The sequence below is a fragment of the Anabaena sp. UHCC 0204 genome (assembly GCF_009711975.1).
GTDB lineage: Bacteria > Cyanobacteriota > Cyanobacteriia > Cyanobacteriales > Nostocaceae > Dolichospermum.
The window spans coordinates 57,672-115,342 of record NZ_VIKW01000016.1 but is presented as its reverse complement, the minus strand read 5'-3'; the positions used below and the strand labels follow the sequence as shown (position 1 = coordinate 115,342).

Here is a 57,671-nt window from a genome sequence, read left to right as displayed (position 1 = left end):
AGATATAATTTTTGTGTACTGAATTTGGTGATTAGTCAAAGTTAACTTTTTAGCCAAATCAGCAATATATACTCACCAGCCCCCTATTCTATTTAGGGTTATGGGAGATAAAAAAGTTTAAATGTCGTACCTTCACCGGATCAAAAATTGAAATTGCCTACTTAAATAATTCTTGTACTCCAGTTGAGACAGATGAAAATTTATCAGTAGATTTCAATTATCTAATCCTACAAGTAGTATCGGTCTAGTTCAATAAAGCAAGGACAGCAGTAGCTTTATCAATCTATTTTGTCAGGTTCGTCAGGTTCAAATGCAGTTGTTATTTATGACTCGCAGTTTAGGGTATAAGTTCCCAGGTAGTTTTAGTAGTATAAAAATCTTAATTTAGCGATCGCTTTTAAAACTTCTCCCTATCACTGAAAAGTTTAGAAAAACTTCAACAGCTTGGGAGTTACAATATAACCTCCTCATTATTCTTTGTCAAGTAATTCGCTCTTAATTTTTTTAGAGCGGTGGAAAAAAAATTCCCGTCGTGAATCCCCTTTCAACGCTGAACAACAGCGGTTCACATACTGAATTTTCTAGAATATTTTATTTCCTGATACTGAGTTGCCATACGGAATTTATTCTCAATCCAGACCGAAGTATCAACTGCAATCAGGAATATCATCAGTAAATCATGACAAATAATGATAGTTATTCCCACTATATCAACTTAATAACTATCACTGTAATCTCACTTATATCAATCAGCTATATACATCTAATTATCAAAATTATTATTTAATTACAAAGCAATTTTGCCTAATGAGCAAATGAATATAAGTAAATTAATTTAATCATCATTAAAAGTTCATAGCGATACAGTTTTATCTATCTACACCTGACTAAAAGTGTTCACTTGACTCAAAAATAAATATATAGATTAATTAATAAATTATATAAATTTAGATTATCAAAAATCATGAAGTTGGATAAATCTTTATTTTATTTTTTAGTTCATATTCAATCACAGTTTTTGTTAACTTCAACTTGACATAAAATTCTGTAACTCTTTTAGAGCAAGGCTTTAATCATTAAACGCCTTCATATTTTTAGATCATAAATGTAGGAATATTGGGGATTAAAATCATAGATATTATTGTTTAAAATGTATCTCATATAATCTATATGCCAAGAATATAGATTGAACTCAGTCGTAGTATTTTTGCTTCGTATTACGATAATAGCATCTGCCAATCAGATTAAAATGGGGGGTGTCACCCCCTCTTTTTTTTAGGAGTGGGGACAAAACTCAAACTTGCACAAGACATAAGTAAATATCTAGATATGTTCAGTAAATTTAACTTAAATCTTGCCAGTTTGGCAGATGACATTAGCGACAAAAAATAGTATAAATAAAAATGTGGCTATTGAAATTGAGAAATCAATGATTTTCCTGACTCCGTTAAGAAAATATGAGCTTTTACTGATAAGCATCATAATTAATGGTAAGAAGTTATACAGCAGTAACTAAGGAAAAGCAGAAAATTTCCACTTGGAAGTTTCAACAGTACACAATCGCATCTACGAAAAGCTACGTTGAACTCAAGTTCTCCAGGTAGAAACCAGAAAAAAGGTAAATTTTTATCTTTGATTCATGAGTCAGTACAAACCTGAAGCCCAGAAGTAATTAATACACATTACCTCTGAAAGCTATAGGTATGACTAAATGAAAACTGGAAAACTGCCCAGACAATCAGGGTATATACGGCAAAACACAGCAGTACACAGGCTTGATTAAAAACAGTCAGGTTTTCAATCGCAGGTCAGGTTATGAAAAAAATCATCAGGTCAAATGCAATTTTTAGCTCAGTCTTCCATTCCCGTGAGGTATCTAGGCTGGCAATTACTGTCAGTCAAAAAGTTGTTACTATACATCAACATCTGCCACCAATTGATTACCTATAGATTCCGGTCATTCCCGCAACAGCAATTTAGCTGAAGCTGTTTATCAACTGCAATCAAGACAATCGCATTTGCAGAAACTGGACTAATTTACTCAATTCACAGACAACTAAGATTATGAATCAAGATATTGCTGGCAGTAGTAACAACTTAGAACCAAAAATTCATCCCGAACAGTTTGACCAAGTAGTTGAAGCAATTTTAGCCGGGAAGTATTCTTGGGCTTGTGTTTTAATGTTGCGGTTCGTTGGCTATAATCCGATGCACTATATCCCTTATCGCACTTATAACCGCATCTTGAAAGAAAATGCCCGCACAAGTAGGTCAAATTCCCAAAATAATGAAAGTTTGAAAATTGCTAAACCAACCGGAGAAAAAAGGACTGAAAGCAGTCTAGCATCTAGCTGTTTAAGCAAGATTAAAGACATAGCTTATCTGGAAGTGGGAGGCAAGCAAAAGGCTAACAGTAGGGAAAAGAAATCAGCATAGTACCCAGGGCGAAATTTAAAATTTGTCGGGGATACAATTCATGCCCTATGTTGTTGCCAATACCGTAATTGTGTGTTACTCAATATGGACTGATATAAAATGTGAGTAACTGCAATTACTGAAGCCTTTGTAAAAATCTGCCAGAATGGCAAATATACACGGGTAACATCTTATAAATTAGAAATAGCAACCTAAACAAAGGTTCATGACAGACCAGTTGCATTTTTCCCAAAAAACTGTTTGTGTCTGTACATGAAACACATAGGCTGATTGCTTTAGCATTCAGTTTCTCATTAATTAAATAAATTCTACATCAAGATTGATGAACCATGACTAATGGTGGTCTTTTTTCCTAATAAGTCTGAGTAATTTTCAATCGGGGTGGTGGGTTGCCCTAATAAGATGGAAATGACTCTAGGACTCCTGCTATTGAATTTGGTGTCACTAAAGTTTGGCTAACTTTAGTACCAAATGTAGATTAGGAAAGGGAAAAGTCATGGTCAAATCATTCTATTATTCGCAAATCAACTTATTACTGTTATGTCAACTGGCAATTGATGTAACAAAAATTTGAGGCTGTAAAAATATTACAGCTTCTTTTTTCATAAGACCTCTAGCGTAAAAATACTACCTTTTCCCACCTGACTTTCAACTTTCAGACTCGCTTGATGTTTTTGGGCGATCGCCATAGCTATAGCTAACCCCAACCCTGTGCCTCCGGTTTTACGAGAGCGGTCGCCGTCAACACGGTAAAAGCGATCAAAAATTCGCTTTTGATCAGCAGGCACAATCCCAATCCCCGTATCTTTCACCGCAATCACAGCAGTATAATCACCCTTGACTAAGCTAACAGTTACATATCCACCTCTGGGTGTATACTGAATGGCATTGGCAATCAAATTTGACACTAAACGGTAAAGTTGCGATTCATTACCTAGAGTGTAAACCTCGCAAGGGGGAATTTGGCAGGTTAAGTTAATATCAGCAGCAGTAGCCAGTTCTAAAAATTCTTCGGTCAAATCGCTTACCAAATCATTTAAGCAACAGGGCTGAAAAGGTTTTGCGCCTGAATTTTGCTCCAGACTGGTCAACAAGAGTAAGTCAGCGATTAAATGGCTCAACCTCCGCCCTTGTCGCTCAACAGTATGAAGCATTATTTGTATATCTTGTTGATTGGATTGCGGTATACGGAGGATAGCTTCCACAGTCGCCAACAGACTAGCCAGAGGCGATCGCAATTCGTGGGCAGCATTTGCAGTAAACTGTTGCTGTTGCTGATAAGACTGGTAAATCGGCTGCATGGCTAATCCTGAAAGCCACCAACTGGAAGTAGCAACCAAACTCAGAGCAATAGGCAACCCAATCGCCATAATCCATCGAATCCGCCTGATTTCCCCATCAAAATGTTCTAAAGTGCGGCCAATTTGTAAATAGCCCCAAGATGAATCAGCATTAGCACTATGCAAAATTGTAGTGAATTGGTGATAGCGAATGCCCTTAGCCGTGCGAAAAGTTTGCCATGAATTGCGGTTGAGAGTTGGCGGTAGAGATAACGGTTGATTGGGTGAAAAAGCCAGAAGTTTCCCTTGATGATTGAACAGACGAATATAGTATGTAGTGCGATCGCTGATGCCGATAGTGTGCCGTTGAATCAGCGTTGGCGTAGCCTTACAAGGTTGTCCACTTACACAAAGATCGGGAAAAATTTGTTGCAAAACCGCAGTCGGTTCTTCAGAAGGCGGTAACAGTGGTTCAACGCTATCGTGTAAAGTTCCAGGAATTGATTCAATTTCGCGCTCCATTCCTGCCCACTTTGTTTGTACCATTGCGCGATACATCCCCAAACCAGAAACACTCAAAATCACACCCATAACTCCCGCATACCAGAGGGCTAACCGTAGACGACTGCGCCGAAAAAGAGAGTAGCTATTCATGTCCGAGAATCAACTTGAGACTTACAGCAGTTTTCATGTATTTAGACCACACTCTAATAGGACTTACGCAAAATATCTCTGAAACCCTCTTCTCTTCGTGTCCTTCGTTCCTTCGTGGTTCGTTCTTTCGTGACTTGTGCGTAAGTCCTATCTAAATTAATTTCTTTCTTCCTTTGCGCCTTTGCGCCTTTGCGTGAGATATAAAAATGTAGTTCATTTAGCTGTAAAACGATAGCCAGCACCGGGAACAGTTTCAATCGGGCAGGGACAACCATGATTTGCTAACTTGCGCCGTAATAAGCGCATTTGCGCTGCAACTACATTACTAATCGGCTCTTCATCCATGTCCCAAAGTTGATGACGTAATTTACTACCGGGAATGATGCGATTGGGGTTCTGCATCAAATACATGAGCAACTGAAATTCTTTGGTGGTTAAGGGAATTATTAGAGGCGTAGATCCATCGGAATTTACTTGAAGGACATTGTTTGCTGTATCCAGAGTAAAACCTGCAACAGTCAGGGTGGATGGTTGTAGTTGAGGCGATCGCCTTTGAAGCGCCCGCAACCGTGCCAGCAACTCTTCCATCACAAACGGTTTGACTAAATAATCATCAGCCCCCGCATCCAGCCCTGCTACACGATTTTCGGGCTGACCCAAAGCAGTCAGCATCAGCACTGGTAAGGGATTTTGGTGTAGTCTGAGCTTCTGACATAACTCCAATCCCGACATTTCGGGTAGCAGCCAATCAACAATAGCAACTGTGTAATCTGTCCACTGGCTTTCCAGACAGAGCCATGCCTCAGTGCCATCTGTCACCCAATCCACCACATATCTTTCGCTAATCAGAACTTGCTTAATTGCCAACCCCAAATCCGCTTCATCTTCCACCAGTAAAATTCGCATCACTTCAGGGAAATCAACCACGAGCTTGATCTTACAAAAACATTTGCCATTTCACCTGGATTTCATCTGACCTTTGGCAAACTATGGAGAACTTTTGTTTAACCCGTATTGTGAGGAGTGATTATGAAACCTTTTATGCTAATGAGTTCCATTCTGGCAGCCAGTTTAACTATTAGTGCGCCCGCAGTTGTGTTTGCTCACGTTGGGCATGGTGATGAATTTCAAGCAACGGGCGGCATTAATCGCGTGAAAGTCAATGCTCAAACCGATCAACTGTTAGGTATTGTTGTCACGCCCATCGCCTCTTCTGCCAAATCTGGATCTGCTGTGATGATTCCGGTAACGGCATTGGTTGATGCCAATGATAAACAGATAGTCTTTGTGCAGTATAAGGATTTTTATGAGCCAGTGGAAGTTACCACCGGTGCGACTAAAGGCGAATTAATCGCTATTACCAAAGGATTGTCAGTTGGGGAAAAGCTCATTACCCAAGGTAGTTTGTCGCTCTATGCTGAATCGCGCAAAACTCAAACCGCCGATACAGCAACCAGTCCAGCCGCGAGTCCCACTCCTAAAACTGATACAACCCATGCTCAGGCAGATGCTCAAGGAATACCTCATAGCCATGATGCAAGCGGTAATCTCGTCTCACAGGCTGGTGAAACAACTCAGCAATCGGGCGGATTGCCGATGGGTATTTTAGCAGGAGTTGGTGGTGGAGTTGTGCTTGTGGGTGGAGCGATCGCTTTTGTCGTAGGTATGGGTAAAAAGAAAAGCGACTTGTCGGAATAAGACAGGACTTACGCAAAATCATAAAAAAATGAACCACATTTTTATATCTCACGCAAAGGCGCAAAGGCGCAAAGGAAGAAAGAAATACAGAGATCAGTGTGTGGTCTAAATACATGAAAACTGCTGTAAGTCCCATAAGGGAGATTTTTAATTGAAATGTTGAATTCTATTCTGAATCAGATTCTCAAAAACTCAATTGCTCAACGTTGGTTTATAGTTATCTGTGCGATTTTAGTAACGGTGTGGGGAGTATTTACTGTTACACAGATGCCACTGGACGTTTTTCCTGAATTTGCGCCCCCCCAAGTGGATATTCACACCGAAGCGACTGGACTAGCTCCAGAGGAAGTGGAATCACAAATTACTGTGCCGATTGAAAGTGCGGTGAATGGTTTACCAGGGGTGACTACGGTGCGTTCTTCCTCCAAAGTCGGACTGTCTATGGTGCAGGTGGTGTTTGACCAGGAAGCGGACATTTATAAAGCTCGGCAATCAGTGACAGAACGACTCCAGCAGGTGACAAATCAGTTACCTGAAGGGGTCCATCCACCGGAAATTTCACCGTTAGCATCGCCCTTGGGTACGATTTTACAGTATGCCTTTACTGTGAATGGGCAGGGGAAAACCTCGCTGATGGATTTGCGCCGTCTTGTTGATAGCACCCTGAGCAATCAAATTCTATCTGTGCCGGGAGTTACCCAAGTTACTGTTTACGGTGGGGATGAACGACAGGAACAGGTGCTAGTTGATCCAGAAAAATTGCGATCGCTCAATGTTTCCCTGACTGAAGTTACCAATGCTGCTAAAAGCGCAAATTCTAACGCTCCTGGTGGATTTCTCATTGGAGGTGGTCAAGAACTGTTGGTGCGCGGTATTGGGCAGGTAAAATCAATTGCAGACTTACAGCAATCAGTGGTCAAGGTGCAAGATGGGAAACCGATTTTGCTCCAAGATGTGGCGGAAGTCAAAACGGGTGCAGCACTGAAGCGGGGAGATGCTAGTTTTAATGGTCAGCCGGCTGTGGTGATGATGATTAACAAACAGCCGGATGTTGATACTCCCACGGTGACAAAAGCAGTAGAAGCGATGCTGCAATCTTTACAGGCGACATTTCCCTCTGATGTGCAGGTAGCGCGGACGTTTCGGCAGTCTAACTTTATTGATACTGCCATTGCCAATGTCAGCAGTTCCTTGATTCAAGGCATCATCATCGTGTCGGTGATTATGCTGTTATTTCTGATGAATTGGCGTACTGCCGTAATTACTCTGAGTGCAATTCCTCTCTCCTTGTTAATTGGCTTAATGTTCATGAAAGCTTTTGGCTTGGGCATTAACACTATGACCTTGGGCGGTTTAGTCGTAGCCATTGGCTCAGTTGTGGATGACTCAATCGTGGACATGGAGAACTGCTATCGGGGACTGCGAACTAATCAGGCACAGGGCAATCTGAAGCATCCCTTTGAGGTGGTGTATGAAACCTCTGTACAGGTGCGGTTAGCCGTGATTTTTTCCACAGTGATTATTGTGGTCGTGTTTGCACCAATTTTTAGTTTGACGGGTGTTGAGGGTAATATTTTTGCACCGATGGGTTTTGCGTATTTGCTCTCAATCTGTGCGTCTACTTTGGTGGCTATGACCCTTTCACCTGCCTTGTGTGCCATTCTGCTGGCAAACCAAACCCTACCGCAAGAAGGTACATTTATCTCACGTTGGGCAGAACGGTTATATCGTCCATTGTTAAATCTGTCGCTGCGATCGCCTCAAATTATTTTAGGTGTAGCACTTGCAGCCTTGGTTGCTGCTTTTGCGATTATTCCCTCCCTGGGACGGGTGTTTCTCCCCGAATTTCAGGAGAAATCATTGGTCAATTCAATGGTTTTATTTCCGGGTGTTTCCCTAGATATGACCAATCGGGCAGGGATAGCACTGTCTATTGCGCTTCAAGATAATCCTTTGTATGAGTGGGTGCAGATACGGGCAGGACGCACTCCAGGGGATGCAGATGGGGCGGGAGTGAGTATGGCTCATGTGGATGTAGAATTGAGCGATCGCGCCCTCGAAGACCGGGAAGCCAGTATTAAACAATTGCGGCAAGAGTTCAATAAACTGCCTGGTGTAGCATCTAACATTGGTGGATTTATTTCTCACCGTATGGATGAAGTGTTATCTGGGGTCAGAAGTGCGATCGCTGTGAAAATCTTTGGACCTGATTTAATCGAACTGCGAAAGATTGGCGAACAAGTGCGAGATGTGATTCAGCCCATTGCTGGGGTTGTAGACTTGCAGCTTGAACCCCAACTGCCCATTCGTCAGGTACAAATTCATTATGATCGCACTGCTGCCGCTACCTATGGATTGACTATGGAGGAGTTGTCAAATGTGGTCGAAACTGCCCTGAATGGTCGTGTAGTGTCGCAAGTGGCAGAAGATCAGCAGCTTATTGATATTTCTATTTCTTTGACGGAGAAAGCCCGCAATAGTTTAGATGCCATTCGCGCTATTCCCATCACTACCCCAACTGGGCAAACTATCCAATTGGGTGTGGTTGCTAAAGTAGAATACGGTATGGGGGCGAATGTTGTAAATCGGGAAGATGTGTCACGGCTGATAGTTGTTTCGGCAAATGTGGCCGAGCGTGATTTGGGCAGTGTCGTCGGCGATATTCAATCCCAAATTCAACAGAAAATCAAACTCCCCAATGGCTACTTCATCCAGTACGGTGGACAGTTTGAGTCTGAACAGCGTGCTACTAATAATCTCCTGGTATTTAGTATTTTGGCAGCGATTGTGATTGCAGTGTTGATGTTCTTCTCTGTTAAATCCCTTTCCGCGACAATCGCCATTATGCTCAATCTACCTTTGGCTTTGGTGGGTGGCATTGTTTCCATTGCCTTGAGTGGCGGTGTGATGTCGATCGCTTCTTTGATTGGATTTATTACCCTATTTGGCGTTGCTGTCCGCAATGGTTTGTTGTTGGTAGACAACTATAACAATAAGTTTGCTCAGGGAATGCCCCTGCAAGATGTGATTGTTAAAGGTTCACTAGAACGAGTTAATGCTATCCTGATGACCGCACTCACTTCCGCACTAGGTATGCTGCCTTTGGCGATCGCTAGTGGGGCTGGAAATGAAATTCTGCAACCCTTGGCAATTGTAGTTTTGGGCGGTTTATTTACATCTACAGCTTTGACTTTATTAGTTATTCCGGCTCTCTACGCTAAGTTTGGCAAACAGTTGATGCCTGGAGTTGATAGCTAGTTTTGGTGTATGGGAGCTTCACCCGTAGTGGGTGGGGTTCTTGTATATCATCACACAGGGAAGTTATGTCAGTGAGCTTGTCGAACTGCACGAGCGGTCACTGAGCTTGTCGTTAGCGTAGCGTGGCGTTAGCCATAGTGTCGCTTATATCTCAGGTCTAAAGACACTTGATATATTTTTAACAATTTGCAGTTTATATAAATTTTATGTAAAGATATTATGAATATTTGGTAAAGATTTTATTTTTTATATAAATTTTAGAAAAAGATATAGCAGAATTTAAAAATAACAATTAAAGCTTTGTCACTTTTTTATCTAAATTTATCAAACAGACAATCTTATATTTAAGAAAGTCTGCTGATGAGAATTTTCTAATTTTAGGATAGTGTTAAGAGATAGATTATATCCTTTCTGACTGTATCTACTTTGAGGCTGCAATGTGTGGAACAGATGTTCCGTAATTATTGGGTGATCAAAACTGCATGAATTTAAATACTTTAAGGTTAATTTATAAACCTGAATACCAGTGTTTGTGAAGATCCTCAAATCTAAACTAGGGATACTTTTATGCCCTAAGTGGATTTTTGGATAATTAACTAATGCAGATAAATTTGGCATTAGTGACAGAAATTTTTTGAGTTTATCTGTAGGTGTTTTACCAGACAATGCTGTTTATTAAGGGACATAACAGCTATGCCTGTTGCACATATATTGAGAATTAAATGAATACCCATAAAACATCCTACAGATTTAATACTGAATGTCTGGAAATTTTTTGCATCTATTTTTGAGGAATAGATGTAAAAGATAGATTTGCCCACATTTGAAAGTAGAAGGCAATTGGTAAGAATTATGTCATCTTATTCTCATCAAGATCAGGTTGTTAATATTTACGATTCCTACGAAAGTAAATTTTTAACACCTTTTCAGCGCAAAGCATTACTAAAAAATTTACAAAGTAATTCACAACCAGAATATCGGCGACGGATTGAGATTATGTTATTAGCAGATATGGGGAAATCGCAAACTCATATTTGTGAAATGATTGGTTGTTCTCAGGAAATGGCTAGGTATTGGATAGGAATAGCTGAGGCGGGTATGGCGCACAAATGGAATCAGCGCCCATTGGGTAGACCAAAGATTGTTAATCATCAATATATTGAAAGATTGAAAGAATTAGTTAATTGTAGTCCCCGTGAATATGGCTATGCTTTTAGTGATTGGACGGCTCAATGGTTGAGTAAACATTTAGCAAAAGAATTGGGAATTCAAATTAGCGATCGCCATATTAACCGTCTTCTTAAACAAATGGGACTTTCTACTAAACGAAAAAGTTCCCCATTGATAACTACTGAAAATCAGGATGTGGCAATTACAATTCGTGATTTACATTCTCCATCTGAACCTAGTTTCAATTGGTCATTTAATCTCATGCAGACCAATAAATAATAGTGTTTTGGAGGTTAGGAAATGCGATCAGCGTTTTCTCAAGAACAGTTAGCTACACACATTAAACAAACCTTGGGTGATTCGCTATCAGATCAAGCAGTTGCAGATTGTATCCAGGGTTTAGAAATTATTGAACCACCAGTAGCAAAGCAATTTTGGCAAGCTGATACAGCCAAGCCAGGAATTTACATTGTTTTGACAGGTAAAGCCAGATTACTTGATAGTGCCAATAACTTAATTACTACCCTCACTCCAGGATCATCATTTGGGGAATTAACTTTATTTCCAGAGCAAGATTTTAGCAGTTATGTTGCTAGAGCTTCCGTGAATTTAAACATTGCCTATCTTCCCGAACAAACATTGAGGAAAGTAATAGAAACATATCCGAGTATTTATGAGCGGTTGTGGCATCAAGCCGAATTAATTAATACTCCCAAATCTCCAGAAATTCCCATTCAAGAAATACCGAAAGAAGCAAAAAGTCTTAATTTTAGCCAACCGATAATTCCCGAAACACAACCGACAAAGCGCCCTAAATATTTCCCTATTCCTACTGTTACTGCCAGCAATTGGTGGCGTAAATTTAGTAAACGTTATCCATTTTTTGAACAACAAAGTGCGGCTGATTGTGGTGCTGCTTGTTTAGTGATGGTTGGTCGTTATTGGGGTAAAAATCTCAGTATTAATAGACTGCGGGATCTAGCTAATGTTAACCGTAGTGGTGCATCCATGCGGAGTTTGAGTGCAGCCGCAGAAAGCCTTGGTTTTGCTACCCGTCCAGTCAAAGCCAGCTTGGATAAATTTGCTCAACAACCTTTACCAGCGATCGCTCATTGGGAAGGAAAACATTACATTGTTGTCTATGAAATTACCAAAAAACAGGTAATTGTCGCCGATCCTGCTATTGGTCAACGTCACCTGACAATTAGTCAATTCAAAGCAGGTTGGACTGGTTACGCTTTATTATTAGAACCTACAGCTTCACTCAAGAAAACACAAGAAGCTAACACGCCATTTTGGCAGTTATTGGACTTAGTTAGACCGCATTTTCAAGTCCTATTAGAAGTATTTATTGCTTCCATCTTAATTCAGATATTTGGGTTAGTAACACCTTTATTTACTCAACTTTTGTTAGATCGAGTAATTGTCCAAGGGAGCGTTTTAACTTTAAATACCGTAGGATTTGGATTGTTAATCTTTGGTTTATTTCGTGTGGCAATTAATGGGTTAAGACAATATTTACTTGACCACACAGCCAACCGCATTAGTGTAGCATTAATGGTTGGTTTTATTAAACATACATTTAGCTTACCATTGGCATTTTTTGAGTCCCGCTATGTTGGAGATATTGTCTCCCGTGTCCAAGAAAATCAAAAAATACAACGGTTTCTGACTGGTGAAGCTCTGTCTATTACTTTAGATTTACTCACAGTCTTTGTTTATGTAGCACTAATGTTTTGGTATAGTCCACCAATGGCACTCATGACATTAGCAATTGTCCCGCCATTTGTGTTATTAACATTTTTTGCCACACCCTTTTTACGCAGGATTAGTCGGGAAGTATTTACAGCAGGAACACTGGAAAATAGTTATTTAATTCAAAGCTTGACTGGGATTTCTTCGATTCGCTCAATGGCAATTGAACAAACAGTTCGTTGGCGTTGGGAAGAATTACTAAATAATTTAATTAAAAAGAACTTTAATGGTCAAGTAGTTAGTAATCAACTGCAATTAGTTAGTTCTACTGTTCAATCCTTAGCCAGCACTGGGTTACTATGGTTTGGGGCTTGGTTAGTTATTCAGAATCAACTTACTATTGGTCAATTAGTTGCTTTTAATATGTTGTTAGGGAACATTATTCAGCCCTTTCAAAGACTAATTATTTTGTGGAATCAATTACAAGAAGTGATTGTTGCTACAGAACGGATTAATGACGTTTTAGAAGCACAACCAGAAGAAGATTTAGAAAATCAACCCCGGCAATATTTATCCAGATTGGTGGGAGGAATCCGCTTTAATAATGTTACTTTCCGTTTTCATAATGAAAGTGAAATTAACATTTTAGAAAATCTAAACTTTGAGATTTTACCAGAGCAAACTATCGCAGTTGTAGGGCGGAGTGGTTCAGGTAAAACAACCCTTTCTAAATTGATTTTAGGTTTATATCCAGCGACAGATGGAAGAGTTTTAATTGACAATCAAGATGTGACTAGTATTTCCTTACATTCATTGCGATCGCAAATTGGAGTTGTTGATCAAGATACATTTTTATTCGGGGGAACAATTCGGGAAAATATCAGTATTGCCCATCCCGAAGCATCTTTAGAAGAAATCATGGAAGCAGCCCAACTTGCAGGTGCAGATGAGTTTATTAAAAGAATGCCAATGGCTTATGAAACCCAAATTGGTGAAGGTGGAGGAATGTTATCAGGAGGACAACGCCAACGTTTAGCAATTGCCCGTGCTTTACTAGGCAATCCCCGACTTTTAATATTAGATGAAGCTACCAGTCATCTTGATGCTGAATCTGAACGTATTATTCAGAAAAACCTCAAAAAAATTCTCCAAGGACGGACAAGTGTCATTATTGCCCATCGTCTTTCCACTGTGCGTCATGCCGACCTCATTTTAGTTTTAGATCGTGGTGTTTTAGTGGAAAGCGGTACACATGAAGAATTAATTGCCAAAAAAGGACATTATTTCTATCTCAATCAACAACAATTAGCACAAACAAATTGATTAATTAGTTTAATTGATCATCTTCTAAATCAAAATTTGAGAGACGTTGTATTTAACGTCTCTATTCTCTGTTGATAATTTTACCTTTTGAATTCCTATCCTCCTCAATTACTTATGCCACAGTCAACTTATCCACAATCAACAACTACCACAAAGCTACAGAATCCACCTGAACCTAAAGCTTTTATTCAACATCAAGTTCAGACATTAGATAAAGCCAAAGATTGGTTTTACGGTACAGAAGAATTACTAGATGCTTTACCAAAAGCATGGACTCGTTCCATGTTGTATCTACTAGTCAGTTTTGCCGCAATTATTTTACCTTGGACAATGTTAACTAAAGTTGATGAAACAGGTAATGCTAGTGGACGAATAGAACCCAAAGGAGCAACACAAAAATTAGATAGTGTGGTAACTGGAAGTGTCATCAATGTGAATGTTAAAGAAGGCACACAAGTTAAAGCTGGGCAAGTTTTAGTGGAAATGGAATCTGAAGTTTTACAAACAGAAATTCAACAGACACAAGCTAAATTAGAAGGTTTAATAAATCGTGAAACTCAACTGGAAATACTCAAAAATCAAGTTTTAATGGCAATCAATATTCAAAATCAGCAAAATCAATATCAATCATTAGAAAAACTCGCTCAGGTAAATCAAGCCCGGCAAACATTTGAAACCCGGAAAAGTGCTTCTAATTTTCAAAATTTGGAGAAAATAGCCCAAATTGATCAAATAAAACAGAATGTAAAATCTACTCAAAGTAGCTATAGGTTAGCTACAAGTCGCTTGCGTCGAGATATTGCTGAAGTTGCCCGTTATCGTCAACTTTTAAAAGAGGGTATAATTCCTCAAACTAAAGTAGTCGAATTAGAAAAAATTGCTGAAGAGAGTCAACGTTTACAAGAAGAAGCAAAATTTAATATTCAAACAGCACAGTTACGATTAAGAGAAGAAGTTAATCGTTATCAGTCGCTAATGAATCAAGTTGAATCAGATATTGAACAAGCAAAATTACGATTACAAGAAGAAGAAAGTAGTTATAACAGTGCCATGCAAGGAGGTGAATTAGTTTTATTAAAAAATCAGGAACAGCTTAAAGATTTACAAAATCAAATTACTGCTCTTCAATCAGAAATTATGCAAACAAAGAGTCAGATTACATCTTTAAATTTACAGCTACAACAACGAATTGTCCGATCTCCTATTGATGGCACAATTTTTGAATTACCTATTAAAAAACCTGGTTCTGTAGTCCAACCTGGACAAATGATTGCTCAAATTGCACCCAAAAATGCAGCTTTGATTTTGAAAGCACGTATGCCTAGTCAACATAGTGGTTTTGTCAAGGTAGGAATGCCAGTAAAAATTAAATTTGATGCTTATCCTTTCCAAGAATTTGGAGTTTTATCAGGGCAAATTACTTGGATTTCACCTAGCTCTAAAATCCAGGAAAATAGTAACAGTCCTATAGAAACTTATGAATTAGATATCGCTTTAGATAATCCTTATGTTCAAGTTGGAGATAAACAGATTCCTCTCACCCCAGGGCAAACAGCAAGTGCTGAAGTAATTATCCGTCAACGTCGAGTTATTGACTTCATTTTAGACCCATTTAAGAAATTACAAAAAAATGGTTTAGAGCTTTAAGAGTTATGATTTATCTCCACAAACATCATATAAAAGATCATTTAGTCTCTATGAGAACAAGATTTTTACTGTTGGTTGTTCAAGAACAGCCATCTATTTATTAATCTGAACATCTACTAAATAAATCAGAAACAATAAAATCCCCGACTATTTAAAAATCGGGGATATAAGCCTGGTAATTGTTTTGTTATGAATTATCAAAAATATTAAAAGTATCATTGGATAGAGATATGAGATTAATATATCAGGTAAATATGATAGATACACTAATAATTGATTTAAGTAACAGCAAATAATATATCTAAATTAGTTTAGTAAGTGGAGAAATAACATCATGTCAGATATTTTAAAAGTATCCCAAGAAGATATTATTTATCACATTAAAATATCTTGTCAAATTCCTAGTTTATTAGAAGCGATCACTACTAAAAAAATTATTGCTGAAAGTGCTGAAAAAGAGGGTATTAATATCGAAATATCAGAACTACAACAGTCCGCAGATAGTTTACGATTAGCTAATAAACTCATTAAAGCCGAAGAAACCTGGGAATGGTTACAAAAACATTATCTTTCTTTAGATAACTTTGAAGAAATAGCCCAGCTAAATCTCCTATCAGCAAAATTAGCTCATCATTTATTTGCTGATAAAATTGAACCATTCTTTTATGCCCACCAAATTGATTACAGTGCAGCAGTTACCTATGAAGTAATATTAGATGATGAAGACTTAGCTCTAGAAATATTTTATGCTCTTCAAGAAGGGGAAATTAGTTTTCAAGAAATCGCTCGTCAATATATCCAAAATCCCGAAATCCGCAGGGCTGGAGGATATCAAGGTATCCGCAAACGAAGTGACTTTAGACCAGAAATTGCCTCCGCAGTTTTTGCAGCTAATCCTCCACAAATTCTCAAACCAATAATTACTCCCAAAGGAGCGCATATCATTATAGTTGAAGAAATAATTGAACCCCAATTAAATGAACAAATGCGCGTAAAAATTCTTGGTGATTTATTTACTAATTGGTTACAAGAGCAAATTAGTAAATTAACAGTTATCGCTACATTAGAAGAAGAGACAAATTCTACTTCATCTTCAGTAGAAATATTGAGTGAAGCTAGTTAAAATGAGAGTAAGTAGAACAGACTAAATAATTCCAGGTTTGTAGTGAGGACTTTAGTCCTCATTTAAGGACTTCAGCCCTTACTACCAAATCATCTCAATATTTTTTACATTACTTAATCTAAGTTGATTTATTTTTGTCTAGTTACTTAAGTAGGTGAGCGTTAAAAATTGTCGTTGGGGCAAGGGAATAAGAAGAGAGTTTTGGGCGATTTTACTTTTTAGGAAATTTTAATGCTCACCTACTTATGTCATCAATCTAAAGGAGTATAGACATCTTCAGAATGGGTATTAAGATAAGGATATTGTAGTTTAATTTTGTGTAATGCAAATTGTTCAAAAATTGCTGTCATTCGACTTTCAGGTGTATTATTGCCTGCTTGCCAAGCCGTAATTAAACCATTAGCAATAATTTGACAACGATTAGTACCAAAACTTTCTTGTTCACCAAATTTATTGTCTGGTTCTTCTGCACAACCTAATCCGGGTGCTAATAGCTTAGTAAACAAAGGAACTTGTGGCGAAAAACTGCCTTGATTTTCTAAATAAACTTTTTTTAATACAGGGTAAACGGCTTGATATTCATGCTTATTGAAATACAGCACTGCCGAGTCATAACGTTGATATTCATCAGGATTATATAAAGCTTTAAATGAGAAAGCAACTTGAATATGATTGAGTTCTCTAGTTAAATTCTCCATTACTGATACTACACCTTCGGGTGATACATTAAAGTATATTCTGACAATATCTTGATGATCTTGATTTCCTAAATTAGATACTGCCATATAAAATCCATTTTGGACTAAATTTTTAGGCATTTTGATTGCTACTAAATTACCAACAGTAGCAGATTTATCAATACTTGATAAGTACAAATCACGCTCAATATGCAAGGTTAAACCATTTTTATGAACTGCTAAAGATCCATCAGCTTCTTCATTAACTACTAACCAATTTTGACTCCAATAGCCTATACCTGTATTATGATTATGTAGTTGTTCATAAAAAGCCATATCTATACCCAATAACCTATTATTGCTCAGATTATTATCCTGGGTATCAGCAGAGTTATGCCAAGAACCATTGTAATAAGCACTGTAAAGAAAATTACGTAATAGAATTCGCAAGTGTTTATTTTGAATATCCAAAGGTAACTTTTTAAAGTTAGATATTACAGATTCTGGCAATTCTAATAAGTTGTATTCTGGATGCTTAATAGCATAAAATGATTCAATTTTTAAATGATTAGTAATATTTTCCAATTTTGCTTGTAATTCTTGTGGCAATTGCAAAAGTTGATTTTGTAGAGAATCTAATACTTGCATATAGAGTTTCCTTTTTTAAGCAAGAGATAAGTTTTGAGAAATTGCTGTTGAAAATTCCGTTCCTAAAATTGTCGGGATAGATGCTTGGGGACGACATAATAAACTCTTAGCAACTTGGAGAATGCAAATACCTGAATTACCAAAGGTTTTTTCATATTGAAGTTTAGCTTGAATAGCTCTAATTAATGCTAAACCGCTAAATTGCATTACTAATGCCAAGAAATTTGGACGGCGTTCTAAAATTTCCGGAAAGTTATCTAAATAACCACTAACTAATGCTGATAAAGAAGGTTGAATCATTGGTAATGGAATAGCAGCTAAACGTAAACATTCTTCAATAGGTATAGTTTTATTAGCCACTATGCTATACAACCAAATTTGTAGATAACTAGCAATTATTGTACCTAAGTCATTAGCAGGATCTCCCCAATTACCTCTTTCCCAATCAATCAATCGGATAATACTTTGATGACCAGGTAATTTCTGCTCAATTTCTGTTTTCCAATTCAAAGATAAAAGAATATTATTGAGTTTGAGATCATTATGAGTTAGACAACAAGGTATAAAAGCCTGACTTAATTCGGCAATTGCTTTTCCTAAATTATCATAACGTTGATAGAGAGCAAAAAACCTTAAACCATCAGCAGGAAGATTGCCAAATATTTGTGGTGTAATTCTATTTAATCCTTTGGCTAAATTGGGAGCTTCTAGAGAAGTTTCAAAGCTTTTTTGATAATTTTCTTGATTTATTGTTGTCCGATGAAATACTCCCAGATTTGAGCCAATCAACTGAGCAATATCAGTGGGAAATACATGATTTTTGGCATAAAATTCTGATAAATCTTGATATTGATTTAGATAGTTAAACACCATAATGGAGTTTTCTAAATCAAAATAAATTGCTTCTGATAAATATGATCGTAAATGATTGATTTCTAGGAATTTCTGACAGAGATCATGAATCTTCCATTCATCTACAAATTCACCTAATGTTTTACCATTTTGATCATGACGCTCTTGTTTAACAAGAAGTTGACGACCATCTGGTAAACTAATTAATAAATTAAAGTTTTTAGCTGATTTTAACTCGATTTTAATTAATGATTGATCTTGTGGATGAATGATTTTGTGATCAACTAGATAGTCAAAAACGTTGGCAGAACTTATTAAAAATGGCATGGGTTTTAATGAAAAATCAGTTAACACCGGTTAGTTAATTAACAAAATATTGAAAAAATAATGTTTAATCTTTGTTATTAAATGAACTCCCTAAATAAGAAATGGAATCTATAGCATAAGCTAATAAAATAAATTCCATAGACTTAATTCCAAATCTAACTAATTCCTGAAAATTGTTACTATCTCCTCCAAATATAGAGACAGATTCCAGATTACTAATTTCATTGATTAATAATTTTTCTTGGGTGATATGTAAATCAGAAATTGTAATTCTTGCCATTTGCTGAATGCCCACTAATTGCAAAATATGATAGCCGCAAAGTGTAGGTAAACACCAGGTATTTATTAATTTATTAATCGGGTTCAATAAGTTATCTAAAACCTTATTCCCCTTTTATTTCAGGGGAACAAGGGTAATAGATTCTTAACTGAACCAGAGTTTTATGGGATTATATAGGCAATTAATTTTGCCTATTATCTCATTTTAATAGTATCCGTAGCCGGCACCGTGAGAGTCATAGCTAAATGATTTAGCTAAAGAGACAACGTTATCAATCGCAAAGCCTAACAGAACAAACTCTTTACCCTTGATACTGTATTGGACTAAATCATATATTCCAGAGCCGCTACCACCTTGAACGGAGATTGTATCTACATCATTCATTTCATTTAAAAAGCTTTCGGAATCTTGGAACAATTCAGAACCGTTAGCGTGTAATTGAGAAAGTTTAATACTAGCCATGATTTCTTTCCTCCTAAATTAATCGTCAGGCAATTGATATTTTGTGAGAGCCAGTTAAGCTTGCCTTGTCTTAACCGCTGATCTAATTTTTATTCATGAAATTAGAAAAAATCAAGGGTTAGAGCCAGCTAAAAAAGACATAAATAAATGAGTTGAGTCTGTTTATAAAAAGTATTAGCTCTAGCTTTAAACATCTTTATTGATTTTTACTGAAGATTATTTTTAGTGATAATTTGCAAGTTTTTATACTGATAAAACTAATTGTAAATATATAAAAAATCGTGCGTTTCCTATTCATAAGCATAAAAACGCACGATATTTATGAGATTATTCAATAATCAGGATATTGCTTAATTACTGAAATCGTCTCTGAGGTCTTCCATCATCGTATTTAATTCTGTCCTCCAGCTTTCAAGCTCAGTATCTATATCCAGATTTATTGAGGGTTCTACATACCGAGAACCTCTGCGTCTTCTTCTTCTGTAACCACCTACAACATTAGTCAATTCCTCAAGAGTGAGGTCATTGAGCATCTGTTCGCTACTGTGAGGATATATGTCAGCAACTGTTATCCGCATTTTTTACTTTCCTTTCCCAATCTAAGCTGGGATAAAATCAGGCTACAAATTTAACATTTCTTCTCTTATATTTTCGTTTTTCATTCCATCAATTCAAGTTTTTCAAGTTTATTTAGTGGACAGAATTCCAAAATTTTTGTCTGTCAAAACAAAAAAACAAAGGAAGTCTTATTAGAGTGACTTCCTTTGCCTTAGATGAATTAAAAACTATAAACTTCTGTCAAAAGTTAGAAGTTTTGAGGTTTCGTAATTAACCAACAAATGCTAACCGAGGTGCAACTTCAGCAGGACGTTCTACACCTTTGAGGTAAGCAAGAACAGTATCAGCATCAGATACTTCAAAGGGGTCACTACCACAGTTGTCTTCAAAACCAGGTTCAATGAACATTTTTTCAATCTCGCCGTTATTAACAACCATTGCATAACGCCAAGAACGCATTCCAAAACCGATGTTAGATTTATCAACTAACATTCCCATTTTCCGGCTAAATTCTCCACTACCATCTGGTAACAAGAAGACGTTTTTAGCACCTTGTTGTTTACCCCATTGGAACATAACAAATGCGTCATTAACTGAGAGGCAAATGATTTGGTCAACACCTTGGGCTTTGAATTCTTCAAATAGTTCTTCGTAGCGAGGCAAATGGGTGGAAGAACAGGTGGGGGTGAATGCACCAGGTAGGGCAAATAATACTACTTTTTTACCGGCAAAAATCTCGTCAGTAGTTACATCTTTCCAAGTATAAGGATTTGGTCCACCGATAGATTCATCCCGAACACGAGTCTTGAATACTACATTTGGAACGTGAGTAATAGCAGTCATAAATACCTCTTTTTTAGATGGAAGATTTTAACTCGTGTTGCTGCTTGATTGCTGGGCATCAATAGCTTATCTTATAAATCAGAATAATTCTGATTTAGGAATTAGTCAATAGTTATAAATACTTATTTTATAATGTATTTATTAAAAAGGTGTAGTTATGAGAAAGGAAGAGTTATAATGGAAGTTTATATCTTTATATAGTTAAGTAAATCCTATGCAGCAAAAAGCTAATGATATTGTCAAAACCCTGAAGAGTAGAGGGTTGAGAGTTACTCCCCAGCGATTTGGGGTTTATGCAAACCTATTAGCCAGAGAAGATCATCCGACGGTTGATCAAATTTTGAGGGACTTGAATCAGGAAGCACCTACTTCCTCCCAAGCCACTGTGTATGCGGCACTTCAGGCACTGCGTGAGGCGGGTTTGGTGCGAGAAGTATTATTAGAAGAAGGGGTATCTCGTTATGATGCCAATGTTGCCCCCCATCATCATTTTCGGTGTAACTGCTGTGGCGCTATTGAAGATATTAACTGGAATGCTTTCCCTGATATTGATGTCAGTCAACTGCGGGAGGGGTTAAAAGTAGAACGATATGAGGTGACAGTTGAGGGAATGTGCGATCGCTGCTGTGAGTGAAGCGATCGCCCCCAGTCAGTATAATAGATCAGTATCTATTACTATCATGATACTGTTTTATTTCTAAGCGATAAAAGTAAGATTTATTACTAACCTGTAATTAGGGGCGTGAGCGATATTTTGCACATTGGGTTAATATAGGGATAGCAGTAATAACGCCTAATTTGTCATATATTTTCCACAATAGACTTATCAGCAAGTAAATTTAAGTTATGTCATCACTAAATCCTCCTCTCACTAAAGAAGATTTTATTAACTCTGGCTGGAAAGAAGTGGTTAATAGCAGCGAGAGAAAAGAGTGTCTTAGCTATCACATGGCTTTCTGGAATAAGGCAAAACAAGCAGAAGCAGCAGTCAATATTAAGGAACAGACTGTTTTTGAAATTTTGGCTTTTGTAACTGGTGCTGCAATCAAGCCAGAATCAAACGATGAGTTTTTTGCTGAAGTTTTTAGCAACCTCACAGAAGAATATTTAAACTTTCTCACTGAAATTGCACCTGAAATATCAGATCCAGAACTTCAGGCACGAGTAGCTGATATTCTGTGGGTGAAAAATGGTAACTACCAAATGGCGCAGTTAGCAGTTGAGGCTTATTTAGAATCTGCTAAAAAATTAGAAGACCCTCAAAAATGGAGTCATTGTGTTGATAGAATAGAAAGATCACTTAGGTTAGCACGCAAAATTAATTATAAACCAGAAATTGTTATTGAATATATAGACGAGGTTTTAAATCGCTACCAAGGAGAAGATCCATTATGGCTATCAATAAAGCTCCATGAGCTTTTACAAGACGAAAAAAACATAAACCTTTTGCGGAAAACACAACTTTTAAATACTGCTAAATATTCTGCTGTAGCTAAGAAAGGGGCAATTTTTCAAGAATCTAGCAAAGAGTGGGATAAAGCCCGAAACTACTGGAAAATCAAGGCAGAATGGCACCGCATTGAAAAAAATACAGAAAAAGCATATACAGCGAGAATGCTTGCGGCTGAAACTTATATCAAGGAAGCTGAAGATTCTTTAACTAAACATCCAACCCCTTACTTAAAAGCATCCCATGATTTACAGAAAGCTTTTGAAGCATTTGAGAGGTTACAAAGCCAAGGTACAGAAGAGGACAAAGCAGTAATAAAAAATAAATTAGAGCAAATTCACAAACGTCTTCTTGAGTATCAGCAAAAGTCATCTAATGAGTTAATAACAATTTCTTCAGAGTTTAATATTAGTGAAGAAGTAGAATTAGCTAGATCACAGGTTAGAGGGAAAGAATTTCCAGAAGCACTATTATCTTTGGCTTCTTTAGCAACTCCACCTAAAGTTTCAGAACTGCGACAAATCGTAGAGGAAACAGCTAGTTTATCCCGTTTCTTCCCAATAGTAAAAATGAATGAGATGGGTAAAAATGTAGCGCGTCAAATCACTAACTCTAATGAGGGGGAGGAAGCAATTAGGTTTGAAATGTATGTAAAAGCTGCTGAATATCAAAAAATTTATGCTCAGGCTTTTATTGAACAAGCTAGATATCAAATTATTTCGGAACATATAATACAAAAATCGGAAGAAAACAAAATAAAAGCAACCGACTTAATTTCATTAGTTTCAAATAACCCTTTTGTACCACCGGGAAGAGAAAAGTTATTTATCAAAGGTCTTTATGCTGGATTAATAGGAGATTTTGTTACTTCTACTCATATCTTAATTCCCCAAATTGAAAACTCCGTTCGTTATCTACTCTCTAATAGAGGAGCGATAACTTCTGGAATTGACAACAAAAATAATGGTATTCAACAAGAAAATAATTTAAATGCAACTCTTTTTTATAGTAAATATCCACAAATTACTTCAATTTTTGATGAAGATACACTTTTTGATCTTCAAGGTTTATTAATAGAGAAATCAGGGTCAAATTTAAGAAATCGCATGGCTCACGGTTTAATTAATGATAATGACTTTTCCAGTCCTATTTTCTCTTACTTATGGTGGGTAACGTTGCGTCTATGCTTTGGTGCAGGAATATTAATACCTGAAGAAATTGTAGAAGAGTCTAACCCTTTGGTCAAATTTGCTGGTATGTTCAAAGATGACCCATTTTTGGATGAATTTGTCGAAGAAATGGCAGTAAATCGGCGTAAATTAGATGAAGAAATGGCTGCTGAGGAAGCTTTTGTTGAGGAGAATCATGCAGCGTGAGTATATATATTCTTGATACTAATATTGTGACTCTTTTACAACATGAAAATAGTCAAATAATTCAACGTATTAGAGCGGTTAATAGTTCTAGCATATTTATTACAACTATCACGCTTGAAGAACAATTAAAAGGTAGACTAGCTATTATCAATAAATGTAATAGCGATAAAAATCTACAAGGATTAGCATCTGCTCATCGAAATTTAAAACTAACTCAAAATTTCTTCTGTAGCGTCAATTTGTTGGAGTTCAATGAAGCAGCTTGTGAATGTTATAAAAAGTTACGACAGCAAAAAATTAATAGCGGTTCACAAGATTTAAGAATTGCTGCAATAGCTTTAGTTAATCGAGCAATTGTAGTTACTCAAAATTACAAAGACTTTATCAAAGTTCCTGATTTAACCATCGAAGATTGGACTGTAGAATATTTCTTATAAAACCTCACCCAGAGACGCAAAAAACCTCTCTGCGCCTCTGCGTAAACTTAATCCTTAATCAACTCCGCCAACATCATCTGTAAATCCTGCGTTAAGTCACTAACACCCTTTCGCAAAGCTTGTTTATTTCCCTGACAACTTTCCCATTTTTCATGAACATTAATCGGTTCACCGACAAAAATCATAGCTTGTTTCCAACCTAAACGCGGTCTTCCTGGTAAAGTAGAATCCTGAATGCGAGATAACATATCAAACATTAATAATATCGTTTCTGCAAATCTTTCCGCTGTTGGTTTTTCCTGAATATAATTAGCAGTCACAGCTACAAAACTTTCAGCAATTCTCATGTGCTGCATTTTCAAATCTGCTTCTTGGGCTACCCAATCAGCCAGACCACGTTTAAAAGGTGGTAAACTTTGAATATCAGCGATATCATCCCGATAAATATAATTCCACCCAGCATCTTCTAAACGCCGACATCTATCAATAAAATTACCTTGTGACTGGATATTAAAATATTCTTCTGTAATGGTTAAAGCCGTATCCATTAAGCGGTGTAATCTAGTAATTAATACCTCATTTAGGGGATTTTCTGAAGTTATAATTTCTGTAAATTCTTGATGATAAAAACGACAATAAAATGCTTCCATTTCAGAAATTAGATATTCAGCTAAACGCAGCACCCGCTGATATAAAATTTCTGATTGTTCCTTCCCATTTGTACTAATCTCTGTAACTTCTAAACCGCTATCTGCTTCTAATTTAGATAACAGCCAATCTATTTTTTTCCAAGGTGGGTTAACATAACTATATTTAATGCCAATAGGAATAATAAAAACCTGTTCTTCCCGGTTAGCCTTTTTTAAATCTTCCACACACCAAAAACCCAACTGGGCTACACCCGGTTCTAAGGGACTGACTATACTACTGTGTCCATTTGTACCACCTTCTGGGGCAACAGCTATAGGCATTTCTGCATTTGCAAATAATTCTCGTGCCATTTGGATGGCGTTTTTATCTACGCGTCTTCCCCTACGAATTGGTACACCACCAAGTCTGGAAAATAACCATCCTAACCAATTTCCCGCCCATAGAGTCATTCCCCGTTCATACATAAAATGACTGTGGACTGGGTATTTGAGGTTAATTCCTTTTTTCTTGGCGACCTTGGGGACAATTCGTGATAGCAGATATAACATAGAAAGGGGATCTTCTACCTCTGGGTGACGGAAAGCGATTAAAAATCGGACTTTACCTGCCTGAAATTCGTGGTATAATTTAGCTAAGACTTCAGCGTTTTTAGCTTCAATATTGACAATACCCGCAGGTAGCCAAGGTCTAGTTCTCACCCACAGGATAAAAGGCAAACACCAAGAGACAATTTTAACAATGAGGGGGTTATGACGTTGGGGTATAAATTTGAGTGGTGGTTGGGTGGAATGAATAGATTTAGGCAAGTTGTTCTCCTGTGGTGTGGCGAAAAAACCAAAAATGAGCGATCGCTGCTAATTTAATTATCATAATGAATACACCACCAGACCAGCGAAAATTTGCACCCGCAACACAGCGTAACCGTGAACCTATTTTAGAGGTACTTTTAGAAGTATTGCCTAAACATGGGACTATACTAGAAATAGCCAGTGGCACAGGTGAACACGCTGCATTTTTTGCCTACCACCTAGCACCCCGACAATGGCTACCTTCTGATCCTAACCCCGAACTTCGTGCCAGTATTGCCGCGTGGGCTGAATATTTTCCCTGTGATTCTATTCAACCACCCCTAGATTTAGATGCCAGTTCGCCAATATGGCCTGTAGAAAAAGAGCCGTTACCAGAACCGCCTATTTCTGCTATTGTCAATATTAACATGATTCATATTTCCCCTTGGTCTGCCTGTTTAGGACTCATGGCGGGGGCTGGACGGATTCTCCCACCTGGTGGTATCCTCTATTTATATGGACCATACAAACAAAATGGAGAACATACAGCGCCTAGTAATGCTGCTTTTGATGAATCTTTACAAGCACAAAATCCAGATTGGGGAGTGCGTAATTTAGAAGATATCATCAAAGTGGCGAAGACACACAATTTATCTTTGCAAAAAATCTATCCCATGCCAGCAAATAACTTTTCGCTAATTCTTAAACATCATTAAGGGACTTCCAAATAAAAAAACATTCAAGCACCTAACGGAAAGACAAACCACTCCAGGCACAGAGTTCACAGAGAAAAGAGGCTTTGAGAGATATTTTGCTTAAGTCTTGTTAAAATTAACTAAGTTTCTGTTTTCTAAGAAATGGGTTAATTTTAATCATTGACAAGATAATATCCTATTATTCTTTTTTTGTAAACAGATGAACCCAGAAAATATTATAGTTGTTGCTGCACTGTATAAATTTGTCAGTTTACCTGATTATAAAGAACTGCAAGCACCTTTATTATCTTTTTGCCAGTCACAAGGAATCAAAGGAACTATTTTACTAGCGTCGGAAGGAATTAATGGCACAATTGCCGGTTCTCGTCAGGAAATTGATGGGGTTTTAGCATTTCTGCGGACTGATTCGCGGTTTGCAGATTTAGAACATAAAGAATCTTACACAGAAATTCCGCCTTTTGAACGGCTAAAAGTGCGGTTAAAGCCAGAAATCGTCACTTTGGGATTACCAGAAGTTAACCCTAATGAAAAAGTGGGAACTTATGTTACTCCGGAAGAATGGAATGATTTGATTTCTAACCCGGAAGTGACTGTCATTGATACCCGCAATGATTATGAAGTTAGTATTGGTACTTTTAAAGGTGCGAAGAATCCCCAAACTGAAACGTTCCGAGATTTTCCCCAATATGTAGAACAGCATCTTGATTCCCACAAACATAAGAAAGTGGCAATGTTTTGTACTGGAGGTATTCGCTGTGAAAAAGCCTCTTCTTATTTGCTGTCTCAGGGTTTTGAGGAAGTTTATCACCTGAAAGGGGGTATTCTCAAGTATTTAGAAGAAGTTCCCCAGGAAAACAGTTTATGGGAAGGAGAATGTTTTGTTTTTGATGAAAGAGTGGCTGTTCGTCATGGCTTAGAAATGGGAAGTTATGAATTATGCTTTTGTTGTGGACATCCTATTTCTGAAGATGATAAATCTCTACCTGAATATGAAGAAGGTATTTCTTGTTCTCACTGTTTTGATAGTTTGACAGAGGAGAAAAGGGTACGTCAACAGGAAAAATGGAAACAGTTTCAATTAAACATGAACCGAATTTAAATGTGTCTTTTTTCTCACAGAACTTACGCACAAGTCATGAAGGAACGAACCACGTTCGCGGAGCGTCCCGATAGCTTGCGTAGCGACGTAGGAGCTATAGGGATAGGAACGAAGAACACGTTCGCGCAGCGTCCCGTTAGGGATAGGAAAGAAAGTTTGAGAGATATTTTGCGTAAGTCCTATCTCATTTTTGTAGAGACGTTCCATGGAACGTCTCTACAGTTGTTTTATGCATCTATTTCTCTTTCCCAAATTAAATTCATTGCTTTTTTTATAATCTCTTCTTGTTGGACTAATTTGCTTAATTCTTCTGCTTCATATTGACCTTCAAAAGCTTCAATTGCTGCTTTTTCTAACGCTAAATCATAAGCATCTTCTAGAGTCGCTGCTAATTCTGTTTCACTCAGATAAGTTCCTTTGGCTTTTTCACGAGAATTACTGCGTTGAATTTGCTTGACAGAATTACGAATAGAAAGATTCCAAGACCTAGTAGTGCGGTTTTCAGCAGATTGCTTAATTAGGTGTAGAAGTAAAATGATGCCATAGCTAAATATTTTATTCAGTTTATCAGATTTGCTCATTTCTTCTAATTCTTCGACAATCAATAAGGCTTCTGTTATATTGCCTTGGTGCAGAAGTTCTTTGAGGGTAAGTAGTTCTTCCATTGGGTTGATTTTCCTAATTTTTCATAGCTAAGGTTAATCCGTCGGCTATGGGAACTAAACTCAAGGTAATTCGGGAATCTTGATGTAATTTGCGATTCACAGCCCGAATTTTGTTAGTTTGATTGTCTTGTATTTCTGTATCTGCAACTTTACCCGACCACAGTACATTATCAATGGCAATTAGTCCACCTGGGCGAATTAGTTGCAGCGATCGCTCATAATAGTTTTCATAGTTGCCTTTATCAGCATCAATAAACGCAAAATCAAATGTTCCTGCTTCCCCTGCTGCTAGTAAATGATCTAATGTTTCCAAGGCTGGAGCAATATGCAAGTCAATTTTATCCTCCACTCCCGCTTGTTGCCAATAACGCCGAGCAATGTTGGTATACTCTTCACTAACATCACAGGCAACTATTTTACCATCGGCGGGTAAAGCCAACGCGACTACCAAGGAACTATAGCCAGTGAATACACCTATTTCTAAAGTTTTTTTTGCTCCTATTAATTTCACCAACAATGCCATAAATTGTCCCTGTTCAGGAGATATTTGCATTCGAGACATTGGCAATTGAGAGGTTTCTTGACGCAGTTGGGTTAAAGTAATTGGTTCGCGGAGAGAAACTGAAAGTAAATAATCATACACGCTTTGTTCTAAACCCAGGGTTTGTTTTGACATAATTTATATTTGGGGATTAATGCACCTATAGGAGGAAACAGGCTTTTAAGTATTGTAATTATTTTTATTCGGGGCGCAAGTCAATATTGTTTAACTTACTGGAAGTTTATTAATTATTTTATGATAGTTCTTCCTTATCAACTTTATGATAACAAATTTAAAATCAAATGTCAACCCCCAATTCCTCTTTTAAACCGACCTTTACTCTAGTAATATGTTGTATAGCAATTGTTTGGTAAGGGGTTCTTGATGACTATTTATATTATTCGTCCTAAGACAACATCGGTAGCACGTTCTTTAAAATTAGCATCGAGAAAATTTACGGCTGAAAGTCGTCCTTCACAAGTTGCAGACGTAGTGAATTTTTGGCAAGAAGATTCTGGATATCAAGAAATAATTAGTTATTTAGAAGATACAGATACAATTACTGAATATCCAACTTATTCTAATATTACAGGTGCTAAAGTTGTTGATATACCTGATGAAGAAGTTGAACAACTACGGCAAGATTTACCTAATGCTTTAATTTTACGGGATTTGCCAATAGAATTAATTAAACCACATAAAAGTACGGCAGTCTCGAAAACCACTCTCACCACAGATGATCTTTGGCATTTAGAAGCCATATATCTGAATTTAGCACGTCAAAAGGGATTTACAGGCACAGGAAAAAATATCACTGTTGCTGTTTTGGATACGGGAATCGAAGCAAACCACACAACATTACAAGGAAAAGTAATTGCATCTTACAGTCTGAATAACAGAACACAGCAAATTCAAACTATATCTCATCAAGATACACAAGGTCATGGTACTCATGTTGCTGGGTTAATTTGTGGACAAGAAATTGGAGTAGCACCAGAAACTCAACTCATTAGCGGAACATTAATACCGGGAGGTACAGGTAAACTATCAGATTTATTTTTATGGTTAGACTGGTTAGCAATGCAACCGGAGGTAAATATAGTCAATATTTCCGCAGGTATTCCCACATTTATTGATGAAATTAGCGATTTAATTGACTCTTTATTAGCAGTAGGTATATTACCTGTTTGTGCTGTGGGTAATGATGGTATGAATAGAAGTGATACACCTGCTAATTGTCGAGGTTCACTTTCTGTAGGTGCGATAAATTCCAATTATCAAGTTGCAGCTTTTAGCGGTAGTGGCACAATAGCAATTAATAACCATCAATATCAAGTTCCTTATTTAGTTGCACCAGGACAAGGAGTTTATTCTAGTGTTATGGGTGGAGGATATGAAGCATGGGATGGAACATCAATGGCAACTCCTATTGTTTCCGGTGTGGCTGCGTTAATATTAGAGAAATATCAAACAATTACATACCTTGATTTATTTGATGCACTGCTTTCTACTTGTAAAGATTTGGGACTGGATAAAGAACGTCAAGGTAAAGGTTTAGTTCAAATACCAACTACACTATATGAACCTTAAAGAAGACCAAATTACTAAAGTTGATCCTTTGCTGGAAGAATTTTTAATGAATGCAAGGGGTGATGAAAAAATTCGGGTAATTATGACTTTGGGTAATGAAAATCAACTCAGGAATAGTCAAGCATTGCCAATTCTTGAACCTGGGAATTTTCCTTCACCTATTGCTTATAGACAAGCATTAATTGAACTGCGAAAAAATCAACTTTCTCAGGTTATAGGTAACACAATTCAAGAGTTACAAAATTTGTCTTTAAAACCTGTCGGTGGCACAATGAGTCGTGTTTTAGTTGTTGAAGGTTCAGCAACAGATATATTAAATTCATTAGAATTATCTGGCGTAAATAATGTTAGTTTAGATCAATTGGTGGGACTACCGGAAGTTGCACCGGATGAAGCAGTTAATCATTTTGCTGAATTGTATATTAAAATTTTAGGAATTGAGTTAGATCAGAAAACAAAAAAATTAATTTATCAAGCGTCTAAACAATACATTCTTAATTATCAAAAGCGATATAATCGGTTACGAGTTTTAGGAATGTCGCAATTTGTTAATTTAGATGATATTTATACAGAAGTCCAATGTTTACAACCTGATGAGATTAGAACTTTTGAATCAGTAACAACATTAGAAGAAAATTATCGTCAAAATGGTAGTCGCAGATTGACTAATGAAAAATCTGCAAGACAAAATGGAATAACAATTGCTAACCAATATGCACATTTAATGATATTGGGACAACCGGGTGCAGGTAAATCTACTTTTCTAAGAAAAATAGGACTAGAAGCACTCAAAGGTAAATCTGGTCAAGTTAAAGGTGAATATATTCCTGCTTTATTAGAACTAAAACAATTTACTACAGATAAAGTTGATATTTACGATATTATTCAGCAAGAATTTATATCATGTCAATTGCCATTAGCAAAAGAATTTACTAATCAAGTATTACGACAAGGAAAATTATTACTTTTATTAGATGGCTTAGACGAAGTAGCGAATAAAAATTTTGAATTAGTGATTGATGGGATACAAAATTTTGTTAAGCAATACAAGCAAAATAAGTTTGTGATTTCCTGTCGTACTGCTGCCTATCGCCAAAAGTTCAATAACTTCAAAGAATTTATTATTGCGGATTTTGATGATCAACAAATTCAACAGTTTATTAATAACTGGTTTTATTCAGAAGTTGATAAAAAATTAGAGACTGCGGAAAAATGCTGGAATAAAATTAACAGTGAGGAAGCTACTAGAGAATTAGCCAGAACTCCCTTATTATTAACTTTTCTTTGTTTAGAGTATGATGAATCTCAAGATTTACCAAAAAAGAAAGCTACATTATATGGTAATGCTTTAGATATTTTGTTGAGAAGATGGGCATCTGAAAAAAGATTACCTTATGAACCAGTTTATCGTCAACTTGGTATTGATTTAGAAAAAATTATGTTGGCAGAGATTGCTTATGATAATTTTGCATCAAATAAGTTATTCTTTTCTCAGCAAGAAGTTTTAAATCAAATTCAAAAATTTCTCTCTAATAATTATAATGCACCGAAAAATTTAGATGCTGGGAAAATATTGGATGCTATTACTATTGAACAAGGAATTTTAGTAGAACGTGCGGAAGATGTATTTTCTTTTTCTCATCTGACGCTACAGGAATATTTAACAGCACAATATATTAATGATCATCGCCTAGTTGAAAAATTAGTTACTGAACATCTGACAAATCAACGTTGGAAAGAGGTATTTTTGTTAGTTGCTGGAGTAATGCGGGGTGGTGCAGATGATTTGTTGTTATTAATGGAAAAGGAAGCACAAAAATATATCAATACCCCAAAATTACAAGCTTTATTAAATTGGGCGGAAGAAGTCACAGTAGGATCTCAAGGTGATTATAAACCAGTTGGGAAACGTGCAGTTGCGATCGCCAACGCCAACGCCAACGCCAACGCCAACGCCAACGCCAACGCCAACGCCAACACCATAACTAAATTTATTAAATACATTAATGAATTAGAAAAATCCAAAATATATAATCAAAAGCTCAATTTAACTGTTTTACTTGCTCGACTAGAAGCTCTCAAAGCTAAAATACCTGATGACAAACAACCAAAAGAAATACATCAAGCTTTTACTGAAAAGTTGATAAAAACATTAATCAATGGTTTTAATCTCACCCCAGAAATGATTGATTTATCTTACGAAGAAATCAAAGCCCTAGATAATTATCTCTACGCCAATCACCTGATTATCCAATGCAAAGAAGCAGCAGTGCGGGTATCACCGACGACATGGGAAGCAATAGAAGCGCGGATGTTGTTGGTGGGCAGACAAAATATATAAAAGATTTGGATTTGATGTAGGGGTAGCGCCCCCGTGCCTACCCCGGTATTTGGGCAACCACAGGGGGATTGCCCCTACGAATAATTAAAATCCAGTGAGTTTATGTAGAGATGTTGCAACGATATGATTTTCTGGATAAAATAGCTGATTTGCGCCCTAAAATTAGAGACTATTCTTATAAACTTACTCGCGTCAGAGGGGGTATTCATGAGCCGTCCAATTATTCTGGGTATTGTTGGTGATAGTGCTGCTGGTAAAACAACTCTGACTAAAGGCATTGCTCAGGTACTCGGTCCAGAAAATGTGACTATTATCTGTACAGACGATTACCACCGTTACGATCGCACACAACGGGCCGAATTAGGGATTACAGCCCTGCATCCTGATTGTAACTATCTGGATATCATGCAGCAACATTTATCGCTGCTACGGACAGGACAGGCAATTCTCAAGCCCGTTTACAGCCATAAAACAGGCACATTTGAGCCGCCACAATATATCAAACCCAGTAAATTTGTGATTATTGAAGGGTTACTAGGTTATTCTACCCGTGTAGCCCGTGATGCTTATGATGTGAAAGTCTATCTTGCCCCTCCTGAACCACTTCGCGCTGATTGGAAGGTGAAACGGGATACTCAAAAGCGCGGTTATACTCCAGAACAGGTATTAGCGGAGTTAGATAAACGCGAACCTGACTCAGAAATGTATATCCGTCCCCAGCGTCAATGGTCAGATATTGTTGTGAGTTTTTATCCTCCCAATGGTGAAATAGATGAAACTAATGGACATTTAAATGTGCGCTTGGTGCTGCGTCCTTCGATTCCTCACCCTGATTTTACCGAAATTATTCACGCTGGTCATGGTGATTCCCAGTCAGCTATCCGCTTGGGACTAGATAGAGATATGGGAAAACCGGTGGATGTTTTAGAGGTGGACGGTCATGCAACCTTGGAACAGGTGAATAAAATCGAACGGATTATGTGTAACGATATGCCGCATTTAAATAGTGTGTGCGATCGCGAAAGTAATCCCGAATTAGGTAAAATTGCTGGTACAACTGGAGAAACTCTGCAAAGTTATCCCCTCGCCCTCACTCAGTTAATTATTACCTACCATATGCTCAAAGCTACGCAAATTTACCAATAAGTAATTCACGTTGCTCATTCAGTAGCACTTAGGTAATCTCCACAAAAATTAAAGATATTGTCAATGAGGAATAATTGTGCCAATAAATAAGGCATAAATAAGTATTGCATCTACCCAATTATTCCCAATCTCAAATCCTAAATTGGTATGACTTATTGCCTCAGAATAGCCGATTTACCCGAAAATGAACGCCCCCGTGAAAGATTAATCACTCACGGTCCGAAAATTTTAGCTACAGCAGAATTAATCGCTATTCTGTTGGGTACTGGTCAAGGACCGGGTAAACTCTCAGCCGTCGGTTTAGGACAATATATATTACAACAATTGGGTAAAAGTCAGTGTGACCCCTTAGCAGCTTTACGAAATATTACCCCCGCTGAGTTAATGGAAATACCCGGTGTGGGTCCAGCCAAAGCCACAACTATCCTAGCTGCAATTGAATTGGGTAAACGGGCTTTTTTATGTCGTCCTGCTGATGGTACAGTTATTGATAGTCCCATTGCTGCGGCTGCGGTGCTTAGTCAAGACTTGATGTGGCAAGATCAAGAAAGATTTGCAGTCTTGTTATTAGATGTCAAAAATAAGTTATTAGGAACAAAGGTAATTACTATTGGTACAGCCACGGAAACTTTAGCCTCTCCCCGTGACATTTTTCGAGAAGTCATTCGTCAAGGTGCTACCAGGGTAATAGTTGCCCATAATCACCCTTCTGGGAGTTTAGAACCCAGTGAAGCAGATATAGAATTAACTCGTCAATTATTAGCCGGTTCGGAACTTCTAGCCATTCCCATTTTAGATCATTTAATCTTAGGTAATGGCACTCATCAGAGTTTACGAGAAATTTCCACTTTGTGGGATAATTGTCCTCAAGTTGATTGATATTTCTACCTGCGTTTTTCTAATTCTTGTAATTCCTTCTCTGTGCGTTCATAGGGGTTTGTCTTCGGCTTACCAGTGGGAAATAGATTCAGAGCAAAATTATTTAAAGCTGTACGGGTTTGAATGCTTGATTTTCCTAACTCACCTGGTAATATCTTATCTCCTATCGTTACAAATAGAATAAAGGCAATAATAAAAAAGGGTATATATCGTTTCATGTTTCCTTCCTCATTAATTAGAGATTGTCATTGATCTATATTTTTAGGATGCCCTAATGATCATCAAAACAATAACTCACAAATCATATTTTTTTCCGAGAATATGATTCAAGTAACATCATCTCTCAGAACTTCTGCAACAGTTAATTGCCAATATTTAGCTAAATATCGAGAATTAATGTAATATAATCTTAAAAATTAGGAGATATTGTTAAATATGGATTTAACTACCATTTTAGGATTAGTTGCAGGTGCATTAACTACTGTCGCTTTTTTACCGCAAATGTTCCAAACTTGGCGCACCAAATCAGCTAAAGATGTTTCCTATGTGATGCTGATTATCTTCATGAGTGGCTTATTTCTGTGGTTAATCTATGGTATTATCCTTGGTGCTTTACCCATTATTATCGCCAATGCAATGACATTATTTTTTAACTTGATAATTCTATGGCTTAAAATTAGATATAGATAACCGTACTAAAAAAGCTGTGACATCATCTGTATTTGACTTAGAACGCCTCCTGTTTACCCCCGCAACCCCCAATCATGACGCTATCCCGCTCATTTATGCCTTTCCCAATGAGTACACGGTGGGAATAACTAGCCTGGGCTATCAGGTGGTGTGGGCGACTTTGGCCATGCGTGAGGATTTGCAGGTAAGTCGCTTATTTACTGATATTCGTGAACAACTTCCTAGACATCCAGAATTATTGGGTTTTTCTATGTCTTGGGAATTGGATTATGTGAACATTTTTAATCTTTTAGAATCTTTAGAAATTCCTCTGCGGGCTAATTCTCGTAATCGAAATCATCCTTTAATTTTTGGTGGTGGACCAGTTCTCACAGCCAACCCTGAACCTTATGCTGAATTTTTTGATATTATATTATTGGGAGATGGTGAAAATCTCCTTGGTGATTTTATAGATACTTATAAAAAAATCAGAAATGCAGATAGGGAAACTCAATTAAAAACATTATCGCAAGTTCCAGGAATTTATATTCCTAGTTTATATGTAATTGAATATGTAGAACCAGATGGAGAAATAAAATCAATTAATCCCATTGCTGCGGAAATTCCCCCTATTATCCAAAAGCAAACTTACCGAGGAAATACCCTTTCTACTTCTACTGTCGTCACAGAAAAAGCTGCTTGGGAAAATATTTATATGGTGGAAGTGGTGCGGAGTTGTCCCGAAATGTGCCGCTTTTGTTTAGCTAGTTATTTAACTTTACCTTTTAGAACTGCGAGTTTAGAAACTTCTTTAATTCCGGGAATTGAACGGGGTTTAACAGTTACAAACCGTTTAGGTTTATTGGGTGCTTCTGTTACTCAACATCCAGAATTTACAGAATTATTGGATTATATTAGTCAACCCAAATATGATGATGTGCGGTTAAGTTTGGCTTCGGTGAGAACCAATACAGTCACAGTCAAATTAGCCCAAACTTTGGCAAAACGAGATACAAGATCATTGACAATTGCTGTCGAAAGTGGTTCAGAAAAAGTTCGCAAAATTGTCAATAAAAAATTGGAGAACGATGAAATTATTCAAGCAGCTATTAATGCAAAAGCTGGTGGTTTATCGAGTTTAAAACTTTATGGAATGGTGGGAATTCCCGGTGAAGAAGCCGAAGATTTAGACGCAACTGTAAAAATGATGCAAACTGTTAAAAAAGCTGCGCCGGGTTTGCGGTTAACACTAGGATGCAGTACCTTTGTACCTAAGTCCCATACACCATTCCAATGGTTTGGGGTTAATAAACAAGCAGAGAAGCGGTTACAATTATTACAAAAACAACTAAAACCTCAAGGGATAGAGTTTAGACCAGAAAGTTATAATTGGTCAATTATACAGGCTTTGTTGTCCAGAGGCGATCGGCGGCTTTCTCTATTATTAGAATTAACCCGTGATTTTGGCGACTCTTTGGGAAGTTACAAACGCGCCTTTAAACAACTGAAAGGACAAATTCCTGATTTAGATTTTTATGTCCATAGTAATTGGTCAACTGAGAAAATTTTACCTTGGAATCACTTGCAAGGTCCCTTACCTCAGTCTACACTAATTAAGCATTTGGCAGAAGCTACTAACTTAGAATTAAATCATAAATAATGCACACAGATACAATATTCTACCAAATCTTCCTGACGTTCCATACTCTATTATTTGAACTACTGGGACAACCCACAGAAAATGCAGAGGGTTATCAGTTTACTTCTGTAGAAGTCAAAGAGAAAGCCTTTCGATTTGATGGAATATTCATGCCAAATAGTGAGGAAAAACCCATCTATTTTGTCGAAGTCCAATTTCAGAATAAACCAGAATTTTACTGGGAATTAATCACAGAGATAAATATTTATCTCAATCAATATAAACCAGAACAAGATTGGCAAGCAGTAGCTTTATTTGCTAAACGGAGTTTAGATGTGGAAAGATTAACTAATTACCAACAAGAATTAGTTAATAGTGGTCGCATCAAACGAATTTATTTAGATGAACTACCATCAGGTTCAATAGGGGTAGGGTTAATTGAACTAATTGTCAGTAAAGAAAACCAAGCACCACAATTAGTTCAAAACTTGATGGCAAGAACAAAGACAGAAGTTAGCAATGAGAGAGAAAGACAAGGTATTATAGAGTTATTGGAAATTGTCTTGGTGTCGAAGTTTTCACAATTAAGCCGTCAGGAGATAGAAGCCATGTTTTTAGTAAGTGATATTAAGCAAACAAGGGTATATCAGGAAGCAAAGCAGGAAGGTGAACAAGAAGGTAGACAAGAAGGTAGACAAGAAGGTAGACAAGAAGGTAGACAAGAAGGTGAGAAAAACTTACTGCTGCGGCAGTTATCTAAGCGGTTTGGAAAATTGGCAGATGTGTATATCCAAAGTATCAACAATTTAAACATCACACAACTTGAAGACCTGGGAGAAGCATTATTAGACTTTGCAGAAATTAGCGACTTGGAACAGTGGCTAATTTCTCATACAGAATCATAGATATAGATAATTATCTAAAATCTTTTCTTCCAGTCTCATTTTTTCTTATTTCTACCTCCTGATTCCTTGACTCAAAATGAATCAAATTATTACTCAAGTTGATGCTTTTACAAATACACCTTTTAAAGGAAATCCTGCGGCTGTCTGTGTTTTAGATAGTCCCAAATCTGAATTATGGATGCAAAATATCGCCCAGGAAATGAATTTATCAGAAACCGCTTTTTTAGTCAAACAAGATGACGGTTTCAATTTACGTTGGTTCACACCGACAGTAGAAGTTCCCCTGTGTGGACACGCCACCTTAGCCAGCGCCCATGTATTATGGTCTCAAGGATATTTATTGCCAAATCAAGAGGCGTGTTTTTATACAAAAAGTGGTATACTAATAGCTAAACTAGAAAATGATTGGATTCAGTTAGATTTTCCGGTAAATCTTTCCCAAGCGATAGAATCACCTCCAGAATTAAGTCAAGTTTTAGGAGTAGCTTGTAAATCTGTAGTCGAAAATTCTCTGGGTTATTTAGTAGAAGTAGAGTCTGAGCAATTAGTCAGAGAAATGCGGCCCAATTTCCAACAGATGAAAACCCTCACTAAGGCTGATATTATCGTTACTAGCATCGCCAATTCTAACTCAGAATATGATTTTGTCTCCCGCTTTTTTGCCCCAGGTTTAGGGATTAATGAAGATCCTGTAACTGGTGCAGCACATTGTTGTTTAGCACCTTTTTGGCGGGATAAATTGGGAAAAGATGAATTTTTAGCCTATCAAGCTTCCAGTCGGGGTGGTGTGGTAAAAGTGTACTATCCAGGAAAAGATCGCGTCTTTATATCTGGACAAGCTGTAACAGTAATGCGAGGAGAATTAATTATAAATTAATATCATATCAGATCCCCGACTTCTTTCAGAAATTGGGGATAGAAGACAATGATTAGGTTAATATTTGTAATTAATTTTTTAGATTTAATCTGACGCTTATCGGGCATTATTGACTATGAACATCCTTTAATGAAGGAAGTTGAGCAATAAATAAATTGAAGTTTCAATTTTTTATAGGTCATAATGTCAATAATACCGTCCTCAAGAGGGATGGTGATTTGATAAAAATGTGAGAATTCAGCAAGTAAGATATCAGTCAATTCTGAATTTTACATAAATTAACCCATACTAAAAACTGAAAAAATGACCATTAATCGTGTAAATAATAGAAATCTTCTCCAAAAATCTGATTGGCCTGTTCAAGATCTACCAGGATTAAGTCCAGAAGATCAAGCCCAACTAAAAAATTGTGGCATCAATACCACAGAAGAACTACTTAAAAGAGGTCAAACTCCCGAAGAGAGAATAGTATTAGCAGGTAAATTAAAGGTAAATATCCATTCTGTGAATAAATGGGTAGTTTTAGCAGGTTTAGCCCGTGTTCCCAGTGTAGGAACTCAATATTGCGGTATATTGCTTCACTCTGGTGTTATTTCCATAGCCCAATTAGCGCAAACTCCTACTCACAGATTACATAGACAAGTTATGCGTTTGCAAGTAGCAACATTGCATAACCGCGATTTATGTCCAGCAGTTGAATTAGTCCAACAATGGAGTCACCAAGCCCAAGCGATGGGTAATTAATAATTGACAATTGACAGTTGTTTATTCCTTCGCTAGGACACCGTTCAGAAATATATCCGCCAATCCTTCCGCCATTTTTTGCATTTCTTGGGGGGAGGCATTGGGTTCTATGAGGGTATTATCAGAGAAACCAGCGATCGCAAATAAACCCAGAAAAACTTTAGCTACAAGTTTGGCATCCATCTGACGATAGATGCCTTTATCCATGGCCGTTTGAAAAAATGCTTCTGCAACATCTGTCATTTTATCAATAACTTCTGTTTGAATGCGATCGCGTAAATCTGGATGAAACTGCACTTCCATAAAGCAAACGCGCATAATATCGGCGTTTTTTTGCAAATTCCACATCCGACGGCGCATAACTTGGGCGATCGCCTTATAGCTACCCATTTCGCTGAGTTCTGTTAGCAAATCGGTGAGAATATCCACCCAGCCGCTAGTAGCCACTTCCACCAAAATTGCTTTTTTATTGGCAAAATGACGAAAGAGAGTTCCTTCGGCTATCCCTGCTGATTTTGCTAAATCACGGGTTGTAGTTCCCTCGAATCCTTGGGCGGCAAACAACCGTTGTGCTGCTTGCAAAATGCGTGTGCGCGTCTGTGCTTCTGACGGTGGAGGAGAATGGAAAACTCGCATGGTAGTTATTTTGATATCTCCAAAACAAGATTTGTAGCCCTATTGTGCAACATGGAATGCAAAAATTACAGAAAGCTTAATAGAAGGTTAACTCTCTTTGTGTTAGTTACTCGATTTCTCAAGGAATGTAAATTTACTTTAACTTTTGCTTATGCACCAGGCAATTTTAGATTTATTCCGGGGTGGCACTAAAAAGTCACCATTCCGTCGTCTCGTAGCCGCTGCTTTGGCGCTGATCATATTTGGATGGGGGTGGATGCCAGAAATGGCCATAGCCCTGCAAAAATCCCAAAATTCCATTCAACCTTACTTAGAACGAGTAATTAATCAATTAACAGAATTTAGTCTGGATAATGGGCTGAAATTCATTGTTTTAGAAAGACATCAAGCGCCTGTAGTCTCCTTTGTCACTTATGCTGATGTTGGTGGTATTGATGAACCAGATGGACAAACAGGAGTAGCCCACTTTCTCGAACATCTGGCATTTAAAGGGACAAAGCGCATAGGTACTACAGATTACAAAGCTGAAGCACCACTCCTCGAAAGGTTAGAACAGTTAGATAACCAAATCAAAACTGCCAAAACTAAGGGCAAAAAAGATGATTTAGCGCAGTTAGAAACTGAGTTTCAATCAGTAGAAACCCAAGCCCTCAAATTAGTTAAACAAAACGAAATGGGGCAAATTGTTGAACAAGCTGGAGGAGTGGGTTTAAACGCTACGACTTCCTCCGAAGCAACTCGCTATTTTTACAGTTTTCCATCTAACAAATTAGAACTGTGGATGTCTTTAGAATCTGAACGCTTTTTAGAACCTGTATTTCGGGAATTCTATAAAGAAAAAGATGTAATTTTGGAAGAAAGACGGATGCGGGTAGATAATTCACCTATCGGCCAGATGGTGGAAAAATTCATAGATACTGCTTTCAAAGTTCATCCTTACCGACGACCAGTAATTGGTTATGATGAGGATATTCGCAACTTAACACCAGAGAACGTAAAGAAGTTTTTTGATGCTTACTATCCTCCCAGCAATTTAACGATCGCTATTGTCGGAGATGTCAATCCAGTAGAAGTGAAAAAACTGGCACAAACTTACTTTGGACGTTATGCAGCTAAACCCAAACCCCAGCAAAAATTACCAGTAGAACCCCCACAAACCGCTACAAGGGAAGTTACTTTAGAATTACCTACCCAACCTTGGTATTTAGAAGGTTATCATCGTCCTGCTATTACCCATCCTGACAATGCAGTATATGAATTGATGGGTAGTTTATTGAGTGACGGGAGAACATCAAGACTTTATAAGTCTTTGGTAGAAAAACAACGTTTAGCCCTAAATGCTCAAGGTTATAGTGGATTTCCAGGGGATAAATATCCTAATCTTATGTTCTTTTATGCTCTCACATCTCCAGGCAAAACAGTGGATGAAGTGGCGATCGCTTTAAGAGAAGAAATTGAAAAATTGAAAATTGAACCTGTATCTGCGGTGGAATTAGCAAGACTGAAAACCCAAGCCAGAGCAGGTTTATTACGCGCTCTTAATTCTAACATGGGCATGGCGCAACAGTTGTTAGAATATGAAGTAAAAACTGGTTCTTGGCGGAATTTATTTCAGCAATTGGAGAAAATTGCCGCAGTGACACCTGAAGATATTCAAAGAGTCGCAAAAACAACTTTTACGCCAGAAAATCGCATAGTTGGTAAGTTGTTATCAAAACAACCAGGATAGTACCGCAGGGCGGAATTAAAAATTAATAATTAAAAATTAAAAAAGCAATTTATTCCAGCTTTTTGGAGATTTTTAATAATTGGTTAATTTACGCCGTGTTGTCCTCAAAATTCTTAAATTCAAACAGGATTAATCTTTCAATCCTGAACAAAAATTGCAGAAAAATATGTTGAGGTTTGATTTGAAAAGCAAAAAATCACCATTTTCTAAGGGACAAAGATTTGTTTTTACCTTAGTTGTTGTTGTTGCTTGTTTACTGGTAAGTTTTAATTTTTCGACGACGAATTTCTCTTTAGCAGCAACAGCAGCAAAGCATTACACAGAGTTGAAATTTTCCCCAGTCTCAGAAATTAAATTACCCAAGTATGAACGGTATGTACTGGAAAATGGTTTGGTAGTTTATTTGATGGAAGATCATGAATTACCATTAGTAACTGGTACAGCATTAGTAAGAACAGGTAGCCGTTGGGAACAAGCTGAAAAAACGGGTTTAGCTAGTTTGGTAGGTTCTACATTGCGGAGTGGTGGCACTCAAAAGCATTCTGCTAATGAGTTAAATGAGATTTTAGAACAACGAGCCGCAGCCGTAGAAACAGATATTGGTGAAGCTGCTGGTAGTGCTAGTTTTGAAGCCCTGAGTGAAGATTTAGAAACCGTATTTGGGCTATTTACTGAGGTACTGCGAGAACCAGCTTTTGCTCAAGAAAAGTTGGATTTGGATAAAACTCAGATTCGCGGTAGTATTGCCCGACGGAATGATAATCCTAATAGTATTGCTAGTAGGGAGTTGAGAAAATTAATCTATGGGAAAGAAAGTCCCTTAGCGCGAACAGTTGAATATGCAACTTTAGATCAAATTTCCCGTGCAGATGTTTTGAAGTTTTATCAACAATATTTTCACCCCAATAACTTAATTTTAGGGATTGTTGGCGATTTTGATCCTCAACAAATGCGATCGCTCATTCAATCCAAATTTGGTGACTGGAAACCCAACCTACAAATTGCTAAAAACCAGTTACCAGAAGTCACTCAAGCTAATTTAGGCGGTGTATTCGTCGTTAATCAACCCCAACTTACTCAAAGCAGCGTCTTAATTGGCCATTTAGGTGGAAAATTCAATAATCCTGACTATCCAGCCTTAGATGTCATGAATGGCGTTTTAAATGGGTTTGGGGGACGTTTATTCAATGAATTGCGATCGCGTCAAGGTTTAGCTTATTCTGTTTATGGGATGTGGAGTCCCCGTTTTGACTATCCAGGAACATTCGTTGCTGGTGGACAAACTCGCACAGAAACCACAGTCCAATTTATCAAATCACTGCAAACCGAAATTAAACGTTTGCAAACTCAAAACATCACAGCCAAAGAATTAAATAATTCCAAAGACTCGACACTCAACTCCTTTGTCTTCAATTTTCAAAATCCTAGCCAAACCTTATCTAGGTTAATGCGTTACGAATATTATGGTTATCCCGCTGATTTCCTATTTCGCTATCAAAAAGCTATTACTGCTACCACAGCAGCAGATGTAAAACGGGTAGCGCGGAAATACTTGAAACCAGAAAAATTAGTTACTTTAGTAGTAGGAAATCAAACTGCTATCAAAGAACCATTAACCAACCTGTCCGCCCAGGTAACAAACATAGATATTACCATTCCCAACTCTCAACCAGCAGCTAAGAATTAATAACCCAAGTTGGTAATTGGTAATGGGTGATTGGTGATTGGCAATGGGTGAGTAAATTTCTGTTTTCATCCTGTTAATCCTTTAATCCTGTACTTCGACTTCGCTCAGTAACTACCTGATTCTGACATTTTCCCTAACATTTAAATCCCCGACTTCTTTAAGAAATCGGGGATCTTGTTATTGTATTTATTATAAGATAGTTCTTCCTTATCAATTTTATGATAACACACTGAAAATTTTTTGTCAACACCATAAAATCATTTTTTTCCGGTTGGCGTTTTTGTGTGAAACCCAGGGTGGGTTAACGTGCAAGCTAACCCACCAACAACGGATTCCGCAAATCCTACATACTGGTTTGAGGATTTGTGGAGTGATTTTTTTCCTCCTCTACAAACTCCTCAACTGCATAAACATCAGGCCATACAGTTGCACCATGTTCATAGTTATCAATCCCGATTTTATCGGCTTTAGGATTAACACGCAGCTTACCAATGGCATTGAGTCCAGTGAACATAACAAAGGCAAAAGCAATAGTGAAAACTGATACTGCAACTACGCCCAGAATCTGCACACCTAGCAAATCAAAACCACCACCTAATAACAGACCGGCTTTTTTATTCAAAGTCAATTCTGACTGACCTAAAAAGCCAACTGCAAGTGTACCCATCATGCCATTAATACCGTGAACTGCAAATGCTCCCACAGGGTCATCAATTTTGCATGATTCAATAATATCAATGCCGACAACTACTAAAATTCCACCAGTTAACCCAATCACAACCGCCGCCCAAGGTGCTACAAAAGCACAACCTGCGGTAATACCTACCAAACCGGCTAAAGAACCATTCAGACAATAGACTAAATCCCATTTACCTGAACGTTTGTATTGATAAAACAATGCTGCTAACGCCCCAGCACCAGCACCAAGAGTAGTATTCAGGGTGATTAAACCAATTAAGCCAGGATTACCAGCACCTAGAGTTGAACCAGGGTTAAAGCCGTACCAGCCAAACCAGAGAATCATTGTTCCCATAGCCGCCAAACCCAAATTATGGGCGGGGGGAATCTGTCCCCAAGGAGTCCGTCCAGGCCGAGGTCCAAGTAAAAAAGCACCAACTAAGGCAGTCCAACCACCCACGGTGTGAACTACGGTACTACCAGCAAAGTCATGAAAACCCATTTTTCCTAACCAACCACTGGAGTTCCACACCCAATGCACAATCAGGGGATAGCTAAATGCGCCCATAATTGCACTGTAGATTAAATCACCCACAAAGTCTGTTCTTCCTGCCATTGCCCCAGTTGTAATTGTACTGGCTGTAGCTGCAAAGGCAAACTGGAAGAAGAACAAGGTATAAGCATTGAGTCCAGAAGCAATTCCTGGTACACCACCGTTGGTAAACACACCATCAGTAGGTAGTTGGCTTAAGAAGAAAGTATCTGTACCAATAAACCCACCAGCACTTGTTCCAAAAGCAATTCCAAAGCCTACACCCCACCACACAATAATAGTGACAGCAGCATCAATGAAGTTTTCCAATAGGGCATTAACTACACCTCTTTGGCGCAGTAAACCTGCTTCCAACATGGAAAAACCGGTCTGCATGAAGAATACTAAAAAGCCTGTGAGTAAGACCCAGGTAGTATCAATGGAAACTTGTAATTGTTTGGTGGTTGCATCTAAAGATTCCAGTGTCACAGGATCTGCTGCCTGGACAACTGTAGGCGCAAAAATTGCCAACACCATTGAACCAATAGCTAGTGCTAGAAGGCGATACAAGGGACGAATACGTTTATTCATTGTTGTTTTTCCTGCTAGAAAAGCTGTAATTAATATTGTTCATCAAAGGACCTGAATAACTTAATTAAAGTTAGGTTTTTTATCTCATGTTCATGTTGACAAATCTGCCCAAATACATGATTGTTTTTGCAAAAATAGCTAAACAATATCATAATTGAGATCATTAGCCAATATGCAGTTTACAAATCTGTCATACTTGTTCAATATGATTAAGAACAATAGACGGAGAACAGAGGCAGAAATTATTAAGTTAATTCCTGCTTTTAGGAAGTGAAATTGTCATTAACTTTATTTAAAGTTGGTTGATTCTCTATTTAATAACGATCAATATTCTGTATCAGAAAATACATTTTTTTGGTGTTTTGGTAATTTATGGCCTCGGCAAGAATACAGAAAATACCTTTATTATCGAAAATATCAGCATTTGCTGTGATCTAAGTCTCTAATCACAGCTTAAATATATAAATATACAAAATTCTGATATTTATTCGTAAATAAATAAGTAATATTTATGTGCAGGGGCTGAAAAGTTTTTGAGCTTAAAAAGCAGGAAATACAAAGCTAGAAGTTATACGACGTAGGTTGGGTTGACGCAAGGAAACCCAACATTAATGATAATAATGCCTTCATGGGTAGTGTTGGGTTTCATTTCATTCAAATTACTATATTATTCTGCATAGACGGAGTTTGTTTGTGTAGCTGTGACTAAAATTATGCAAATATCATGATTCGGATAAAATAATTATATACTGAATACTAAGCTACTCAACGTCTCTCAGCAATTAGGTAGGTAGATGCTAATCAACCCAACTATGTAACGAACTGTAAATTACCCAAAACTCTTGGGATTGCTTCGTTCCACTCGCAATGACATAGTTATAAGTTTTCCCACCTACCTACTTATCAATCTGTTTATAGCGGTTATCGGTCGGATGAAATACAATCGAGGGCGGGGAAACCCCACCCCTACAGGTTTTGCGATTTAATGACTGTATCTCACAAAGAGTGCATACCGCTATAACAACATCTTTATACAGGAATAATATTTGATTGTTAAAAGATACGTAGCACCGTAAACTTAATTAATGGTACATCACAGCTTTGCCTAACTGAGATTTTTTCAAAATTCAAATAGGATTTTTATAGATTACATTAATTATGAGTTATTTTATCCCAGGGCAAAAATTAAAAAGAGGACAATACGAAATTATTGATACTCTTGGACAGGGTGGTTTTGGTATTACTTATTTAGCCGAAGATCATAAACGTAAAAAACAAGTAGCTATCAAAAGTCTCAATGTCGTTTTTCTACAACAACGCTATCGAGATAAATATGGAAACACAGAAGGTTTTGGAGAGTTTTTAGCAGAAGAACAGGACAAGTTTAACACTGAAGCAATGGTGTTAGCTACCTTTGATCATCCTCACATTGTCAAAGTGTATCCTGAACTGTTTCAAGAAAATGGTTTATCTTGTATGGTGATGGAATATGTCAAAGGCAAAAATTTAGAACAATGTTTATACGCGAATGGTGTTTTTAGTGAAAGTGCAGGTTTAGAAATTATTAAAGGAATTGGTGAAGCTTTAAGTTATATTCATAGTCGTAATTATCTGCACCGAGATATTAAACCTGCGAATATTCTATTGCGAGAAGCGGATAATAAAGCCATTTTGATTGATTTTGGTTTAGCTAGAGAAGTCAACTTTGCCGAATTGATGAGTTTAACAAATGCCAAAACTCCCGTTTTTGCACCACCAGAACAATTTGAAAATAGAAGTAATTTTACTCCGGCTTTAGATATTTATGCTTTAGCTGCGACATTATATGTAATTATCGCCGTTCATGAACCTCCTTTTATTCCTCTGCCTAGTCCTTATCTGAATGCTAAGATTATGCTAGATATGAAAATGGCGATTGAACCACCGCAACAATACAATTCTGCAATTAGTCAAAAGGTAAATGATGCTATTCTCAAGGGAATGGAGTTAGATTATCGAAACCGTCCTCAGTCAATAGCCGCATGGTTTCAGTTTTTAGGTATTCAATCACAAAATAATCATCTCAAAACTTTCACATTTGAAGTTGTCACAACTAACGCAAAAGGAAGTATTATCAACCGACGCAACCACTCAGCAAATTACTTTGTGGAAGATTTGGGAAATGGGGTGAAGTTGGAAATGGTGGAAATACCCGCAGGAACATTTTACATGGGTTCACCGGAAAATGAAGCGAAAAGAAGAGATAATGAAAGTCCCCAACATGAAGTTACTGTTCCCAGCTTCTTTATCGGTAAATATCCTTTGACTCAAGCACAATATCAAGCTATTATTGGGAGTAATCCTGCTTACTTCAAAGGTAATGGTTCGACTCCGCTCACCAACCATCGTCCTGTTGAACAAGTGAGTTGGAATGATGCAGTGGCATTTTGTCAGAAGTTAAGCCAAAACACAGGTAAAAACTATAAATTACCCAGTGAGGCACAATGGGAGTATGCTTGTAGGGCGGGAACAACGACACCTTTTTATTTTGGTGAAAGTATTACCCCAGATTTGGTAAACTATAATGGTGACTATGCCTACGCTGCTGCACCCAAAGGTAAATATCGAAAACAAACCACAGATGTAGGAACTTTTCCCCCTAATGCTTTTGGTTTGTATGATATGCACGGCAATGTGTGGGAATGGTGCGAAGATGATTGGCAAGAAAATTATATAAATGCGCCTATAAACGGTATTGCTTTGACAAGGCTAGGCAACAACCCAAGACTGCTGCGTGGTGGTTCTTGGAACAGCATCGCTAGCTACTGTCGTGCTGCGGATCGTTACAGGGACGCGCGTGGCATTAGGTACGACTTCCTGGGTTTCCGTGTAGTCGTATCTTCCAGGACTCAGTAGCTCTTTACTCTTTTTCCCTCTTACCCTCTGCTCTTTTTTCTTTTCCCTTGCCCCCGCCGCTAGGCGGAATTTTTTTTTATGAGCAGGATACTATAAATATTAGCCTTATATATATGGGCGCATACTTTTCCACTTATAACATCAGCATAATTGAAGTTGATAATTTTGTCAAGGGTTAAAATTGTCTGGATCAGGATATCCAGGATTTAAGGATTTACAGGATGTTGTTGGATGATTGTTTGTGGGGATTTTGGAGATGTCTAATTGTCTGAATCAGGTGGTTATCGAGTTTCGACTACGCTCAACTACCGCGGAGTCGAGATAATTTTCAGGATTTCAGGATTTTCAGGATCAGGACTTACGCAAAATCATGAAGAAACGAACCGCAGAGGACGCAGAGGACAGGTCGAAATAAGAGTTTCAGAGAGTTATTGCGTAAGTCATCAGGATGTTGTTTAATGATTGTTTTTTTATCCTCTCTTTGAGAATGCAATAGCCCTGATTTTTAATTATTTATCATCCCTTATCCACCAAACCCTCCAAAACCTGCTGTAAATCATTCGTCAACTCAGATACCGCTTGTCTAGCAGCAACCCGACTACTTTTATAACCCGAATAACGTTCAGAAATAGATATTGGTTCACCCACAGTCATCTTCACCTGTTGCTTACCCAATTGTGGACGCTGTGCAGGACTATTACCCTTAATTTTATTAACCATATCCCATAAAAGTAAAGTTGTTTCAGCAAATCTTTCCACAGTTGGTTTTTCTCGAATATAAATACCAGAAACAGCAACAAAACTCTCAACTAACCTCATGTGCCACATCCGAAAATATGCTTCTTCAGCAATTCTATCTCCCAAACTTTTCTCAATAGGTGATAATGATTTAATATCCTTAAAATCTTCTCGAAAAATATAGTTCCAACCGGATTGTTCTACCCTTCTACATCTATCATTCCAACTTCCCCTAGATGGTAAATCAAAATATTGTTCAGCAATGAATAACGCAATATTCATAACAGCTTGTAACCGATAAGCTAAAGCCTCATTTCTATCTGTAATTTCCCCATTGGTAATTTTTTGATCAGGCAAAGTTTGATGATAAAATTTAGTGTAAAACTGCTCCATCACCCCTAACAAATGTTCTGCTAAACCTAATAACCGAGGATAAAGCGCAGCAAAACCAGCCTCAGTTTTCTCTTGATTTGCAGACAAACCACTAGCTACTTCTAATTCAGTTAATAAATTTGCTATATTATCCCAAGGTTCATTGACATAACTATATTTAATGCCAATTGGTAAAATTAAAACTTCTTCATCTCTTCCTGCTTTTTGTAAATCTTCCGCACACCAAAAACCCATCTGTGCGATACCAGGTTCTAAAGGACTGATAATCTCCGATAAACCATTTGTAGCACCTTCTGGGGCAGCCGCCATGGGAAACTGACCATTGATATACAAATCCCGCGCTGAACGCAACCCAGTCCAATCAGCTTTACCACGTTGAATGGGAGTTCCCCCCAAATGGGAAATTACCCAACCCACATGAGAACCAGCCCAGAGAGGAATGCCCCGATCATAGATAAAATGGGTATGAAGCGGATATTGTAGCTGTGTACCCCCAACTCGTGCTACTTTAGGCAAGATTTGGGAGAGTAAATAAGTTAAACAAAGAGGGTCTGCTGTTTGAGGATGACGAAACGCCAACATAAACCGGATTTTACCATCCTGAAACCGCTGATAACAATCCGCCAAAACTTCAACGTTGTCTGCTTCAATGTTGCTAATGGGTGTTTGCCAACGTATCCAAGTTGGTAGCAGAATATGTACCAATTTTAACAACAAAGGATTAAAAGACGGCGGAATAAATTCTAAAGGTGGTTGTGCTTGATACATTAATTCTGACAAAGTAGTTATCTCCTCAAGTTAAATGGTTAATAGTCGGAACTTAGATTTTTAGGAATGTTTCGCGCAAAGAGGCAAAGGAGCAAAGACGCAAAGGCAGAAATAAATTAATTTAGATTATGGTCTAATTTGTAAGTCTTTAATACCAAACCTGTTTGATTGCATGGAAATATTTTAGACGTAACTGATTTGAAAAGTTAGTAAGTAAGGTAAAAAACAATGCGATTATCACAAATGTTATTTGTTACACTGCGGGATGATCCTGCTGATGCGGAAATCCCTAGCCATAAATTGTTACTCCGTGCAGGTTATATCCGTCGCATCGGTAGTGGGATTTATGCTTATCTTCCCCTAATGTGGCGGGTTTTGCAAAAGGTTTCCCAAATTGTCCGGGAAGAAATGAATGCTACCGGCGCACAAGAATGTTTATTACCACAGTTACAACCTGCGGAATTATGGCAAGAATCGGGACGCTGGGACACCTATACTAAGGCTGAGGGAATTATGTTTTCTCTTGTGGATAGAAGAGAACAACAATTAGGACTTGGCCCAACTCACGAAGAAGTAATTACCACAGTTGCCCGTGATATGATTCGTTCATATCGTCAATTACCTGTACATTTATATCAACTACAAACTAAATTTCGTGATGAAATTCGTCCCCGTTTTGGTTTAATGCGCGGACGAGAATTTATCATGAAAGATGGTTATTCTTTTCATGCTGATGAAGAAAGTTTGAAAAAAACTTACCAGGAAATGTACACCGCTTACAGTAATATGTTACGGCGTTCTGGTTTAGCTTTTCGGGCTGTGGAAGCTGATTCTGGGGCTATTGGTGGTTCTGGTTCTACAGAATTTATGGTGTTAGCAGATGCGGGAGAAGATGAAGTTCTCTATACTGAAGATGGTAAATATGCAGCAAACGTAGAAAAGGCTGTTTCTTTACCAGCAGAAGCGGAAACTTCACCTTTTACAACTTACGAAAAACGAGAAACTCCGGGAACTGATACAATTGAAAAACTTTGTAATTTTTTGAAATGTGATCCTACCCAAATTGTTAAAAACGTTTTATATCAACTTGTATATGATAACGGTTTAACGGTTTTGGTGTTAATCAATATTCGCGGAGATCAGGAAATTAATGAAGTTAAATTACAAAATGAATTAACTAAATTAGCTCCTCAATTTGGTGCTAAAACTATTCTCACTTTAACTGTACCAAATGCCGAAGCTCAAGAAGCATGGCAAGGGAAATCTTTACCTTTAGGTTATATCGCACCGGATATTAGTGATGATTATATTGCGGGAAGTAAACAGGTAAATTCTCAGTTTGTGCGGTTGGTGGATAAAACTGCTGTGGAGTTAAAGAACTTTGTCACTGGTGCAAATGAAAGCGGTTTTCACGTAGTTGGGGCAAATTGGGGTGAGCAATTTAAGCTACCTGCATTAACCGTAGATATTCGTAAAGCCAAATTAGGCGATCGCTCTCTCCATGATCCAAACCAAACCCTACAAACAGCTAGAGGTATTGAAGCCGGTCACATCTTCCAACTTGGTACAAAATACTCCGAAGCCATGGGTGCAACTTATACCAACGAACAAGGGGAAGAAAAGCCTTTAGTTATGGGTTGTTACGGTGTGGGTGTGTCTCGATTAGCACAATCAGCCGTTGAACAATCCTATGATAAAGATGGGATAATTTGGCCAGTAGCGATCGCACCATATCACACCATTATTACAATTCCTAACATTAAAGATGCCCAACAAATCGCCGTTGCCGAAAAACTTTACACGGAACTCAATCAAGCAGGTGTAGAAACTTTGTTAGATGACAGAGATGAACGCGCTGGTGTTAAATTTAAAGATGCAGATTTAATCGGGATTCCCTTGAGAATTGTCACCGGCAGAGCGATTACAAATGGTAAAGTCGAAGTAGTCAAACGCGCAAATAAGGAATCTCAAGAAATCCCGATTGAGGAAGTTGTTAATACATTACAACAGTGGATTAAAGAAGCAATAGAAGGGTAAAATTAAACTATTTTGGGGTAGGTAATAGACCTACCCTGATCAAGTATGTGAGAGGCTTCTACTGTTTAAGCTAATATCTCTTCATTGCCCTTTGCATATCTCGTTGATCATCACGACGTTTGAGACTTTCTCGTTTGTCGTGTAACTTTTTACCTTTACCAAGGGCAATAACTATTTTCACCCAACCCCGTTTGAGATACATTTTTAAGGGGACTAGAGTTAAACCCTCCTGTTGTACCCTACCAATGAGTTTCCGGAGTTCTTGTTTGTGAAGCAATAACTTGCGTGTTCGTCTCGGTTCATGATTAAAATACGCACCACTGGAGGTATAAGGCGAAATATGCACGTTGATTAACCATGCTTCACCGTCACGAAGCAAGGCATAACCATCTTGGAGATTGGCTTTACCTGCACGAATTGATTTCACCTCAGTTCCTGTCAACTGAACTCCAGCTTCATAGGTTTCTATGATTTCATACAAAAACCGGGCTTGTCTATTATCACAAATAACTTTGTAACCTTCACTCTGTTTATCACTCATTGAAAATCTTCTTAGTTTTAATAAATATGCCTAAAAATTTATTTAGACTAGCTTTTTCATTAATTGTAATTCAAAGGGACGGGGAACAGGTGATTAGTAATTGGTAATTAGCGATTAGTAAAAATTATGACTGGCTACTACTGAGCTTTGACTGCAAATTGTGTAAAGTTTTGTTAACATTTTCTAAAGATTTAAGATTTTCTTTATAAATCATTGCTCCTCTCGTTATTTAGTAGGTAATCCTGTCATAGTATGAAACATAGGATTACTATTTTTGCCTGTGTCTATTGATATTGCCCATAACAGCACATTACTCAATCAAAAAAATTATAGGGGTGTATTATCCATGCCCTTGACTATTCTCATAGCAGATGACGACTTAGGTACACGCCTATCCATTAGCGATTATCTTGATTTGTCTGGTTACAATGTAATTACGGCTGATGACGGTGTAGATGCTTTGGCTATGGTGGAAAAGTGCCGTCCTGATTTGATGGTGACTGATATTATGATGCCTCGGATGAATGGCTATGAATTGGTGCGTCGGGTGCGTCAGCAATCGGCGTTTCGGTTATTGCCTGTGATTTTGTTAACAGCGAGAACCAAAACCCAAGAACGAATTTTGGGGTATCAGTCTGGTTGTGATTTGTACTTGCCTAAGCCATTTGAATTAGAGGAGATAGCCGCTGCTATTCGTAATCTATTAGAGCGATCGCAAATTATCCAATCAGAATATCGCTTTTCTCATCAGGAAGAAACCAGTGTTTCCACATATACAAAAGAAGAGAACGGTAATATTTCCATATCTACTCAGGTGCAAAACTCTCAAATACTGATACCGCTAACTGCAAGAGAACAGGAAGTTTTAGAGTTATTAACTCATGGTTTTTCCAATGCAGAAATTGGTAATCATTTACACTTGAGTCCCAGGACAGTGGAAAAATATGTAAGCAGCTTATTGAGAAAAACTGGAACTAGCAACCGTGCAGAGTTAGTCAGGTTTGCCATCAAGCATGGTTTAGTGGAATAGCATTTTTACTGAAATTTACACTTTTAGCCTGGTAATATTCGCTAAAAATGACAAATAGACTCTGGTTGGACGGGACATTTTTTAGAGATAAGTGGATTTTCCCCAAGGTAAAGAACAGTCAAATTAATCAAATTGGACAAAGGTTTAAGATCGCTGATTTGATTTTCTCTAAGGCTAAGAGTAGTCAAATTAGTCAGATTGGACAAAGGTTTAAGATTGCTAATTTGATTTTCCCCAAGGCTAAGAACAGTCAAACTAGTCAGATTGGACAAAGGTTTAATATCGCTGATTTTATTATTATCAAGGCTAAGAATAGTCAAATTTGTCAGATTGGACAAAGATTTAATATCGCTGATTCTGATTTGATTTTTATCAAGATAAAGATAAGTTAAATTAGTCAGATTGAACAAAGGTTTAATATCGCTGATTTGATTTTCTTCAAGACTAAGAGCATTTAAATTAGTCAGATTGGATAAAGGTTTAAGATCGCTGATCTGATTTTCCTTAATATTAAGAGCATTCAAATTAGTCAGATTAGACAAAGGCTTGATATCACTGATTTGATTTTGATCAAGGATAAGAGTATTCAAATTAGTCAGATTGGACAAAGGTTTGATATCACTGATTTGATTTTCCCTAAGATTAAGCAAGGTTAAATTAGTCAGCGTTTGATTAGCTTGACTACAATTTTGTGTTTCGGCAACTTTTAATAATACTTCCACTATGTGTCTTGTTTCTTTAGGTAAACTGGCTTTTTGCTGACACCATTGTGTGAAAGTTTTGGGTGTTTTTGTAGGTTCAGCAGTGACTGTTGGGGTGTACAATCCTAAAGTCAAGGTAAAAATAGTGGTCGTTACTAAAGTTAGTTTCATATTTTTACAAGTTATACAAAAAAGCTGCGGTAATTTTACCATCTTCTAACTGGCAAAACAATTCTATTTTTAACTATTTCTCGGACGTTTTAGTTATAGACTGAGTATTTTATTGTTTTAATATCTACCTTTTGATAGATAGTAATTCCTCTTTATCTGTGTATTATAAGTACATGAAACGACTGATTTTCGTTCATTCACATCATGGTGAATTTGTACAGTGCGTAAGTCCTAGAAAAGTAGAACAACCTACTTTTTATCCAATTCTTTCTAATTTAGTATTTCAGAGGAGCTAGTCAATGTTTAATCTTCAATCTATTAAGAGTACAACTTTAACAGCGGCTATTATCGGTACTACATTTGGTTTATCAATTCTTGGTGGTGCTAATGCTTCACAAGCTGCTAATCTGACTATACCTTTGTCCTTAGAAAGTTTCACCCTGGCAGGAAACGCTCAAATTGTCCCAACATCATCTGCAACTCCCTTTTTTACATCTGATATGATTTCTCTAGAGGGAAATGCATCTGCCACTTCTGGTCTTTCTCCTGTGTTCGATATTATCAAAAAGAAACAGACAATCCTCCACTTTAACTACGCTTTTTTTGGAGGAGGTACTCTTAGCTTGTTGCTAAACAACATCAAGACAGGACTAACTACGACTACTGTAATTGATTTACTAAGCGAGTCTACTGGTACAATTGCCGATTTTGACCTGACTAACTTTATAGATACAGGTGCTTATAGCGTTACTCATCAGCTTATAGGGGGTGGTACGGCACACTTTAATAATTTTACTGTAGTTACAAAACACGTACCTGAACCTAGTGCCACATTAGGTTTATTTGGTTTGGGGATGGCCGCATTTACTTTGAAGAACAAACGCAAGTTTAATGTGTTAGTTAAAGCAGCTTCCTAGAGATGTATAAAAAGTAAATTATCCAATTTTTTAGGGTGTGTTAGTAATTTCGTAATGCACCCTAATCATCGTTTTCAGTAGATTAGCTATTTCTCGGACGTTTTAAAGGTATAGAATTAATAGGACCAAGAATTTGATTTAAACCCCGTAATTGTTCCGCTGTACCCATACAAATTAAGGTATCTCCCGTCATTAAAATCGTATCTCCAGTTGGTCCACCAATGAGAGTACCATCAATCCGACGAATAGCGAGAACTAAAGCCCCTGATTGCGATCGCAATTTGGCTTTTTGTAAAGTTTGACCAACAAAGGGACACCTGGTCGGATCTAGTAAAAATTCTTCCATGTATAATTGGCGGTCTGCACCAGAGAGAATCCCATCCACAAAGTCTAGAATTTGCGGTCTGAGGGCTGCTGCTGCCATGCGTTTACCCCCAGTAATGTAGGGTGAAATTACGGCATCTGCGCCGCCACGCTGTAATTTTTGTACCGCTTCTTCCGTACTAGCACGAGCGATCGCTCTAATTCCTGGATTCAGAGTTTTTGCCGATAAAACAGTATATAAATTTTCTGCATCTGAAGGTAAAGCCGCCACAATACAAATTGCCTTAGTAATACCCACCTTCAACAAAATCTCATCTAGCGTCGCATCACCTTGACAAACACTGTAACCAAGTTCTTGGGCTTTTTGTACAGATTCAAGTTCCGCATCAATCACCACAAAAGTAACACCTTCAGCCAGAAATTCCTTGGCAATTTGTCGTCCAGTGCGGCTAAATCCACAAATAATATAATGTTCTGATAATGATTCCATCAAACGCCTTTGTTGTCGGAGTTGAATTCCTTCCAGAAAATAGCCTTCAATAATTGCACCTGAAAATCTATTGACAATATACCCAAGATTCACCACACCCATTAAAATTAAGGCAATGGTAAACAACCGTCCCCGACTACCCAATGGGTGAGTTTCGCCATAACCGACAGTTGCTAAAGTAATCACAGTCATGTAAGCTGCATCTTCCCATGTCCAGCCCTCAACCAGGCAATACCATAAAATGCCAATTAAAAAAATACAGCCCAGGGCAAAGGCCCCAGCCATTAATTCCTTTTGAATACGTTGATATTTTTGCTCAAGGGTAGAATACACAGGCAATCCAAAATTAGAACTTAAAAATTAAAAAGCTTCTTTGTCTGTCCATTTCACTCCTCAATAAAAATAAATTTTGAAAGATTTCCGAGAACCTAGTAAAGTATTACGATAAAGGATTTTCAGGAGGTGCGGTAGTGAAATTCCCAAGTCTAGTTGAACAAGCCACGATCCCTCAAGAGTCAGGTTTTATGTCATCCACACCCTTTGATACAGATAGTTTCAACCAAGTTGTGATGTCCACTTATGGACGCTTTCCCTTGGCCTTAGAAAGGGGTGCTGGTTGTCGTGTTTGGGATACCCAAGGCAAGGAATATCTAGATTTTGTTGCTGGTATTGCAACTTGTACTCTAGGACACGCCCACCCAGCAATGGTAGAGGCTGTGACACGCCAAATCCAGAAATTGCATCATGTTTCTAATTTGTACTATATTCCTGAACAGGGTGAATTAGCGAAATGGATTGTTGATCATTCCTGTGCAGAACGGGTATTTTTCTGCAACTCTGGCGCTGAAGCCAACGAAGCAGCTATTAAACTAGCGCGGAAATATGCTCATACAGTTTTAGAAATTGCCCACCCCATAATTTTAACTGCCCATGCCAGTTTTCATGGACGGACTTTAGCAACCGTTACCGCTACTGGACAACCAAAGTATCAAAAACACTTTGATCCTTTAGTGCCTGGTTTCCATTATGTAAATTACAACGATATTCGAGCAGTGGAAGCCGCTGTGACTGAATTGGATGAAGGTAATTATCGTGTAGCAGCTATTTTAATTGAACCATTGCAAGGGGAAGGTGGAGTTCGTCCTGGGGATGTTGCCTACTTCCAGCGGTTACGCGAGATTTGCGACGAAACCGGCATTTTGTTGATTTTTGACGAAGTGCAAGTGGGAATGGGACGCAGTGGTAAATTATGGGGTTATGAACATCTGGGTGTAGAACCAGACATTTTCACCAGTGCTAAAGGCTTGGGTGGTGGTATTCCCATTGGGGCAATGATGAGTAAAAAGTTCTGTGATATTTTCCAACCAGG

Annotated in this window: 46 protein-coding genes (1 of these 46 only partly in view); 28 read left to right on the top strand and 18 right to left on the bottom strand. The window is 37.6% G+C overall.

All coding sequences use genetic code 11. The features are described from left to right. Nucleotides 1–2,064 precede the first annotated feature (2,064 nt). Entirely contained in the window at nt 2,065–2,436 is a 372-nt protein-coding gene (locus tag FJR04_RS14785; RefSeq protein WP_168496034.1) for a HetP family heterocyst commitment protein, read from the top strand. A 602-nt stretch (nt 2,437–3,038) separates the two neighbouring features. Here FJR04_RS14785 and rppB read toward each other — a convergent pair. Together rppB and rppA are read right to left on the bottom strand one after the other, a co-directional pair. Beyond that, the gene (rppB, locus tag FJR04_RS14780) at nt 3,039–4,370 is read right to left on the bottom strand and encodes a two-component system sensor histidine kinase RppB (protein WP_168496032.1); all 1,332 of its coding nucleotides are present in this window, start codon (nt 4,368–4,370) and stop codon (nt 3,039–3,041) included. 213 nt (nt 4,371–4,583) lie between these two features. Beyond that, nucleotides 4,584–5,276, bottom strand: a complete 693-nt coding sequence (gene rppA, locus FJR04_RS14775) for a two-component system response regulator RppA (RefSeq protein WP_168496050.1) — start codon at nt 5,274–5,276, stop codon at nt 4,584–4,586. A 141-nt stretch (nt 5,277–5,417) separates the two neighbouring features. Between rppA and FJR04_RS14770 the strand changes: the two genes are divergently transcribed. The 6 genes from FJR04_RS14770 to FJR04_RS14745 all read left to right on the top strand — a co-directional run bounded on the left by FJR04_RS14770 (nt 5,418) and on the right by FJR04_RS14745 (nt 16,284). After that, nucleotides 5,418–6,068 carry a cobalt transporter gene (locus tag FJR04_RS14770; RefSeq protein WP_254445292.1) on the top strand — a complete coding sequence of 217 codons (651 nt, stop codon included), beginning with the start codon at nt 5,418–5,420 and terminating at the stop codon, nt 6,066–6,068. Nucleotides 6,069–6,224: 156 nt separating this feature from the next. Continuing rightward, nucleotides 6,225–9,326, top strand: coding sequence for an efflux RND transporter permease subunit (locus FJR04_RS14765; protein WP_168496028.1), 3,102 nt, complete (start codon nt 6,225–6,227; stop codon nt 9,324–9,326). An 852-nt stretch (nt 9,327–10,178) separates the two neighbouring features. Next, a complete protein-coding gene (locus tag FJR04_RS14760; RefSeq protein WP_168496026.1) occupies nt 10,179–10,775 on the top strand; it encodes a helix-turn-helix domain-containing protein in 597 nt (198 codons plus the stop codon). A 21-nt stretch (nt 10,776–10,796) separates the two neighbouring features. Further along, nucleotides 10,797–13,514, top strand: a complete 2,718-nt coding sequence (locus FJR04_RS14755; protein ID WP_168496024.1) for a peptidase domain-containing ABC transporter — start codon at nt 10,797–10,799, stop codon at nt 13,512–13,514. A gap of 114 nt (nt 13,515–13,628) precedes the next feature. Beyond that, the gene (locus FJR04_RS14750) at nt 13,629–15,161 is read left to right on the top strand and encodes an HlyD family efflux transporter periplasmic adaptor subunit (protein WP_168496022.1); all 1,533 of its coding nucleotides are present in this window, start codon (nt 13,629–13,631) and stop codon (nt 15,159–15,161) included. A 334-nt stretch (nt 15,162–15,495) separates the two neighbouring features. Next, nucleotides 15,496–16,284, top strand: coding sequence for a peptidylprolyl isomerase (locus FJR04_RS14745; protein WP_168496020.1), 789 nt, complete (start codon nt 15,496–15,498; stop codon nt 16,282–16,284). Between the two features lie 251 nt (nt 16,285–16,535). Here the strand turns inward: FJR04_RS14745 and FJR04_RS14740 are convergent, their stop codons facing one another. The 6 genes from FJR04_RS14740 to FJR04_RS14715 all read right to left on the bottom strand — a co-directional run bounded on the left by FJR04_RS14740 (nt 16,536) and on the right by FJR04_RS14715 (nt 20,931). Further along, complete coding sequence (locus FJR04_RS14740) at nt 16,536–17,609, bottom strand: T3SS effector HopA1 family protein (protein ID WP_168496018.1); 1,074 nt, start codon at nt 17,607–17,609, stop codon at nt 16,536–16,538. 15 nt (nt 17,610–17,624) lie between these two features. Next, nucleotides 17,625–18,788, bottom strand: coding sequence for a phosphotransferase (locus tag FJR04_RS14735; protein WP_168496016.1), 1,164 nt, complete (start codon nt 18,786–18,788; stop codon nt 17,625–17,627). A gap of 64 nt (nt 18,789–18,852) precedes the next feature. Further along, nucleotides 18,853–19,068, bottom strand: a complete 216-nt coding sequence (locus tag FJR04_RS14730) for a hypothetical protein (protein WP_168496014.1) — start codon at nt 19,066–19,068, stop codon at nt 18,853–18,855. A gap of 204 nt (nt 19,069–19,272) precedes the next feature. Beyond that, a complete protein-coding gene (locus FJR04_RS14725; RefSeq protein WP_168496012.1) occupies nt 19,273–19,530 on the bottom strand; it encodes a hypothetical protein in 258 nt (85 codons plus the stop codon). Nucleotides 19,531–19,880: 350 nt separating this feature from the next. Next, on the bottom strand, nt 19,881–20,108 hold the full coding sequence (locus tag FJR04_RS14720; RefSeq protein WP_168496010.1) for a hypothetical protein: 228 nt from the start codon (nt 20,106–20,108) through the stop codon (nt 19,881–19,883). 250 nt (nt 20,109–20,358) lie between these two features. Then, the gene (locus FJR04_RS14715) at nt 20,359–20,931 is read right to left on the bottom strand and encodes a peroxiredoxin (RefSeq protein ID WP_168496008.1); all 573 of its coding nucleotides are present in this window, start codon (nt 20,929–20,931) and stop codon (nt 20,359–20,361) included. A gap of 214 nt (nt 20,932–21,145) precedes the next feature. Here FJR04_RS14715 and FJR04_RS14710 point away from each other — a divergent pair, with 214 nt between their 5' ends. From FJR04_RS14710 to FJR04_RS14700, 3 genes are all read left to right on the top strand, one after another. Next, complete coding sequence (locus FJR04_RS14710; protein ID WP_168496006.1) at nt 21,146–21,565, top strand: Fur family transcriptional regulator; 420 nt, start codon at nt 21,146–21,148, stop codon at nt 21,563–21,565. A 212-nt stretch (nt 21,566–21,777) separates the two neighbouring features. After that, nucleotides 21,778–23,757 carry a DUF4209 domain-containing protein gene (locus FJR04_RS14705; RefSeq protein WP_168496004.1) on the top strand — a complete coding sequence of 660 codons (1,980 nt, stop codon included), beginning with the start codon at nt 21,778–21,780 and terminating at the stop codon, nt 23,755–23,757. Continuing rightward, nucleotides 23,754–24,194: a type II toxin-antitoxin system VapC family toxin gene (locus FJR04_RS14700; RefSeq protein WP_168496002.1), complete on the top strand. Its 441-nt coding sequence runs from the start codon at nt 23,754–23,756 to the stop codon at nt 24,192–24,194. The genes FJR04_RS14705 and FJR04_RS14700 overlap by 4 nt, the downstream gene beginning before the upstream one ends. 47 nt (nt 24,195–24,241) lie before the next feature. Here FJR04_RS14700 and FJR04_RS14695 read toward each other — a convergent pair whose 3' ends face one another. Continuing rightward, entirely contained in the window at nt 24,242–25,651 is a 1,410-nt protein-coding gene (locus tag FJR04_RS14695) for a 1-acyl-sn-glycerol-3-phosphate acyltransferase (protein ID WP_168496000.1), read from the bottom strand. A 65-nt stretch (nt 25,652–25,716) separates the two neighbouring features. Between FJR04_RS14695 and FJR04_RS14690 the strand changes: the two genes are divergently transcribed. Next, nucleotides 25,717–26,349, top strand: a complete 633-nt coding sequence (locus FJR04_RS14690) for a DUF938 domain-containing protein (RefSeq protein ID WP_168495998.1) — start codon at nt 25,717–25,719, stop codon at nt 26,347–26,349. A gap of 199 nt (nt 26,350–26,548) precedes the next feature. Beyond that, a complete protein-coding gene (locus FJR04_RS14685; RefSeq protein ID WP_168495996.1) occupies nt 26,549–27,448 on the top strand; it encodes a rhodanese-related sulfurtransferase in 900 nt (299 codons plus the stop codon). Between the two features lie 227 nt (nt 27,449–27,675). Here FJR04_RS14685 and FJR04_RS14680 read toward each other — a convergent pair whose 3' ends face one another. Continuing rightward, entirely contained in the window at nt 27,676–28,113 is a 438-nt protein-coding gene (locus tag FJR04_RS14680) for a DUF29 family protein (protein WP_168495994.1), read from the bottom strand. A 13-nt stretch (nt 28,114–28,126) separates the two neighbouring features. Continuing rightward, complete coding sequence (locus FJR04_RS14675; RefSeq protein WP_168495992.1) at nt 28,127–28,789, bottom strand: class I SAM-dependent methyltransferase; 663 nt, start codon at nt 28,787–28,789, stop codon at nt 28,127–28,129. A 249-nt stretch (nt 28,790–29,038) separates the two neighbouring features. Here FJR04_RS14675 and FJR04_RS14670 point away from each other — a divergent pair, with 249 nt between their 5' ends. The 4 genes from FJR04_RS14670 to radC all read left to right on the top strand — a co-directional run bounded on the left by FJR04_RS14670 (nt 29,039) and on the right by radC (nt 34,610). Continuing rightward, nucleotides 29,039–30,244: a S8 family serine peptidase gene (locus FJR04_RS14670; protein ID WP_168495990.1), complete on the top strand. Its 1,206-nt coding sequence runs from the start codon at nt 29,039–29,041 to the stop codon at nt 30,242–30,244. Next, entirely contained in the window at nt 30,234–32,585 is a 2,352-nt protein-coding gene (locus FJR04_RS14665) for an NACHT domain-containing NTPase (protein WP_254445291.1), read from the top strand. The genes FJR04_RS14670 and FJR04_RS14665 overlap by 11 nt, the downstream gene beginning before the upstream one ends. A 207-nt stretch (nt 32,586–32,792) precedes the next feature. Next, entirely contained in the window at nt 32,793–33,731 is a 939-nt protein-coding gene (locus FJR04_RS14660; protein WP_168495988.1) for a phosphoribulokinase, read from the top strand. A gap of 147 nt (nt 33,732–33,878) precedes the next feature. Continuing rightward, nucleotides 33,879–34,610: a DNA repair protein RadC gene (gene radC / locus FJR04_RS14655; protein ID WP_168495986.1), complete on the top strand. Its 732-nt coding sequence runs from the start codon at nt 33,879–33,881 to the stop codon at nt 34,608–34,610. A 5-nt stretch (nt 34,611–34,615) separates the two neighbouring features. On the opposite strand, the gene FJR04_RS14650 is transcribed toward radC, so the two are convergent. After that, the gene (locus tag FJR04_RS14650; RefSeq protein WP_168495984.1) at nt 34,616–34,828 is read right to left on the bottom strand and encodes a hypothetical protein; all 213 of its coding nucleotides are present in this window, start codon (nt 34,826–34,828) and stop codon (nt 34,616–34,618) included. Nucleotides 34,829–35,045: 217 nt separating this feature from the next. Between FJR04_RS14650 and FJR04_RS14645 the strand changes: the two genes are divergently transcribed. The 5 genes from FJR04_RS14645 (at nt 35,046) to FJR04_RS14625 (ending at nt 39,444) form a co-directional block, all read left to right on the top strand. Next, nucleotides 35,046–35,300: a SemiSWEET transporter gene (locus FJR04_RS14645; protein WP_168495982.1), complete on the top strand. Its 255-nt coding sequence runs from the start codon at nt 35,046–35,048 to the stop codon at nt 35,298–35,300. Between the two features lie 16 nt (nt 35,301–35,316). Next, a complete protein-coding gene (locus FJR04_RS14640; protein ID WP_168495980.1) occupies nt 35,317–36,939 on the top strand; it encodes a radical SAM protein in 1,623 nt (540 codons plus the stop codon). Next, nucleotides 36,939–37,823, top strand: a complete 885-nt coding sequence (locus FJR04_RS14635) for an Rpn family recombination-promoting nuclease/putative transposase (protein WP_168495978.1) — start codon at nt 36,939–36,941, stop codon at nt 37,821–37,823. Before FJR04_RS14640 ends, FJR04_RS14635 begins: the two co-directional genes overlap by 1 nt. Before the next feature lie 76 nt (nt 37,824–37,899). Then, complete coding sequence (locus FJR04_RS14630) at nt 37,900–38,700, top strand: PhzF family phenazine biosynthesis protein (protein ID WP_168495976.1); 801 nt, start codon at nt 37,900–37,902, stop codon at nt 38,698–38,700. A gap of 303 nt (nt 38,701–39,003) precedes the next feature. Further along, nucleotides 39,004–39,444 carry a DUF4332 domain-containing protein gene (locus FJR04_RS14625; RefSeq protein WP_168495974.1) on the top strand — a complete coding sequence of 147 codons (441 nt, stop codon included), beginning with the start codon at nt 39,004–39,006 and terminating at the stop codon, nt 39,442–39,444. A gap of 21 nt (nt 39,445–39,465) precedes the next feature. Here FJR04_RS14625 and FJR04_RS14620 read toward each other — a convergent pair whose 3' ends face one another. After that, nucleotides 39,466–40,080, bottom strand: a complete 615-nt coding sequence (locus FJR04_RS14620; protein ID WP_168495972.1) for a TetR/AcrR family transcriptional regulator — start codon at nt 40,078–40,080, stop codon at nt 39,466–39,468. A gap of 151 nt (nt 40,081–40,231) precedes the next feature. On the opposite strand from FJR04_RS14620, the gene FJR04_RS14615 reads away from it, so the two are divergent. Further along, complete coding sequence (locus FJR04_RS14615; RefSeq protein ID WP_168495970.1) at nt 40,232–41,809, top strand: pitrilysin family protein; 1,578 nt, start codon at nt 40,232–40,234, stop codon at nt 41,807–41,809. Between the two features lie 166 nt (nt 41,810–41,975). Then, complete coding sequence (locus tag FJR04_RS14610) at nt 41,976–43,496, top strand: pitrilysin family protein (RefSeq protein ID WP_168495968.1); 1,521 nt, start codon at nt 41,976–41,978, stop codon at nt 43,494–43,496. A 343-nt stretch (nt 43,497–43,839) separates the two neighbouring features. Here FJR04_RS14610 and FJR04_RS14605 read toward each other — a convergent pair whose 3' ends face one another. Further along, nucleotides 43,840–45,297 (bottom strand): ammonium transporter, encoded by a 1,458-nt coding sequence (locus FJR04_RS14605; RefSeq protein WP_168495966.1) that lies wholly within the window; start codon nt 45,295–45,297, stop codon nt 43,840–43,842. A 1,158-nt stretch (nt 45,298–46,455) separates the two neighbouring features. Here FJR04_RS14605 and FJR04_RS14600 point away from each other — a divergent pair. Continuing rightward, on the top strand, nt 46,456–48,192 hold the full coding sequence (locus tag FJR04_RS14600; protein ID WP_168495964.1) for a bifunctional serine/threonine-protein kinase/formylglycine-generating enzyme family protein: 1,737 nt from the start codon (nt 46,456–46,458) through the stop codon (nt 48,190–48,192). Nucleotides 48,193–48,708: 516 nt separating this feature from the next. Here the strand turns inward: FJR04_RS14600 and FJR04_RS14595 are convergent. Next, on the bottom strand, nt 48,709–50,103 hold the full coding sequence (locus FJR04_RS14595; RefSeq protein ID WP_168495962.1) for a 1-acyl-sn-glycerol-3-phosphate acyltransferase: 1,395 nt from the start codon (nt 50,101–50,103) through the stop codon (nt 48,709–48,711). Nucleotides 50,104–50,319: 216 nt separating this feature from the next. On the opposite strand from FJR04_RS14595, the gene FJR04_RS14590 reads away from it, so the two are divergent. Then, entirely contained in the window at nt 50,320–52,128 is a 1,809-nt protein-coding gene (locus tag FJR04_RS14590) for a proline--tRNA ligase (protein ID WP_168495960.1), read from the top strand. Between the two features lie 70 nt (nt 52,129–52,198). Here the strand turns inward: FJR04_RS14590 and smpB are convergent, their stop codons facing one another. After that, complete coding sequence (gene smpB / locus FJR04_RS14585) at nt 52,199–52,669, bottom strand: SsrA-binding protein SmpB (RefSeq protein ID WP_168495958.1); 471 nt, start codon at nt 52,667–52,669, stop codon at nt 52,199–52,201. Nucleotides 52,670–53,015: 346 nt separating this feature from the next. Here smpB and FJR04_RS14580 point away from each other — a divergent pair, with 346 nt between their 5' ends. Next, nucleotides 53,016–53,699 carry a response regulator transcription factor gene (locus tag FJR04_RS14580; RefSeq protein WP_168496046.1) on the top strand — a complete coding sequence of 228 codons (684 nt, stop codon included), beginning with the start codon at nt 53,016–53,018 and terminating at the stop codon, nt 53,697–53,699. A gap of 41 nt (nt 53,700–53,740) precedes the next feature. Here the strand turns inward: FJR04_RS14580 and FJR04_RS14575 are convergent, their stop codons facing one another. After that, complete coding sequence (locus FJR04_RS14575) at nt 53,741–54,571, bottom strand: leucine-rich repeat domain-containing protein (RefSeq protein WP_168495956.1); 831 nt, start codon at nt 54,569–54,571, stop codon at nt 53,741–53,743. Nucleotides 54,572–54,870: 299 nt separating this feature from the next. Between FJR04_RS14575 and FJR04_RS14570 the strand changes: the two genes are divergently transcribed. Then, nucleotides 54,871–55,488: a PEP-CTERM sorting domain-containing protein gene (locus FJR04_RS14570; RefSeq protein WP_168495954.1), complete on the top strand. Its 618-nt coding sequence runs from the start codon at nt 54,871–54,873 to the stop codon at nt 55,486–55,488. Nucleotides 55,489–55,570: 82 nt separating this feature from the next. On the opposite strand, the gene FJR04_RS14565 is transcribed toward FJR04_RS14570, so the two are convergent. Further along, nucleotides 55,571–56,635 carry a potassium channel protein gene (locus tag FJR04_RS14565; protein ID WP_168495952.1) on the bottom strand — a complete coding sequence of 355 codons (1,065 nt, stop codon included), beginning with the start codon at nt 56,633–56,635 and terminating at the stop codon, nt 55,571–55,573. Nucleotides 56,636–56,826: 191 nt separating this feature from the next. Here FJR04_RS14565 and FJR04_RS14560 point away from each other — a divergent pair, with 191 nt between their 5' ends. After that, nucleotides 56,827–57,671: the 5' portion of an aspartate aminotransferase family protein gene (locus FJR04_RS14560; protein ID WP_174763844.1), read on the top strand. 394 nt of this gene lie beyond the right edge of the window; 845 of the gene's 1,239 nt are visible here — the first part of the coding sequence; it begins with the start codon at nt 56,827–56,829; its stop codon lies off the right edge, out of view.

What these genes read in the sequence shown, in the direction of transcription:
- FJR04_RS14785 (WP_168496034.1), top strand. Translation starts at nt 2,065, where the DNA reads ATGAATCAAGATATTGCTGGCAGTAGTAACAACTTAGAACCAAAAATT.
- rppB (WP_168496032.1), bottom strand. Translation starts at nt 4,370, where the DNA reads ATGAATAGCTACTCTCTTTTTCGGCGCAGTCGTCTACGGTTAGCCCTC.
- rppA (WP_168496050.1), bottom strand. Translation starts at nt 5,276, where the DNA reads ATGCGAATTTTACTGGTGGAAGATGAAGCGGATTTGGGGTTGGCAATT.
- FJR04_RS14770 (WP_254445292.1), top strand. Translation starts at nt 5,418, where the DNA reads ATGAGTTCCATTCTGGCAGCCAGTTTAACTATTAGTGCGCCCGCAGTT.
- FJR04_RS14765 (WP_168496028.1), top strand. Translation starts at nt 6,225, where the DNA reads ATGTTGAATTCTATTCTGAATCAGATTCTCAAAAACTCAATTGCTCAA.
- FJR04_RS14760 (WP_168496026.1), top strand. Translation starts at nt 10,179, where the DNA reads ATGTCATCTTATTCTCATCAAGATCAGGTTGTTAATATTTACGATTCC.
- FJR04_RS14755 (WP_168496024.1), top strand. Translation starts at nt 10,797, where the DNA reads ATGCGATCAGCGTTTTCTCAAGAACAGTTAGCTACACACATTAAACAA.
- FJR04_RS14750 (WP_168496022.1), top strand. Translation starts at nt 13,629, where the DNA reads ATGCCACAGTCAACTTATCCACAATCAACAACTACCACAAAGCTACAG.
- FJR04_RS14745 (WP_168496020.1), top strand. Translation starts at nt 15,496, where the DNA reads ATGTCAGATATTTTAAAAGTATCCCAAGAAGATATTATTTATCACATT.
- FJR04_RS14740 (WP_168496018.1), bottom strand. Translation starts at nt 17,609, where the DNA reads ATGCAAGTATTAGATTCTCTACAAAATCAACTTTTGCAATTGCCACAA.
- FJR04_RS14735 (WP_168496016.1), bottom strand. Translation starts at nt 18,788, where the DNA reads ATGCCATTTTTAATAAGTTCTGCCAACGTTTTTGACTATCTAGTTGAT.
- FJR04_RS14730 (WP_168496014.1), bottom strand. Translation starts at nt 19,068, where the DNA reads ATGGCAAGAATTACAATTTCTGATTTACATATCACCCAAGAAAAATTA.
- FJR04_RS14725 (WP_168496012.1), bottom strand. Translation starts at nt 19,530, where the DNA reads ATGGCTAGTATTAAACTTTCTCAATTACACGCTAACGGTTCTGAATTG.
- FJR04_RS14720 (WP_168496010.1), bottom strand. Translation starts at nt 20,108, where the DNA reads ATGCGGATAACAGTTGCTGACATATATCCTCACAGTAGCGAACAGATG.
- FJR04_RS14715 (WP_168496008.1), bottom strand. Translation starts at nt 20,931, where the DNA reads ATGACTGCTATTACTCACGTTCCAAATGTAGTATTCAAGACTCGTGTT.
- FJR04_RS14710 (WP_168496006.1), top strand. Translation starts at nt 21,146, where the DNA reads ATGCAGCAAAAAGCTAATGATATTGTCAAAACCCTGAAGAGTAGAGGG.
- FJR04_RS14705 (WP_168496004.1), top strand. Translation starts at nt 21,778, where the DNA reads ATGTCATCACTAAATCCTCCTCTCACTAAAGAAGATTTTATTAACTCT.
- FJR04_RS14690 (WP_168495998.1), top strand. Translation starts at nt 25,717, where the DNA reads ATGAATACACCACCAGACCAGCGAAAATTTGCACCCGCAACACAGCGT.
- FJR04_RS14685 (WP_168495996.1), top strand. Translation starts at nt 26,549, where the DNA reads ATGAACCCAGAAAATATTATAGTTGTTGCTGCACTGTATAAATTTGTC.
- FJR04_RS14680 (WP_168495994.1), bottom strand. Translation starts at nt 28,113, where the DNA reads ATGGAAGAACTACTTACCCTCAAAGAACTTCTGCACCAAGGCAATATA.
- FJR04_RS14675 (WP_168495992.1), bottom strand. Translation starts at nt 28,789, where the DNA reads ATGTCAAAACAAACCCTGGGTTTAGAACAAAGCGTGTATGATTATTTA.
- FJR04_RS14670 (WP_168495990.1), top strand. Translation starts at nt 29,039, where the DNA reads ATGACTATTTATATTATTCGTCCTAAGACAACATCGGTAGCACGTTCT.
- FJR04_RS14665 (WP_254445291.1), top strand. Translation starts at nt 30,234, where the DNA reads ATGAACCTTAAAGAAGACCAAATTACTAAAGTTGATCCTTTGCTGGAA.
- FJR04_RS14660 (WP_168495988.1), top strand. Translation starts at nt 32,793, where the DNA reads ATGAGCCGTCCAATTATTCTGGGTATTGTTGGTGATAGTGCTGCTGGT.
- radC (WP_168495986.1), top strand. Translation starts at nt 33,879, where the DNA reads ATGACTTATTGCCTCAGAATAGCCGATTTACCCGAAAATGAACGCCCC.
- FJR04_RS14650 (WP_168495984.1), bottom strand. Translation starts at nt 34,828, where the DNA reads ATGAAACGATATATACCCTTTTTTATTATTGCCTTTATTCTATTTGTA.
- FJR04_RS14645 (WP_168495982.1), top strand. Translation starts at nt 35,046, where the DNA reads ATGGATTTAACTACCATTTTAGGATTAGTTGCAGGTGCATTAACTACT.
- FJR04_RS14635 (WP_168495978.1), top strand. Translation starts at nt 36,939, where the DNA reads ATGCACACAGATACAATATTCTACCAAATCTTCCTGACGTTCCATACT.
- FJR04_RS14630 (WP_168495976.1), top strand. Translation starts at nt 37,900, where the DNA reads ATGAATCAAATTATTACTCAAGTTGATGCTTTTACAAATACACCTTTT.
- FJR04_RS14625 (WP_168495974.1), top strand. Translation starts at nt 39,004, where the DNA reads ATGACCATTAATCGTGTAAATAATAGAAATCTTCTCCAAAAATCTGAT.
- FJR04_RS14620 (WP_168495972.1), bottom strand. Translation starts at nt 40,080, where the DNA reads ATGCGAGTTTTCCATTCTCCTCCACCGTCAGAAGCACAGACGCGCACA.
- FJR04_RS14615 (WP_168495970.1), top strand. Translation starts at nt 40,232, where the DNA reads ATGCACCAGGCAATTTTAGATTTATTCCGGGGTGGCACTAAAAAGTCA.
- FJR04_RS14610 (WP_168495968.1), top strand. Translation starts at nt 41,976, where the DNA reads ATGTTGAGGTTTGATTTGAAAAGCAAAAAATCACCATTTTCTAAGGGA.
- FJR04_RS14605 (WP_168495966.1), bottom strand. Translation starts at nt 45,297, where the DNA reads ATGAATAAACGTATTCGTCCCTTGTATCGCCTTCTAGCACTAGCTATT.
- FJR04_RS14600 (WP_168495964.1), top strand. Translation starts at nt 46,456, where the DNA reads ATGAGTTATTTTATCCCAGGGCAAAAATTAAAAAGAGGACAATACGAA.
- FJR04_RS14590 (WP_168495960.1), top strand. Translation starts at nt 50,320, where the DNA reads ATGCGATTATCACAAATGTTATTTGTTACACTGCGGGATGATCCTGCT.
- smpB (WP_168495958.1), bottom strand. Translation starts at nt 52,669, where the DNA reads ATGAGTGATAAACAGAGTGAAGGTTACAAAGTTATTTGTGATAATAGA.
- FJR04_RS14580 (WP_168496046.1), top strand. Translation starts at nt 53,016, where the DNA reads ATGCCCTTGACTATTCTCATAGCAGATGACGACTTAGGTACACGCCTA.
- FJR04_RS14575 (WP_168495956.1), bottom strand. Translation starts at nt 54,571, where the DNA reads ATGAAACTAACTTTAGTAACGACCACTATTTTTACCTTGACTTTAGGA.
- FJR04_RS14570 (WP_168495954.1), top strand. Translation starts at nt 54,871, where the DNA reads ATGTTTAATCTTCAATCTATTAAGAGTACAACTTTAACAGCGGCTATT.